The 57671-nt window shown below is 31.4% G+C and carries 61 protein-coding genes (1 of these 61 only partly in view); 33 read left to right on the top strand and 28 right to left on the bottom strand.

Features of this window, described 5'->3' with window-relative positions; translation table 11 throughout:
- On the bottom strand, positions 1-757 hold the start of the coding sequence (locus tag Q0935_RS07650; protein ID WP_299384654.1) for a CHAT domain-containing protein. Its footprint begins 1598 nt before the window's first position; 757 of the gene's 2355 nt are visible here — the first part of the coding sequence; the start codon lies at positions 755-757; its stop codon lies off the left edge, out of view.
- 147 nt (positions 758-904) lie between these two features.
- Entirely contained in the window at positions 905-1549 is a 645-nt protein-coding gene (locus Q0935_RS07645; RefSeq protein ID WP_299384122.1) for a hypothetical protein, read from the bottom strand.
- A gap of 100 nt (positions 1550-1649) precedes the next feature.
- On the opposite strand from Q0935_RS07645, the gene Q0935_RS07640 reads away from it, so the two are divergent.
- The 3 genes from Q0935_RS07640 to Q0935_RS07630 are packed head-to-tail and all read left to right on the top strand — an operon-like array spanning position 1650 to position 3843.
- Entirely contained in the window at positions 1650-2213 is a 564-nt protein-coding gene (locus tag Q0935_RS07640; protein WP_299384119.1) for a sigma-70 family RNA polymerase sigma factor, read from the top strand.
- Positions 2210-3034, top strand: a complete 825-nt coding sequence (locus Q0935_RS07635; protein ID WP_299384116.1) for a tetratricopeptide repeat protein — start codon at positions 2210-2212, stop codon at positions 3032-3034. Before Q0935_RS07640 ends, Q0935_RS07635 begins: the two co-directional genes overlap by 4 nt.
- Entirely contained in the window at positions 3034-3843 is an 810-nt protein-coding gene (locus tag Q0935_RS07630) for a DNA/RNA non-specific endonuclease (protein ID WP_299384114.1), read from the top strand. Before Q0935_RS07635 ends, Q0935_RS07630 begins: the two co-directional genes overlap by 1 nt.
- 14 nt (positions 3844-3857) lie before the next feature.
- Here the strand turns inward: Q0935_RS07630 and Q0935_RS07625 are convergent, their stop codons facing one another.
- From Q0935_RS07625 to gcvP, 4 genes are all read right to left on the bottom strand, one after another.
- Positions 3858-4709, bottom strand: coding sequence for a glycosyltransferase family 2 protein (locus Q0935_RS07625; protein ID WP_299384111.1), 852 nt, complete (start codon positions 4707-4709; stop codon positions 3858-3860).
- Positions 4710-4789: 80 nt separating this feature from the next.
- Positions 4790-5314, bottom strand: a complete 525-nt coding sequence (locus tag Q0935_RS07620; protein WP_299384110.1) for a methyltransferase — start codon at positions 5312-5314, stop codon at positions 4790-4792.
- 54 nt (positions 5315-5368) lie between these two features.
- A complete protein-coding gene (locus Q0935_RS07615) occupies positions 5369-6427 on the bottom strand; it encodes a 3-oxoacyl-ACP synthase III family protein (protein ID WP_299384108.1) in 1059 nt (352 codons plus the stop codon).
- A gap of 97 nt (positions 6428-6524) precedes the next feature.
- Positions 6525-9374, bottom strand: coding sequence for an aminomethyl-transferring glycine dehydrogenase (gene gcvP, locus Q0935_RS07610; protein WP_299384105.1), 2850 nt, complete (start codon positions 9372-9374; stop codon positions 6525-6527).
- Between the two features lie 130 nt (positions 9375-9504).
- On the opposite strand from gcvP, the gene Q0935_RS07605 reads away from it, so the two are divergent.
- A complete protein-coding gene (locus Q0935_RS07605) occupies positions 9505-10335 on the top strand; it encodes a hypothetical protein (protein ID WP_299384102.1) in 831 nt (276 codons plus the stop codon).
- On the opposite strand, the gene Q0935_RS07600 is transcribed toward Q0935_RS07605, so the two are convergent.
- The 11 genes from Q0935_RS07600 to purE form a co-directional block, all read right to left on the bottom strand.
- A complete protein-coding gene (locus Q0935_RS07600) occupies positions 10315-10569 on the bottom strand; it encodes a glycine dehydrogenase (RefSeq protein ID WP_299384099.1) in 255 nt (84 codons plus the stop codon). The genes Q0935_RS07605 and Q0935_RS07600 overlap by 21 nt on opposite strands.
- Before the next feature lies 1 nt (position 10570).
- Positions 10571-11125, bottom strand: a complete 555-nt coding sequence (locus Q0935_RS07595) for a sigma-70 family RNA polymerase sigma factor (RefSeq protein ID WP_055435073.1) — start codon at positions 11123-11125, stop codon at positions 10571-10573.
- Between the two features lie 46 nt (positions 11126-11171).
- Positions 11172-11567: a hypothetical protein gene (locus Q0935_RS07590; RefSeq protein WP_299384096.1), complete on the bottom strand. Its 396-nt coding sequence runs from the start codon at positions 11565-11567 to the stop codon at positions 11172-11174.
- A 15-nt stretch (positions 11568-11582) separates the two neighbouring features.
- Positions 11583-12332 (bottom strand): methyltransferase domain-containing protein, encoded by a 750-nt coding sequence (locus Q0935_RS07585; protein ID WP_299384093.1) that lies wholly within the window; start codon positions 12330-12332, stop codon positions 11583-11585.
- Complete coding sequence (locus tag Q0935_RS07580; RefSeq protein WP_299384091.1) at positions 12323-13060, bottom strand: DUF2071 domain-containing protein; 738 nt, start codon at positions 13058-13060, stop codon at positions 12323-12325. The genes Q0935_RS07585 and Q0935_RS07580 overlap by 10 nt, the downstream gene beginning before the upstream one ends.
- Positions 13044-13445: a DoxX-like family protein gene (locus Q0935_RS07575; RefSeq protein ID WP_299384088.1), complete on the bottom strand. Its 402-nt coding sequence runs from the start codon at positions 13443-13445 to the stop codon at positions 13044-13046. The genes Q0935_RS07580 and Q0935_RS07575 overlap by 17 nt, the downstream gene beginning before the upstream one ends.
- A 7-nt stretch (positions 13446-13452) precedes the next feature.
- Positions 13453-14328 (bottom strand): cyclopropane-fatty-acyl-phospholipid synthase family protein, encoded by an 876-nt coding sequence (locus Q0935_RS07570; protein WP_299384086.1) that lies wholly within the window; start codon positions 14326-14328, stop codon positions 13453-13455.
- A gap of 47 nt (positions 14329-14375) precedes the next feature.
- On the bottom strand, positions 14376-14657 hold the full coding sequence (locus Q0935_RS07565) for a hypothetical protein (RefSeq protein WP_299384083.1): 282 nt from the start codon (positions 14655-14657) through the stop codon (positions 14376-14378).
- A gap of 55 nt (positions 14658-14712) precedes the next feature.
- Positions 14713-15216, bottom strand: coding sequence for an ArsR family transcriptional regulator (locus Q0935_RS07560; RefSeq protein ID WP_299384080.1), 504 nt, complete (start codon positions 15214-15216; stop codon positions 14713-14715).
- Positions 15217-15313: 97 nt separating this feature from the next.
- Positions 15314-17347, bottom strand: coding sequence for a M3 family metallopeptidase (locus Q0935_RS07555; RefSeq protein WP_299384077.1), 2034 nt, complete (start codon positions 17345-17347; stop codon positions 15314-15316).
- 389 nt (positions 17348-17736) lie between these two features.
- A complete protein-coding gene (gene purE / locus Q0935_RS07550) occupies positions 17737-18219 on the bottom strand; it encodes a 5-(carboxyamino)imidazole ribonucleotide mutase (protein WP_299384074.1) in 483 nt (160 codons plus the stop codon).
- 276 nt (positions 18220-18495) lie between these two features.
- On the opposite strand from purE, the gene Q0935_RS07545 reads away from it, so the two are divergent.
- The 3 genes from Q0935_RS07545 (at position 18496) to Q0935_RS07535 (ending at position 22881) form a co-directional block, all read left to right on the top strand.
- A complete protein-coding gene (locus Q0935_RS07545) occupies positions 18496-19533 on the top strand; it encodes a T9SS type A sorting domain-containing protein (protein ID WP_299384072.1) in 1038 nt (345 codons plus the stop codon).
- Positions 19534-19599: 66 nt separating this feature from the next.
- A complete protein-coding gene (locus Q0935_RS07540) occupies positions 19600-21342 on the top strand; it encodes a hypothetical protein (RefSeq protein WP_299384069.1) in 1743 nt (580 codons plus the stop codon).
- Positions 21343-21480: 138 nt separating this feature from the next.
- A complete protein-coding gene (locus Q0935_RS07535) occupies positions 21481-22881 on the top strand; it encodes a LytTR family DNA-binding domain-containing protein (protein ID WP_299384065.1) in 1401 nt (466 codons plus the stop codon).
- 69 nt (positions 22882-22950) lie between these two features.
- Here Q0935_RS07535 and Q0935_RS07530 read toward each other — a convergent pair whose 3' ends face one another.
- The gene (locus Q0935_RS07530; protein WP_299384062.1) at positions 22951-24105 is read right to left on the bottom strand and encodes a 5-(carboxyamino)imidazole ribonucleotide synthase; all 1155 of its coding nucleotides are present in this window, start codon (positions 24103-24105) and stop codon (positions 22951-22953) included.
- Positions 24106-24230: 125 nt separating this feature from the next.
- On the opposite strand from Q0935_RS07530, the gene Q0935_RS07525 reads away from it, so the two are divergent.
- Positions 24231-25340 carry an adenylate kinase gene (locus Q0935_RS07525; protein ID WP_299251000.1) on the top strand — a complete coding sequence of 370 codons (1110 nt, stop codon included), beginning with the start codon at positions 24231-24233 and terminating at the stop codon, positions 25338-25340.
- Positions 25341-25608: 268 nt separating this feature from the next.
- Positions 25609-26607, top strand: a complete 999-nt coding sequence (gene obgE / locus Q0935_RS07520; protein ID WP_299251002.1) for a GTPase ObgE — start codon at positions 25609-25611, stop codon at positions 26605-26607.
- Positions 26608-26661: 54 nt separating this feature from the next.
- Here the strand turns inward: obgE and Q0935_RS07515 are convergent, their stop codons facing one another.
- A complete protein-coding gene (locus tag Q0935_RS07515; protein ID WP_299384058.1) occupies positions 26662-27111 on the bottom strand; it encodes a hypothetical protein in 450 nt (149 codons plus the stop codon).
- Positions 27112-27241: 130 nt separating this feature from the next.
- On the opposite strand from Q0935_RS07515, the gene Q0935_RS07510 reads away from it, so the two are divergent.
- Complete coding sequence (locus Q0935_RS07510; protein WP_299384056.1) at positions 27242-27757, top strand: DUF4136 domain-containing protein; 516 nt, start codon at positions 27242-27244, stop codon at positions 27755-27757.
- Positions 27758-27833: 76 nt separating this feature from the next.
- Entirely contained in the window at positions 27834-28964 is a 1131-nt protein-coding gene (locus Q0935_RS07505) for a DinB family protein (RefSeq protein WP_299384053.1), read from the top strand.
- 34 nt (positions 28965-28998) lie between these two features.
- Here the strand turns inward: Q0935_RS07505 and Q0935_RS07500 are convergent, their stop codons facing one another.
- Positions 28999-29601 (bottom strand): methyltransferase domain-containing protein, encoded by a 603-nt coding sequence (locus Q0935_RS07500; RefSeq protein ID WP_299384051.1) that lies wholly within the window; start codon positions 29599-29601, stop codon positions 28999-29001.
- Positions 29602-29673: 72 nt separating this feature from the next.
- Between Q0935_RS07500 and Q0935_RS07495 the strand changes: the two genes are divergently transcribed.
- From Q0935_RS07495 to Q0935_RS07485, 3 genes are all read left to right on the top strand, one after another.
- Complete coding sequence (locus tag Q0935_RS07495; protein ID WP_299251011.1) at positions 29674-30132, top strand: RNA methyltransferase; 459 nt, start codon at positions 29674-29676, stop codon at positions 30130-30132.
- Between the two features lie 27 nt (positions 30133-30159).
- Complete coding sequence (gene era / locus Q0935_RS07490) at positions 30160-31041, top strand: GTPase Era (RefSeq protein ID WP_055435002.1); 882 nt, start codon at positions 30160-30162, stop codon at positions 31039-31041.
- A gap of 130 nt (positions 31042-31171) precedes the next feature.
- On the top strand, positions 31172-32695 hold the full coding sequence (locus Q0935_RS07485) for a choice-of-anchor I family protein (RefSeq protein WP_299384049.1): 1524 nt from the start codon (positions 31172-31174) through the stop codon (positions 32693-32695).
- A 41-nt stretch (positions 32696-32736) separates the two neighbouring features.
- Here Q0935_RS07485 and Q0935_RS07480 read toward each other — a convergent pair whose 3' ends face one another.
- A complete protein-coding gene (locus tag Q0935_RS07480; protein ID WP_299251016.1) occupies positions 32737-33237 on the bottom strand; it encodes a GTP-binding protein in 501 nt (166 codons plus the stop codon).
- 99 nt (positions 33238-33336) lie between these two features.
- Between Q0935_RS07480 and der the strand changes: the two genes are divergently transcribed.
- From der to Q0935_RS07465, 3 genes are all read left to right on the top strand, one after another.
- A complete protein-coding gene (der, locus tag Q0935_RS07475) occupies positions 33337-34644 on the top strand; it encodes a ribosome biogenesis GTPase Der (RefSeq protein WP_299251018.1) in 1308 nt (435 codons plus the stop codon).
- A gap of 302 nt (positions 34645-34946) precedes the next feature.
- A complete protein-coding gene (locus Q0935_RS07470) occupies positions 34947-37727 on the top strand; it encodes an outer membrane beta-barrel protein (RefSeq protein ID WP_299384045.1) in 2781 nt (926 codons plus the stop codon).
- 9 nt (positions 37728-37736) lie between these two features.
- The gene (locus Q0935_RS07465) at positions 37737-38309 is read left to right on the top strand and encodes a hypothetical protein (protein ID WP_299384042.1); all 573 of its coding nucleotides are present in this window, start codon (positions 37737-37739) and stop codon (positions 38307-38309) included.
- Between the two features lies 1 nt (position 38310).
- Here the strand turns inward: Q0935_RS07465 and Q0935_RS07460 are convergent, their stop codons facing one another.
- From Q0935_RS07460 to Q0935_RS07435, 6 genes are read right to left on the bottom strand one after another with little or no spacing between them, the layout of a single operon-like run.
- The gene (locus Q0935_RS07460) at positions 38311-38784 is read right to left on the bottom strand and encodes a YgcG family protein (protein ID WP_299384039.1); all 474 of its coding nucleotides are present in this window, start codon (positions 38782-38784) and stop codon (positions 38311-38313) included.
- Positions 38785-38807: 23 nt separating this feature from the next.
- The gene (locus Q0935_RS07455; protein WP_299384037.1) at positions 38808-39689 is read right to left on the bottom strand and encodes a YgcG family protein; all 882 of its coding nucleotides are present in this window, start codon (positions 39687-39689) and stop codon (positions 38808-38810) included.
- A complete protein-coding gene (locus Q0935_RS07450; RefSeq protein WP_299384034.1) occupies positions 39686-40126 on the bottom strand; it encodes a TPM domain-containing protein in 441 nt (146 codons plus the stop codon). Before Q0935_RS07450 ends, Q0935_RS07455 begins: the two co-directional genes overlap by 4 nt.
- Before the next feature lie 3 nt (positions 40127-40129).
- A complete protein-coding gene (locus Q0935_RS07445) occupies positions 40130-40726 on the bottom strand; it encodes a LemA family protein (RefSeq protein ID WP_055435077.1) in 597 nt (198 codons plus the stop codon).
- 37 nt (positions 40727-40763) lie between these two features.
- Positions 40764-41093, bottom strand: a complete 330-nt coding sequence (locus Q0935_RS07440) for a MerR family transcriptional regulator (protein WP_055435009.1) — start codon at positions 41091-41093, stop codon at positions 40764-40766.
- Positions 41093-42064 carry a M23 family metallopeptidase gene (locus tag Q0935_RS07435; RefSeq protein WP_299384031.1) on the bottom strand — a complete coding sequence of 324 codons (972 nt, stop codon included), beginning with the start codon at positions 42062-42064 and terminating at the stop codon, positions 41093-41095. Before Q0935_RS07435 ends, Q0935_RS07440 begins: the two co-directional genes overlap by 1 nt.
- 220 nt (positions 42065-42284) lie before the next feature.
- On the opposite strand from Q0935_RS07435, the gene alaS reads away from it, so the two are divergent.
- The 5 genes from alaS to Q0935_RS07410 all read left to right on the top strand — a co-directional run bounded on the left by alaS (position 42285) and on the right by Q0935_RS07410 (position 47917).
- Entirely contained in the window at positions 42285-44900 is a 2616-nt protein-coding gene (gene alaS / locus Q0935_RS07430) for an alanine--tRNA ligase (RefSeq protein ID WP_299384028.1), read from the top strand.
- Positions 44901-44910: 10 nt separating this feature from the next.
- On the top strand, positions 44911-45285 hold the full coding sequence (locus tag Q0935_RS07425) for a hypothetical protein (protein ID WP_299384026.1): 375 nt from the start codon (positions 44911-44913) through the stop codon (positions 45283-45285).
- A gap of 17 nt (positions 45286-45302) precedes the next feature.
- Positions 45303-46112 (top strand): tetratricopeptide repeat protein, encoded by an 810-nt coding sequence (locus tag Q0935_RS07420; RefSeq protein WP_299384023.1) that lies wholly within the window; start codon positions 45303-45305, stop codon positions 46110-46112.
- Positions 46113-47057, top strand: a complete 945-nt coding sequence (locus tag Q0935_RS07415; protein WP_299384020.1) for a GSCFA domain-containing protein — start codon at positions 46113-46115, stop codon at positions 47055-47057.
- 245 nt (positions 47058-47302) lie between these two features.
- Complete coding sequence (locus tag Q0935_RS07410) at positions 47303-47917, top strand: DUF4230 domain-containing protein (RefSeq protein ID WP_299384017.1); 615 nt, start codon at positions 47303-47305, stop codon at positions 47915-47917.
- Here the strand turns inward: Q0935_RS07410 and Q0935_RS07405 are convergent.
- A complete protein-coding gene (locus Q0935_RS07405) occupies positions 47912-48217 on the bottom strand; it encodes a rhodanese-like domain-containing protein (protein ID WP_299384014.1) in 306 nt (101 codons plus the stop codon). The genes Q0935_RS07410 and Q0935_RS07405 overlap by 6 nt on opposite strands.
- A 46-nt stretch (positions 48218-48263) precedes the next feature.
- Between Q0935_RS07405 and Q0935_RS07400 the strand changes: the two genes are divergently transcribed.
- From Q0935_RS07400 to pcaF, 11 genes are all read left to right on the top strand, one after another.
- On the top strand, positions 48264-48839 hold the full coding sequence (locus Q0935_RS07400) for a TetR/AcrR family transcriptional regulator (protein WP_299384011.1): 576 nt from the start codon (positions 48264-48266) through the stop codon (positions 48837-48839).
- Positions 48840-48900: 61 nt separating this feature from the next.
- Positions 48901-49974: a 2Fe-2S iron-sulfur cluster-binding protein gene (locus tag Q0935_RS07395; RefSeq protein WP_299384008.1), complete on the top strand. Its 1074-nt coding sequence runs from the start codon at positions 48901-48903 to the stop codon at positions 49972-49974.
- Between the two features lie 177 nt (positions 49975-50151).
- Positions 50152-51108 (top strand): 1,2-phenylacetyl-CoA epoxidase subunit PaaA, encoded by a 957-nt coding sequence (gene paaA, locus Q0935_RS07390; RefSeq protein WP_299251046.1) that lies wholly within the window; start codon positions 50152-50154, stop codon positions 51106-51108.
- 77 nt (positions 51109-51185) lie between these two features.
- A complete protein-coding gene (gene paaB, locus Q0935_RS07385) occupies positions 51186-51476 on the top strand; it encodes a 1,2-phenylacetyl-CoA epoxidase subunit PaaB (protein WP_055435018.1) in 291 nt (96 codons plus the stop codon).
- Positions 51477-51599: 123 nt separating this feature from the next.
- Complete coding sequence (gene paaC / locus Q0935_RS07380) at positions 51600-52355, top strand: 1,2-phenylacetyl-CoA epoxidase subunit PaaC (protein ID WP_367275017.1); 756 nt, start codon at positions 51600-51602, stop codon at positions 52353-52355.
- Positions 52356-52494: 139 nt separating this feature from the next.
- Positions 52495-52995, top strand: coding sequence for a 1,2-phenylacetyl-CoA epoxidase subunit PaaD (gene paaD, locus Q0935_RS07375; RefSeq protein ID WP_299384005.1), 501 nt, complete (start codon positions 52495-52497; stop codon positions 52993-52995).
- A gap of 146 nt (positions 52996-53141) precedes the next feature.
- Entirely contained in the window at positions 53142-53927 is a 786-nt protein-coding gene (locus Q0935_RS07370; RefSeq protein ID WP_299251050.1) for an enoyl-CoA hydratase-related protein, read from the top strand.
- A 146-nt stretch (positions 53928-54073) separates the two neighbouring features.
- On the top strand, positions 54074-55255 hold the full coding sequence (locus tag Q0935_RS07365; RefSeq protein WP_299384002.1) for a 3-hydroxyacyl-CoA dehydrogenase NAD-binding domain-containing protein: 1182 nt from the start codon (positions 54074-54076) through the stop codon (positions 55253-55255).
- Between the two features lie 77 nt (positions 55256-55332).
- Positions 55333-55737: a PaaI family thioesterase gene (locus Q0935_RS07360; protein ID WP_299384651.1), complete on the top strand. Its 405-nt coding sequence runs from the start codon at positions 55333-55335 to the stop codon at positions 55735-55737.
- Between the two features lie 59 nt (positions 55738-55796).
- Entirely contained in the window at positions 55797-56303 is a 507-nt protein-coding gene (locus tag Q0935_RS07355; RefSeq protein ID WP_299251055.1) for a hypothetical protein, read from the top strand.
- 2 nt (positions 56304-56305) lie between these two features.
- Positions 56306-57520 (top strand): 3-oxoadipyl-CoA thiolase, encoded by a 1215-nt coding sequence (pcaF, locus tag Q0935_RS07350; RefSeq protein WP_299251057.1) that lies wholly within the window; start codon positions 56306-56308, stop codon positions 57518-57520.
- The last annotated feature ends 151 nt before the right edge of the window (positions 57521-57671 follow it).

The following is a 57671-nucleotide window of genomic DNA, read 5'->3' as shown; positions in this document are numbered from 1 at the left end:
AAAGCTGAATCCAAGAATATGTTTTTTCGTATAAAATTCTAATTACTTTACCATAGTCACTATTGTTGATTTGAGATGTTTTTGGTAAATCACTGTTCTGCTTTAATTCAGATAAAGTGATTTTTTTTAAAGCTTCATTGTAATGTTTTAGTGCTTCTTCAAAATCACCTTGAAGATAGCTACCTATCCCTAGGTTTTTAAATATAGCATAGTTATACTTGCTACCATGCTTTAGGGCTTCTAGATTAAAATCTTTATAAATTTTAAGATTTAATTTAGAGGTTTCAATGCCAGCGTAGTATAAGTTTCCTTTATTAATATATGAAATTTGTATTTTTTCATTGTCTTTAATTAGTAGAGCAGTTTCTAACGCTTTGTTGTAGTTTTTTTTTGAATTTTTAAAGTCATTTAACCTATTGTAAAAAATCCCTATGTTATTATAAATTCTCCATAAATATTGGATGTTTAATTTGTTATTAATAATTATAGACTTTGCTTCGGATAATTCATTAATTGCCATTTTAGAAGAGCCTTCTATGTTGTAATCAATATAAATTTTTGAAATAATTAAATAAGTATCAACTACTTTTTCAGGATTATCTTTAGTTAACTTAATGCTTTTTCTGTACCACAAGATAGCGCTGTTATAGTCTCCTAATTGTAGATAGGATTTAGCTAGAAGAGTAGTGTGTTTGATTTTGCTTTCTTGTGAGATTTGTTTCTCATAACTTAAAAGAGTGGTACATTCCTGAACCACTCTTTTGTAATTATTCTCTTTAAACAATGATTCTATATTTATCGGATTCTCTAAATCATTATTATCTTGACAGTAACAATAATAGCTAAAGCAATTAATAATTATAATAAATAAAATACCTTTTCTAGTCAAAGTAATTATTATTGGTTAATATAAGTAAAAGGTATAAGAATAACTTTCAGCACTACCACCTACTTCTTCTGTTTTGCAACAACCTCTAAAGTTCCACATTTCACAGTTGTCATCAATATTTACAATAAATTCTAAATTATTATTAAAAATAAAATAATTCCTAGCTTCTTCTTTTTCAGATTCAGTTACATTAGATTCAAAACATATTTCAAAAACCGAGGTTGTTTCAACTTCACTTATCTGATACGAAGTATAAGCATTACATAATGAACTACCTATGTTTGTTAATGTTTGGTTGTAAGCAGTTGTTAATATATCTTTGTCTAAACCAAACTGTAAAAATGTAATATTTTGATCAATGTCTAATAATTGATTCCTAACGTTTTGTCTCACAGTTTGATAATCAGATGGAGAATTGTAAAAAGTTTGTATTGGTATATATGTAATTCTCAACTCTATTGTTGCTGAAGTGAAGTTGCCAAATTGGTCTACATAAAAAGAACAGATATCTTGGTTTTGGGATGCTCTTCCTAAGCTGTTAACTTCTGTTTCATTTAAAACATTTTCATTTATTCCTTCAATGTCGGATTCCTCATTAGAACAGCTATTAAATAATATAATACTAAAAGCAAATACTAAAATTAATTTTGTTTTTTTCATTTTTTGTTTTTTATAGGTTTATAACCATCCGTTCTTAATTATATATATTTGTTACCCACTCAAATATAAAATATTATTTCGCTTACTATCTAACTATTCGATGAAAGACAATTCTATCTACTTAAATGCTTTAATAAATGGAGATACAAAACAGATTCTAAATATTTATAAAACTAGTTTCCCAAATGTAAAACGATTTGTACTCCAAAACAGTGGAGAGCAAGCAGATGCCGAAGATGTTTTTCAAAAAGCATTAATGCAATTAACTTTACGTTTAAAAAAAGAACAATTTGAAATTAAGTTTTCTTTCGAAGCGTATCTATTTACTGTTTGTAAAAATTTATGGCGTAGAGAACTAAATAAATCTAAAAAAGAGGTAACAATTAATGGTGTTGCGGAACTAAAGAATGAAGAGCGAGATATAGCTTTATCTACTTTGGAACAAGAACGATGGGAATTCTTTCAAGAGAAATTAGAATTAATCTCAGACAATTGTAAGCAAATATTAAAACGTTTCTTTAAAAAAATGGCATATAAAGATATTGCTATTGAGTTAAATTATAATGATGAAAATGTAGTGAGACAACGTGTTTTTAAATGTAAAACTAAATTGACCGAAATGATAAAAATGGATGTTCGATTTAAAGAATTAAAAGAATTATGAATTTTTCTGAAGACATACTCCAGAACATTGAAGATTATTTAAATGGTAAAATGAATGCTAACGAAATAAAAACATTCGAGAACCAAATAAATGATAATCAAGAGTTTTATGAGGCTGTAAAAATCAATAAAAAATTGAAATTGCAGTACGATGAAACAAATTGGGATTTTATTGAAGATAATAAAAGCAATACAAAACTAAATGAATTAGAAGCCTTATTGAAATCGAATGAGTTTCAAGATAAAAAAAAAGCTATACAAACTGCCAGCGCTTCATATTTTAAAAATGAAGAAGTGAAAAAACTAAATAATAACAAGCCTAAACTTTATTACTTATTAGCATTTGCAGCAGCAGTAATTGTGTTTTTAGGTGTGTTTTTTAATGACAGCACATCTACCAATCAAGAAATTTATAGCGATAATAGTAAATGGGAAGAATTACCATCTTTAGTATCGAGAAGTGAAATAAATGTAGATTTATTATCTGCTGGAGAAAATGCTTTTAATAATAAAAATTATGTATTAGCTAAAGAGAATTTTACATCATTTATCAATGATGATTATCAAGTAAATCCAACAGCATTATTATATTTAGGAATTTCTCAATTAGAACTTGAAAATTATAATGAAGCATTAAATAGCTTTCAGAAAATTGCAGAGAGCAACACTTTAGATCAATCTAAAGGCTATTGGTATAGAGCCTTAACTTACTTTAAAATGGATGATAGAGCTAACGCAATAAAAGAACTAGAGATTATTGTAAAGAGCTCTAAAAATCATAATTTTGAAAAAGCTAAAAAGCTTTTAAAGAAATTAAATTAATGACCAACAAAACAAAATACTCCATACTTACCGCAATAGTTATAATAGGAACATTATTAACTAAAGAATACTTAATTAAAGAAGAACAAGTAAAAGTTGTAAATGGTGGAACAATTGTAAAACAAGATACCAACGAATACTTTTTACCAACAAGTACAACAGGAGAAATTGTGCATCATGATGGTTATAGTTTAAGTTATAGTGAGCCACATGAACAAGCAGAATGGGTGGCATACGAACTCAAGAAATCTCATTTAAGTAGCACGAATTTTAAACGACCGTATTTTGAAATTGATAAAGCGGTAAAAACAACAGCAGCACATTGGCGTAATTATAAAAAATCGGGTTACGATCGCGGACATTTGTGTCCTGCAGGAGATAGGAAATATAGTCAAGCAGCACACGATGAAACTTTTTTAACCAGTAACATCTCACCACAAACACACGAGTTTAATGCAGGTATTTGGAATCGCTTAGAACAAAAAACGCGTTATTGGGCAAGTAAATACGATGGTGTTTTTGTGGTTTCTGGTGGTGTTTTAAAAGGAAGTATGAAAACCATTGGAAGTGAAAAAGTAGCAGTGCCTAATCAGTTTTATAAGGTTATTATCGATAATAATTCTGGAAATACTAAGATGCTAGCTTTCTTAATGGATCACGAAGCTTCTAATGAGCCTTTATATAAATTTGTGGTGTCTGTAGACGAAGTAGAAGAACTAACAGGAATCGACTTCTTTTCAGAATTAGAAGATGAAAAAGAAAATAGGTTAGAGGCTTCGAATAGTTACAAAAATTGGAGCTTTAATTAAAAAATGGAATTCTGCTATATTTTTATTTTTTTTCTTACACCTTCCCATCTAAGTTTCCTAATAAATTTACCTTGCTCTACAGTTACCAGTGGTTCTATGTTTTTATTTTTAGATTTAATATAACCCAAAACTGTGTTTTTAAAATAGAGAAAACTGCGCTTACTAATTGCGCTTTTTAAAGCAGATAATATTGTTAAAGGTAACCCAGAACGCATTTTGTATAATGCTTCTCCTTGTAAGTATTTGCTACTTTTATGATAAGTTTTTCCGGTTGGTTTTAAATGCTTAACCTTTAATAATTTGTCGGTTTTTACTACCCAACCATAATATTGTGCCAACATTACATCCATAGAATCCCAACCAATACTAGCTTTCAAGCCTCCAATATCTTGAAAACATTCTTTTCTGTATGCCTTAAATGGTCCACGAACATGGTTTTTAGATGCTATAGTTTCGTAAATCCATTGATTGCCTTTATTAATATATGCTAAACCTCCTGCTATTCCAACTTTGCTATCTGTATTAAAAAGAGCTACAAGAGACTCTAAATAATTTTTAGGAAGGATAATATCCGCGTCAAATTTGCAAATAATATCATAGTTTTTATCTAATGTTTCAAAGCCTTTGTAGAAGGCATTAATAACTTTACTGCCAGGAATATGTTCTTTGGAAGATTGAATAGAAATACTTTCTAACCAATTATTTTTAGATGAAAAACCATCGATTATTAGTTGTGTGTTATCTGTAGAATGGTCATTCACTACAACTACTTTTTTAGGTAAAAGTGTTTGGTTTACTAAAGATTCAAGCATTAAAGCAATGCAATCTTCTTCGTTGTGAGCAGGAATGATGATGTATATATTCACTTATAAAATTTCAATATAAAAATCACAAATTACAACTTTTTTGAAATTAAAATTTAATGAAACCAATCTGTTTTTAGAATTTACTTTATTCTTTCGGCATAAACAATATAGTAGCGATTGGTAAACCATCTCAAAATTGGACGAATACCAATTTTTTTAGTAGGGTTTGTCCATTGTTTACGATCAATTATTTTCCAACCCGCTTTTTCTAAAAGCCAATCAAATTGCCAATCTTCAAACTCATGATAATGTCTATCCCATTTATCGGTTTTACTTCTGTAAGCTGAAGAAAACCATAAACGCATTGGGATACTAGCAACTAATTTATCTGCTTTAATAGATTTTAAAACGGTATATGGAGAGAGTAAATGTTCGAAAATTTCGAAAGCTGTTACTACTGTAGCGTCAGACTTTTCAATAGCAGAAGTGTCTTCATCTAAATCTTCACCAGTAGTATTTTTAGTTTTAAAGCCACCATTTTTCATGACTTCTGTAAACGGATTTTCTACACCTAAATCTAGAATTTTCTCTTCTGTAGAGATGTGTTTTTCTAAAAATTGATAAGTAAGTCTATATCTTTTATGTGGAAATTTCCCTTCGTACATTATTTAATTCTTTTCATTTCTTATAAATCAGAAATTTTGAAAAACTTAAGAGTTTTAATGTTTATAAACGATTGCATTAATATTCATACCTGCACCAACGCTGGCAAAAATAATAACATCACCTTGATTAATTTCTTGATTCTCAAGTTCACCTTTTAAAATCATATCATATAATGTAGGTACTGTAGCTACACTAGAATTTCCAAGTTTAGTAATAGACATTGGCATAATACCTTCAGGCATTTTCATGTCATGAAGCTTGTAAAAACGCTTTACTATAGCTTCGTCCATTTTTTCATTTGCTTGATGAATTAATATTTTTTTTACATCATTTATACCATAGCCACTTTTTTCTAAACACGATTTTAGAGCTAATGGAACATTGGTTAATGCAAACTCATAGATTTTTCTACCATACATTTTAATGTATCGTCTTTGGCTTGTATTCTTTGGATTATTAGTTTCTCCAAAGAAAATATAATGTGCTTCGTCTAGTGCGAAAGTGGCAGATTCGTGAGCTATAATTCCAGATTCTTCATTGGTTTCTTCTACAATTACCGCTCCAGCGCCATCACTATAGATCATAGAATCTCTATCGTGTTTATCTATAACACGAGATAGTGTTTCAGATCCTATAACCAAGCAGCGTTTAGCTATTCCGGCTTTTATAAATGCGTTAGCTTGAATAACACCTTCAATCCAGCCTGGACAACCAAAAAGTAAATCGTAACCTACACATTTTGGGTTTTTAATTTGAAGTGAATGTTTTACGCGTGATGCTAAACTAGGTACAGTATCACTTTGTTCTGCATCAGGTTTTACATCTCCATAATTATGAGCTACAATAATATAATCTAATGTTTCTTTGTCAATTTTAGCATCTGCAATTGCTTTTTCGGCTGCATAAAATGCAATGTCTGAATTCAACAATTCGGGCTTTATGTAACGCCTTTCTTGAATTCCTGTTATCGCTTCAAACTTATCAACGATAATTTCATTAGTACTATTTATTTTAGAACCATCTGCATTTAAAAATTCATGATTATAGAAATCTTCATTTTTTTCAACAGTGCTCGGAATGTAACTTCCAGTTCCAGTAATTTTAATATTCATATAAAAAGTGAATTGCCTTTAGTTAGTTTGCTAAGATAAGCATCAAAAAATAAAGGCAATTTTTTAGTTATTTATTTTTACGACGTTCAAACGCGTATTATGCTTCCATATAAGCTTCAATTGGAGCACAAGTACAGATTAAATTTCTATCTCCATAGGCATCATCAACACGTCTTACACTTGGCCAGAACTTTGTGTCATGTACGTATTCTAAAGGAAAAGCAGCTTTTTCTCTAGAGTAAGGTAATAACCATTCGTCACTTGTAACCATAGCCATTGTATGCGGTGCATTTTTTAACGGATTATTATCGTCATCCTTCGTTGCTTCAGAAATTTCTTTTCTAATAGAAATCATGGCATCACAAAAACGATCCATTTCTGCTTTGCTTTCACTTTCTGTAGGTTCAATCATCATTGTTCCTGCAACCGGAAAAGATACCGTTGGTGCATGAAAACCATAATCCATTAAACGTTTAGCAATATCAACAACTTCAATACCATTAGCTTTAAACGGACGACAATCTATAATCATCTCATGTGCTGCGCGTCCACGTTCTCCAGAATACAATGTTTCGAATGCACCTTGTAAACGTTGTTTAATGTAGTTGGCGTTTAATATCGCAACTTCTGTCGATTTTTTTAAGCCTTTAACACCAAGCATTTTTATGTAACCATAAGAGATTAAACATGCTAATGCAGAGCCATAAGGTGCTGCAGAAATAGCTGTTATTGCGTTTTCTCCTCCAGTTTTTATAATTGGATTTCCAGGTAAAAAAGGAACCAATTGTTTTGCAACACAAATTGGACCTACACCAGGACCTCCACCTCCATGAGGTATAGCAAAGGTTTTGTGTAAGTTTAAGTGACAAACATCTGCGCCAATGTTACCAGGATTTGTTAATCCTACTTGTGCATTCATATTTGCACCATCCATGTAAACTTGTCCACCGTTATCGTGTACAATTTGCGTAATTTCTTTAATTGCAGATTCGTAAACACCATGAGTAGATGGGTAAGTTACCATTAAGGCTGCTAAATTATCTTTGTGTAATTCTGCTTTCTGGCGTAAATCGTCTACATCAATATTTCCTTCTGCAGTTGCTTTTGTAACAACAACTTTCATTCCAGCCATTACAGCACTTGCAGGATTTGTACCGTGTGCAGAAGATGGAATTAAACATATATTTCTATGATGATCTTCGCGAGATTCGTGATACGCCTTAATTACCATTAATCCAGCATACTCACCTTGGGCACCAGAATTTGGTTGTAAAGAAGTACCAGAAAAACCAGTGATTTCTGTTAATTGATCTTCTAATTCTTTTAATACTGTTAAGTAACCTTTAGCTTGTTCTATTGGAACAAAAGGATGTATACTTCCCCAATTAGGGTTACTTAATGGCAACATTTCTGCTGCTGCATTTAATTTCATTGTACAAGAACCTAAAGAAATCATTGAGTGGTTTAATGATAAATCTTTACGTTCTAAAGTTTTTATGTAACGCATTAATTCTGTTTCAGAATGGTGCGTATTGAAAACGTCTAACGTTAAAAAGTCTGTTTTACGTTGAAGAGTTTCTTGAATATTATTTACTTCTAAAATACTATCGATAGTAAACGTTTCTTTTCCTAAAGCTTCAGCAAAAATTGAAATGATCTCATTTAAATCTACAAGTCTTGTAGTTTCGTTTACAGCAATAGTAACGGTATCTTCATTTGGATAGTAGAAGTTTACGTTGCTTTTTTCTGCTAAAGGCTTCACAACTGCTGCGTTTGATTTTAACTGTATCGTATCAAAAAACGAAGTGTTTGTTTGTTCTACACCTAATTTAGTTAATGCATTTGCTAAAGCAGAAGCTGTGTTGTGTACTTGACTTGCAATAAAGTCTAAACCTTTTGGACCATGATAAACAGCGTACATACCTGCCATAACGGCTAATAATACTTGTGCTGTACAAATGTTAGATGTTGCTCTGTCTCTTTTTATGTGTTGTTCACGTGTTTGTAAAGCCATACGTAAAGCACGGTTTCCATTTTTATCTTTAGAAACACCAATAATACGACCCGGAATATCTCTTTTATAAGTTTCCTTAGTTGCAAAATAAGCAGCATGTGGTCCTCCGTAACCTAATGGGATACCAAAACGTTGCGTTGTACCAACAACAACATCGGCACCAAATTTACCGGGCGCTTCTAGTTTTACTAAACTTAAAATATCTGCGGCAACAGCAACTTTAATACCTGCTGCCTTTGCTTTTTCTATAAATGTTTTAATGTCGCTAACTTGTCCGTTTTTTCCTGGATATTGTAAAATAGCTCCAAAAAAGTCTGAAGAAAAGTCGAATTCATTTTCATTACCAACAACTAATTCTACACCAATTGGAGTAGATCTTGTTTGTAAAAGAGATAATGTTTGAGGTAAAATAGTTTCAGAAACAAAAAACTTAGCTACACCTGCTTTTTTCTGTGCACGTTCGCGAACAGCAAATAATAAACTCATTGCTTCTGCTGCAGCTGTACTTTCGTCTAAAAGAGAAGCGTTAGCTAATTCCATTCCAGTAAGGTCTGTAACCATGGTTTGGAAGTTTAATAAAGCTTCCAATCTACCTTGAGCAATTTCTGCTTGGTAAGGTGTATATGCAGTATACCAACCCGGATTTTCTAAAATGTTACGTTGTATAACAGCCGGTAAAATTGTTGGGTGGTAACCTAAACCTATATAAGTTTTATAAATACTATTTAATTTTGAAAGCTCGTTAATGTGCGAAGAATATTCGAATTCGCTCATAGCAGTATCCAAATTTAAATCAGCTTTTAATCGAATATCGTCTGGAATCGTTTCATAAATAAGTTGTTCCATACTGTCTACACCAATGGCATCGAGCATTAGTTTTTGATCGTTTTCTCTTGGGCCAATGTGGCGTAGTGCGAAAGTATTTGTATTCATTGTAGTTGTGTGATTTTGTGTAGCAAAAATAATGAAAATTAAAAGTGTTATTTCTTAAAAAAAACTAAAGTTTTTAACCATTTAACGGCTTTATTAACAGATACTATTTTTTATGAATTAACTTTGTGTAATGCGATTAATTAAACAACTTTTTGATTTTTATCTAAATAGTAGTATTCACGTGGCTTTAGCCGTGTATGCTTTGGGTTGGATTACGTTAATACAGTTTGGTGTTTCTTATGATGAAAACATTCTTTATTTCATTTTTTTTGCAACTATTACAGGTTATAATTTTGTGAAGTATTTTGGGATAGCAAAATTCCATCATAGAAGTTTAACAGATGCATTAAAAATTATTCAAGTGTTTTCGCTTGTTTGCTTTCTCTTGCTGTGCTATTTCGCAATGCAATTGCAATTAAAGACATTGATTTCTATTGGCGTTTTTGGGTTGATTACTTTCTTATACGCTATTCCTTTTCTTCCTAAAAACTTTTATTTAGATAACCAACAAAACCTTCGAGATGTTAGTGGGCTTAAGGTTTATGTTATAGCTTTAGTTTGGACAGGTGTAACCGTCTTTTTGCCCTTAATTAATGATGATGTACATTTAAATGCAGATGTATACATAACGGCATTTCAAAGATTTGTTTTTGTAGTTGTTTTAATGTTGCCTTTCGAAATTAGAGATTTAAAATTTGATAGCTTAAAGCTGGCAACTATTCCTCAAAAAATAGGAGTGAAGTACACAAAAATAATAGGATTTTTTTTATTACTCCTTTTGTTTGCTTCTGAGTTTTTTAAAGATGAATTAAGCTATGAGAGCTTGGTTAAAACCTTAATTATTGTTTTAATAACACTATGTTTTGTGTTTTTTACAAATAAAAAAAGGAACCGTTATTACAGTTCCTTTTGGGTTGAAAGTATTCCAATTATATGGTTACTAATTATTTTGTTTTGCTAATTCCTTTTCGAAAGCAGACTGTAATTTAGATTTTTCTGTAACGTCTAATTTTACAGGCTTCTTTTTTATAAGCTTAGTTAACTTTGCATTATTTCTAGAGTATTTTCTACAAGCAGCACAAAACGCTAAATGAAAGTTTAGTTTAATTTTTTCCCAAAGTGAAGCTTCTTTATATTGTGTTTTATCACATGTGTGATTTGCTTCTTCACAACTTAGATATATTTTATTACTCATCTTAAAACCAATTTTTTTCTAAGCAACCAGCCATAGCTGTTCTTGCTCTGTGAATGATTACCCAAAGGTTAGACGCAGTAATATTTAATTCATTACAAATAGCTTCTGTATCGTAATTTAAAATAGTTTTCATTTCGAAAACTTGCGCTTGTTTGTTTGGTAATTTTCCTAGACAGTTTTGTATTGCTGTGCCCAGTTCTGTATTCTCTATTGTGTCTTCTGCTGTTTTATCAAAAGGATCTGCAACACGTTCCTCTAGCCAGTCGCCTTCAGTTTCTGTATCGCTATTGTAACTCATTCTAACTTCGGCTTTACCTTTGTTAGAATTTGTTTTACGATAGTGATCTATAATTTTTCTTTTTAAAATAGAAATAAGCCATGTGCGTTCGCTTGCTTCTCCTTTAAAGTTTTTCATAGACTTTAAGCCTGCTAAAAATGTTTCGGAAACCAAATCTTGAGCCATATCTCTATCGTTAACACGAGAAATGGTATAGTTAAAAAGGTAGTCTGAATACAAATTAATCCATTGATTTGGATCTATTTTGTGATCTGGCATAGTTGGCAATTTTTTTCAAAAGTAAAGAAAAAGAATTGTTTTATAACTATTTTAAATATATCAAGAAAAACACAGTAGTTAAATAAATCCATAATATTGAAAATATAATATGCATTATGGTTTCAAATAATTTGCCTTTCCAGAGTTTTGAAGAATAAACAAAGAATTGAAAAAATAATCTAATACTCCAAAATACACCAAGACCAAGTGCTATTTTATTACCTAAAGCTGTAGTTAGTATTTCTTGCGAGCAGGTTAAACATAATAGGCCCATCAAGAAAACAGTAAGCGCAATAAAAAAGGTGTGAGTAGTCATCATTTGCTTGTTTATTAGACTTAGATGTTTTAACTCTATATGCCATTTAAAATACTTTGGAAATGGAATGTGTATTACAGATAATACAATTAAAAGAATGCCTATTATTTTTAAATGAATGTTCATGTTTGCTGTTTTGAATTAAGGCTTGTTAATAATTATAGACATAAAAGGCGTGAATTTTATGTTTTTAAAAGAAGAGAATCCAGCTTTTTTATAAACGGTTTTCCATGTTTTTTTTGAGAAGAAATGAGTAAATCCAATAGAGAAAGCGAAGAAATTTGGTAAATCCCTTAAATGTTCTACCATAATTATTTTTCCAGTTGGTTTACAAATACGATGACATTCTTTTAAAAATAGAACTTTCTCATCATTGTTTCTTATTTCATGTGCAGTCGATAGTAAAAACACAATGTCTGTAGTGTCGTCCTCTAAAGGAATATGTTTAGTAGAGATTTGCCTTGTGTTAGGGTAAGTTAAACTTACTTTTCGCGCTCTTACAATTGCTGGTTCTGTATGCTTTTCTTGATTGTAAAAATCAAACACTTGTAACTCTGCTTTTGGAAATTTATTTTTTATTAAAAAACTTGTCTCATCGAAACCAGCATTAATATTAATAATGTTTTTAGCTTGAGTATCTATATCACATGCTTTCAACCAATTTAAATTATAATACCCAGAATAATCATAAACGTAAGCAGATATAATTAACGGCATTAAAAGCCCGTAAACAAATGAACCGATAACACTATAAAGTATGATGTTTGAACATTCAATATAGAGTAGGCTAAAAATTATAATCGCTAATATGCTTAATCCAATAACATAGAAATGTCTGTTAAAACTTAAAATATTTAAAACGCCTTGAATTTTTTTTCTTTTTATTTCCATAATTCTATTTCTCCTTTTTTCCAGTAGTATGGAATATTTTCTATTACAAAAGCATTTGCTAAAACATGATTTTTAAGGCTTAAAGTGTTTAAGAAATCTATAGAACAGTCTTCAATTTTAATGGGCTTTGGTTTCCAATTTTGTCTTACACCCTGTATTATTAATACTTCTTTAGTGGCATCATTATAAGTAAAAGTAAAAGGAAGTGGGCCTGCAAAGCGTCTTGCTTCTTTCCAATTCTCGAATGGAGAATTTAATGGGAGTTCAGCCTCTTTTTCAAGGTTGTTTACCACTATTTTAAAGTTTGAATGCTGAGAGGATATTTCAGTTTTATCATTTGTAGTTTTTAAATTTACATCTGTAGTTGTATAATTATAATGCGTAAAAATATTACCTATAAATGCCATTTTCCTTTTATCTGTTTCAGATTTTATAATATATAAACCGCGTAAATTTTTGCCCTTTTTGTTGGTGTAACGTACAAAAATGCGGTAACCAATTAAAAAGAAATCGTTTCCCATAAATTTAGGGAAGCCTTTAGGTCTTAAACCTGTTGTTTGTACCATTGCAACTGCAACAAAAGCCCATTTATCTTTAAAAGTATCTAGAGTTAAACACTCTGGAATTAGGTCTTGTAATTGCTCTTTTGGTACTGCAAAAGTTAAAACTGTAGAGCTTTTAAAAAAAGCTTGTACAGCAAAAGGATGATTTTTAAGCTTTGGTAGCATAGTTGTTATTTTCTTTTTTATTAAAATGAAAAGCGCTCACATAAACTAAAACAGCAAATAGTAAAGCGAAAATTATATTTAGTTTTTTCCAGAGTAGTAAATCTTGAGCAGCTATAAATTCAATAATATTCATAGATATTACAATTGTTATTTGAAAAATAGCATTCAGTTTTTGCTTATATCCAGTCAGAATCCAAATCGCTAAACAAACTTCTAAAACACCTATTATTAAAATTAATAATCTTGAATGTCCTGTGTTTAAAACATGAGCAACAATAGTTTCATGTCTTGGTACTTGATTTAGTATTTTACAATACAAACCATTTATAAGCCAAACAGAAGCTAGGATTATGGTAATGATTTTATGTAGTGTTGAACGCTTCATAGTTTGTCTATTTTGTGCAACTTATAATATAATATCCAAAACTCTTCATGTGTAACCCAGATAATAATGCATAAAATGAACCTTTAAGATTATGTAAACTTTCTCTCTTTAACGTATTGAAAGTGAATAATTTTTTCAAAATAAAACCAACAATAGCAAAAGGAACGTGTAATACTGAAGGCGCAACTCTAAAAGAAACGTCATCAATAACTACGTTTTTAAAACCTAAATTTTCTAAATCGTTTTTTACATTATTTATAGAGCCTAAATTTGTTAAACTCCAATGGTCGCAAAGTCTACGATGCGAATAATTTGCACCATAACACAATTCGGTTTCATCTTTTTTTAAAAACGCATCTGCAATTACAAAACGTCCTCCAGGTTTTAAGATACGGTAAGCCTCTTGTAAAGATTCTTTTTTATGTCCAGAATGGCATAAACTTTCTATTGCTAAAGCAGAGTTAAAAGTATTAGATTTAAATGAAGTATGGTTGTAGTTTTCGTTTACAATAGTTCCTTTTTTGTCTTTAAGTAAGCTATTTCCTTTGTCTACTTGAAAGCTTGAAAGCGTTACACCAAAAGCAGTTAAGTTGTTGTGCTTTATTAAAGCGTAGCGCATTGTGCCTCCAACACCACAGCCTAAATCTATTAAATTAGATTTTTCTTTGGTTATGTTTAAACGTTTTAAAACCTGATTATTCATTTCGTTAAGCATGGTGTTTCTTGCAAACGGACTATTTTTAAACGGAATAAAATATCCAAAATGCATGTTTAAATCTTTACTCCAAAACTTATAATCTTCGGTTGCACCATCATAGAAATCTATCATTTCTATTTTTGTTTGCTCTCCTTTTTCTAGGTGATTTATTGTTATTGCTTTCATATTGAAGAATCTTAAAGATTATAGTGTTACTTAATAATTGGTTTGTTTTATAATTGTATTTTCTGAGTTTGAATTATATAGGTTAAAAATCCTATCAAGAAAATAGGAACACTAAAAAGCCAGTTAAATCCACCATTCCAAAGTAAAAAGAAGGTAATTACTAAACCGAAGTACATGTAAATAAATTTGTTTGTTGGAAACAGTATAACAAAGATTAAACTTGCTAAAACTTGTAATCCACCAGTAAATGCAATACCATATGGTCCAAGAAGTAATAATGTTAGTGCAAAGTAGTTTATTATTTTTGTGATTTTGAATGCGATTTTCATGATTTCTAACTATTCTAAACTTTCAGAAAAAATTGAAAGTTTAGTTTAAATTTTTTTATTTGAATAATTTTAGAACAGACTTAGTAATCCAGTTTTGTTTTTGGTCTACCAGTTTGTTAATCATTACATCCATTGTTTCAGTTAATTCGTGTAATGCTTTTGTTTGTTTAATTAGTTCTTTTGTTTTTTCAGTACCATCGTTTTCAATAGAAGATACTTCTTCCAAAACCTTAATAACAGGTTTTATTTCGCGTCTGCTTCTTTCTTTAGCCACAATTCTAGCTAATTCTTGTACGTCTTTTTCAGTTGTAAAAAACTCTTTACGTTCACCAGCAACTAAGGTTTTGGTTACAATTCCCCAATCCATTAATTGGCGTAAATTCATAGAGGTATTACCACGAGAAATTTTAAGATCTTCCATAATCTCTTCCATAGATAATGGTTTTGTAGAAATAAAAAGCAGTGCTTGTATTTGCGCCATTGCCTTGTTAATTCCCCAAAGAGAGCCTAAGCTTCCCCAAGTACTAATAAATTTATCTTTTGCTTCTTGGTAATCCATATTGCAAATATATAATAATTTTTAAACTTTCAGTAATTATTGAAAGTTTGTTTTTATAAAAGAGACTAATTGTTATAATTAGCCTCTTTTTTTTGTCTTATTTTATTAATCCAGCACGTTTCAACAACGCTTCAGGTTTTGGTTCTTGACCTCTAAAACGTTTGTATAATACCATTGGATTTTCTGTTCCACCTTGAGATAGAACATTGTCTTTAAATTTAGTAGCAATTTCCTTATTAAAAATGCCATTCTGTTTAAAGTAATCGAATGCATCTGCATCTAATACTTCTGCCCATTTGTAACTGTAGTAGCCAGAACTGTAACCACCTTGAAAAATATGAGCAAATGCTGTGCTCATGCAATTTTCTTTAACATCTGGAAATAAATTAGTGTCTTTGAATGCTTCGTCTTCAAATTCTTTTACACTTTTTATTGTATTTGGAGCCTCTCCAGCATGCCAAGACATATCTAATAAGCCGAAACTAAGTTGTCTTAAAGTTTGCATACCTTCATGGAAGGTTGCAGATTCTTTAATTTTGTTTACCAATTCCATAGGTATCACTTCTCCTGTTTCGTAATGTTTAGCAAACAGCTCTAAAGCTTCTTGTTCGAAACACCAGTTTTCCATTACCTGACTTGGTAGCTCTACAAAATCCCAAAATACACTTGTTCCAGATAAACTTGGGTAAACTGTGCTAGCAAGCATACCGTGTAAAGCGTGACCAAACTCATGAAATAGAGTGGTAACCTCGTTAAATGTTAAAAGAGAAGGCTTGCTTTTTGTTGGTTTTGTAAAGTTGCAAACTATAGAAACGTGTGGTCTTTCTTCTATACCATTCTTAACAAATTGTGGCTTATAGCTGGTCATCCAAGCACCATTTCTTTTCCCTTTTCTTGGGAAGAAATCTGCATAGAAAATAGAAACTAAATCACCGTTGTTATTAGTTACTTTGTATGTTAAAACTTCTTCGTGGTATTTATCGATATCGTTTATTTCTTCAAATTTTAGGTCGAAAAGTTTTCTAGCGATTTCAAAAGCACCATCAATTACATTTTCTAGTTTAAAATATGGTTTTAATTGCTCGTCATCTAGACTAAATAATTTCTGTTTTAATTTTTCAGAATAATAAGCCGAATCCCATTTTTCTAATCGATCTATACCGTCTAAATCTTTTGCAAAATCTTCTAAGGTTTTAAATTCTTCTTCAGCGGCTGGTTTTGCTTTAGCAAGCAAATCGTTCGAGAAGTTTAAAACTGTTTCTGGCGTTTGTGCCATGCGTTCTTCTAAAACAAAATGCGAATGTGTTTTGTAGCCTAATAAGTTGGCGCGCTCAAAACGTAAGTTTACAATATCTAAAACTATTTGTTGGTTGTCTAAAGCATCGCCTTTAAAGGCTTTACTTCCTGCTACTTTAGAGAGTTGCTCTCTAAGTTCCCTATTGTCTGCATAGGTCATGAAAGGAATATAACTAGGGTAGTCCAATGTTATTAACCAACCTTCTTTTTCTTTGCTTTCTGCTAATTGTTTAGCAGCTTCTTTTGCACCTTCGGGTAAACCAGATAAATCGTCTTCGTTTGTAAGGTGTAACTCGTATTTATTCGTTTCGGCTAAAATGTTTTCTCCAAATTGTAATTTTAATTTAGAAAGCTTTTTGTCTATTTCACGAAGTTTATTTTTGTCTTCTTCGTTTAGGTTCGCTCCATTTCTAGAGAAGCTTTTATATTTTTTATCTAATAGTGTTTGCTGCTCTGTAGTAAGGTTTAAACTTTCTTTTATCTCGTAAACTGCTTTTACACGTTTAAATAAATCTTCGTTTAAAGTGATGTCATTTCCAAAATCTGATAGTATTGGAGAGATTTCTTGAGCTATTTTTTGAATATCTTCACTAGTCTCTGCAGAGTTGAGGTTGAAAAAGATACTAGTAACACGATCTAATTGTTGACCAGAAAATTCTAAAGCTTCAATTGTATTTTTGAATGTTGGATTTTCTTTATTAGTGATAATTGCGTCAATTTCAGACTTTGTTTCTTCAATAAGTTTTAAAATAGCAGGCTTAAAGTGCTCGTTTTCAATTCGAATGAATGGTGCTGAGTTGTATTTTGTCGAAAAAATAGTTGTTAATATGTTCATTTTCAATAATATAGTTTTTATTTTCCGTATATTTTAATAGTAAGCATGTAAAAAATCGAAATAAGTTATAAATTTGCATCAGATTTTTTCTCGAGAGTTGGTTACTCTCTTAAAAATTATTGATTAATAGCGATGAAAAGCCTCAAATTTATTTGAGGCTTTTTTTTATGTCTTTTTTTTAATATAAATGTGAGTTTTAAGAAGGAATCATGTTTTTTGACGATTATTTCAGCTCTTAATCGATTATTTAGATAATTTTGACTGACATCAATAGAATAGCAAGTAAAAGATGGAGTTTTGTATTAAGTTTTTTTGATGTGAGATCTACTCATATATAGAAAGATTAATAGCGATTAAAAGCCCAGGGGACTGGGCTTTTATATTTTATACTATTTAATATTCTTAGAAGCAGTTTCCACTTTTAATTTTAATTCTTCTTTGTAAGCGATAATTTTATCTAAAACAACTTGGTCGCTAGATCCAATTATTTGTGCTGCCAAAATACCAGCATTTTTAGCTCCATTTAATGCAACTGTTGCAACCGGAACACCTCCTGGCATTTGTAAAATTGATAAAATAGAATCCCATCCATCTATAGAATTTCTACTTTTTACAGGAACACCAATAATAGGTAAAGGAGATAAAGATGCTACCATTCCTGGTAAATGTGCTGCACCACCAGCTCCTGCAACAATTACTTTTATGCCACGCGTGTGTGCGTTTTTACTGTAATCGAATAGTTTTTCTGGTGTTCTGTGTGCCGAAACAATATCGACTTCAACTTCTATATCAAAACTCTTTAATATATCTATTGCTTCTTGCATTACTGGAAGATCGCTATCGCTTCCCATTATTACGCCTACTTTGCTCATGGTGTTTTATAGTTCTAATTATTATAATCAATATTACAAAAGTACGTTTTTTAGAGCTTTAAATGAATTGGTTTTAGTGATAATTACTTTGTGTCTAATATTGAGAAAAAGTACTTCTGCATTTCGTGATATATAACCTGCATTTCGTGACATTTATTTTTGTAATCCTTGATTTTGTTGCAGTTTTGGATTGCTATTAATCAATAACTATAAAGCCCTTTGCATTGTTTTGTGCAGAGGGTTTTATTAAAAATGTAACGTAACAACTATAAAAATATGAGACTAAAAATTACTTTATTATGTATTGCTTTTACAGGCGTAATTTATGCGCAAACAACAAATGTTATTAGTACGGGTTTAAATCAACCACAAGACCTGTTTTTTGTTGGAGATGATTTGTATATCGCTAATTATGGAACTAATCAAATTTTAAAAGCAGATATTTCTGTAAATAATCCTACACCTGTATTAGTTGTGGCAAATCAAAGTCCACTTGCTGTTTATGTTGTGGATAATTATTTATTTGTAGGTGGAAATAGTAATGCTTATCAGCGACACAATTTAAATAATATTTCAGAGCCCAATAACTATGCTTTTAATTTAGGAAACATTAGTGCTTTAGCCTTTAATGGTGTCGATAATTATATAGCTTTAAAAGATAATTTTAAAATTAAATACAATAATAATTCTAATACGCAGCCACTAACAGATTATATAAATGTAACAAGACCAAACGATTTGAAAATTGTGGGTACTACCATGTACATTGCAGAAGGAGATACAGAAACCGTATCTAAAGTAGATTTAAGTAATGCAACGCCAACTTTAACAAATGTTATTACAAATATTGGTAGTTCTACTCAGGCTATTGAAGTTTTAAATGATAATTTATTTATAGCAGTTAATAACCCAAATAAAATTTACCGATTAGATTTAACAAGTGCTACTCCTGTTTTAGAAGATGTAGTAACAATGCCAAATAACATTGGTGCATTAAGGGTTAAAGGAAACGATTTATATATAGCTTCTGGCAATACTATTTCAAAATTGGATACTAATACACTTTCTGTAAACGAGGCTAATTTTAATGAGAGTGATTTTAAACTCTATCCAAATCCTGTAACTAATATTCTAAACATTCAATCTACAGAACCAATAACAAGTTTACAACTAATAAATATAAAAGGTCAAGTAGTTTGCAAAACCAACACAGCATTAAAAAATCTGAACATGGGTAGTTACAAAGCTGGTTTATATTTTTTAAAAATTGAAACTGAAAAAGGAACAACAACTAGAAAAGTTGTAAAACAATAGTAACAAGTTATTAAAGAGCTTTGCTTTGCTTTAGGCGAAGGGTTTTTTTGTATGAAAAATTTAATTATGAAAAATTTGAAATCAGTAATAGTATTAATTAGTCTTTTGTTTTGTGTGAAAGGGTTTGGGCAGACAAAAAACGAAGGAGCTTCATTATTAGACTATTTAAAACAAAATAGAACAAATACATTTAAAGATTACGTACAATTACCTTTAGGTGAAAACAAACTATTAATACTATTTAACGATGCAAATAAAGTTAGTTATGCAATATTAAACAGATTACTTCAAAAAGAACTTAATATAAAAATTAAAGATTTAAAATATGAAAATGTTATAGAAAGTAAAATTGAAGCAAACACATTTTACGAAGCGATAAATGATGATGTAAACAAAGTGTTCTCTTCTAAAAAAGAAATAAATTGTTATGAAATTAAAAATGAAAAAAAATCCATTTATTTTATTATTGAAAATGGAGGCCTTTTTGTTAAAAAATATTCTGATTTTACTACTAAAATATATTCTTTAATAGAAGCATCTAAAGATGAATACGACTGTAAAAATGGAAAAGCAGGAGCAAATAAAGTAATAAATAATAATTTAAAAGGAATTAAGAGTACCATATTTTTTGGTAGCGCAGATGCAATAAACAGTAATTCTGCAATTAGCTATTTAAATACAAGCGAAGGCGATAAAATAAATATTGGATTTAATTATAATTATAATGAACGACACTTTTTGAATACAAGTATTTATAAAAACTCTAAAGGTGCATATTTTTTTAGTAATGATGGCTGGCAAAATAATATAGGTGCTAGTTTTACTTATAATTTAGTAAAAAAAGCATCTCAATATTACATTACAGGAGATTGTAATACATTGGAAGAGAAAAGAAATGATTTTTATAAAGAAATTAAAAATGATTTAATAATTTTTAAGAAACAAAAAGAAGCAATAAAAATTGAAATAGATACACTTAAAGCTGAAAAATTAAAAATGTTGGAAACAATTAGCTTAACTATTAAAGATTCTAATAGATTAGAAGTTATAGATTCGCTAATTACAAAATACACAAAAATTCAAAAAAAATCTAAACAAGCTTTTTTAGATGAAAAAAAATATATTCAAGATCGTATTAATAAGTTTGATAGTATAAACGATGTGCTACAAGGACATTATTTATTTTGGACGACAATTACAGGGAATATAGAAAACCAAAACCTAAAATTAGATTCTTTAAATGGTGTTTTATTAGACAACCCAACAAAAAATATTCCTAAACTTAAAATTGGAGTTTCTGGTAATTTATCCAGCTTTAGTTCAAATAACAAAGGTTATAAGAAATATAAAAATGGTTATATTCAAGGATTCGCAAATATTTCTATGAGTAGTTTTTTAGAGTCTATTCAAAAAGACAGAAAGCCAGTTTTAAAAGAAGTAGACGATGAAATTTTTGTTTACGACAATCAAAATAATCAGTTAGGTAGATACCAGGATTTAAAAAGAGCGTATTGGACTGCGAATTTAGGTGCGAATTTTACAACTTTTATTATCTCTAAAAACATAGGTTTTGCTGCAATTTATAACCATAGTTTTGCATTACAAGATTTGGATTTTGTAGATTATAAAAATAGATATTCTGCACAAGTAGGATTAGTTTTTAGAGCACAAGTAGAAAAAGATGTAAACAAAGCAACCTTTAGAATTCTTGCTGGTGCAGAAGATTTACTCTACAATCAAAAAACATTTAAAGAAGCCTCTGTAAAAATAAGTGTAGCAATACCATTTAATGTTTTTACTAAAAAATAAATTATTATATTTAATAACTAATCTTTTTTTTAGTTATTAACAAATTTCACGCTTTATTGAGATGTAAAAATATTAGCATACTTTATTAAATATGTCTAATCACAATATTTGTAAGTGTATTTGTATAAAACAAAAAATATGAAATACTGCTTTACAAGAAAAATATTGATAGCTTTTTTAGCTATAAGTTTAATTACCACAAATTGTTTATATAGTCAAACTAAAGATTCTATTGAGGTTGTATTAAACAATTTAAACAGAAAAGCTCATGTTTTAAAGAATAACTCTGATAGCTTACATTATTATACTAATAAAATAATAAAATTAGCCGACGAATATAATTTGCCTATATATAAGATACGAGCATATTCGGTTTTGAGTTCAGCATATAGATTGAAAAGAGAATATGAGAAAAGTTTAGATTTTTGTCATAAAGCTAAAAATTTATCTGGAAAATTAAATTATACGCGCGATTATTATAATAATTTAAACACTATTGGTTTAATTCATTTAAGAACTTCTTATTATGATTCTGCTGTTCATTATTTTAGAAAAATAGAAAAATATTATTTAAATGAAAAACCAAGCCTATTATTACATAGAACTAGAATGAATTTAGGTAATGCTTATCTAAATATGGATAGTTTAGATTTTTCTTTAATTAATTATAAATTATCTAATAATGGGTTTAAATCAATAAAAAGACAGCCTAAAGTAAACATTAATCTTGTTAATTTGATTACTGCAAACAACTTGAGCATCGCAAGAATATATTTCTTGAAAAACGATTTTATTAATAGTTTAAAATATGCAGATTCATCTTTGTTATTAGCGGAAAAGAATAAAAATTTTAGAATATTGCCATCTATTTATATGGTTAAAACCAATATTTACAATGAATTAGGAAATGTTTCAGAATCTAAAAAATATGTAGAACTACAAATTTTAAGTGATACATTAAAAGTAAATCATAGTCAAATTTCACAAAGAGAGCCTAGAAATTTGAAACAAAGAGCACGAGATATTAATGATAATAAAGAGAGAAATATTAAATTCCTGGAAGAGAAAGCTGTTGAACTATCGTCTTTTAAAAAAGCATTTAATAAAAACAGAATAGTATATAGTTTGCTGTTATTTGGTGTATTCTTACTAGCTTTTTATTCATTTATAAGATGGAAAAAAACCGACAAGAAAAAACAACTATTAGCTATAGAGAACGAGAAAACAAAAACGGAATTAGAAACCGTGAAATCTTTAGTGACTAATGATTACATCGTGCTTAAAAATAAATCTAAAGTATATTTAAAAGAACTTATTTATGTAAAGTCCGATGGGCATTATCTAAATCTTTTTACAACCACAAAAAAGGAATTCGTGCGTGGTAAGATTTCAGAAATGGAATCTGAATTACCACCAAATTTTGTGAAATGTCACAGATCTTATATCGTCAACGAGAATTTTGTAAAACAATACAACAGTACAGAAGTGTCTATGGAAAATGGAGATAATATTCCATTATCTCGTGGTTTTAAATTTTAAATTTTTCTCAAAAAAAAACACCTTATTGTTATTAGAAGTAAAGTGTGTAATAGTAATTTAGAACTCTTATTATTTACTTATAACTTTTATAGTCTTCTTAACTTCTTCAGCAATCTTACGTGCTGTATTTAAATCTTCATTAACAATAGTAACATGACCCATTTTTCTAAATGGTCTTGTTTGTTTTTTGCCGTAAATATGTGGTGTTACACCATCCATTTTCATGATCTCTGCAATGTTTTCGTAGATAACATCACCTGTATAACCTTCGGCACCAACTAAATTAACCATAATACCACCAACTTTGCTATCGGTTTTGCCTAACGGTAAATTTAATATAGCACGAATATGTTGTTCAAATTGAGAAGTGTAACTCGCTTCTATAGTTTGGTGTCCAGAATTATGTGGTCTTGGAGCAACTTCGTTTATTAAAATAGCATCGTCTTTAGTTTGAAACATTTCTACTGCTAAAAGACCAACATGATTAAATGCTTTCGATACTTTTAAAGCAATATCTTGAGCTTTTTTAGCAACAGCTTCAGGGATTCTAGCAGGGCAAATAACATATTCTACCTGGTTAGCTTCGGGATGAAACTCCATTTCTACAACAGGATATGTTTTTACTTCTCCATCTAGGTTTCTAGAGACAATAACTGCAAGTTCATTTTTAAAATCGATAAGTGCTTCTGCAATACATTCGCCTTTTGGTAAATCTTTTAGATCATCCATTGCGCGAACTACTTTTACGCCAGTTCCATCGTAACCAAATTGAGCGCTTTTCCAAACAAAAGGGAATTCTAATCCGCCATTTAAAATAGCATCTTCAATTTCTGAAGCATAAGCAAATCGAGAAAATTCTGAAGTCGGTAAATTATTGTCTAAATAGAATAATTTCTGTTTTGCTTTATTCTGTATTACTCTTAAATTCTTAGAGCTTGGATATACTTTTATACCTTCTTTTTCTAATTTTTCAAGCGCATCTACATTAACGTTTTCAATCTCGAAAGTTAAAACGTCTACTTGCTTTCCAAAATTGTAAACAGTGTCAAAATCCATTAAATCACCTTGAGTGAATGCATTGCAAGCCATCTTAGAAGGTGCTTCGTCGCTTGGATCTAAAACATAAGTTTGGATGTCGAATTTTCTAGTGTTGTAAAGCATCATTTTGCCTAATTGTCCACCACCAAGGATGCCTAATTTAAAATTTGAAGAGAAATAGTTCATTTTATTGTTGAAATTAGAGTAGCAAAAATACATTTTATAAAGTGAAAATGCCCTAAAATCATGAGTCAAAAATCGTATTTCGATTAACAAATACGTATCTTTGCCACTTTCTTAAAACGAATATAATGATTAAGCTACACGACAAATATTTTAAGCCTTTTATTTCTGCTAAAGAAATAGATACAGCTGTGTCTAAAATGGCTACAGATTTAGCTAACGATTTAGGAGATGAAATACCTGTGTTTATTGGCGTTCTTAATGGTTCGTTTATGGTGGTTAGTGATTTTGTGAAAAAATATCCTAAACCATGTGAAGTTACTTTTATAAAACTTGCCTCTTATGAAGGTGTTAAATCTTCAGACGATATTCAACGTTTAATAGGTTTAACTCAAGACTTATCAGGTAGAACAGTCGTTATTCTTGAAGATATTATAGATACAGGAAAAACGCTTCACGAAATCCACAGAATTTTTAAAAATGAAGGTGTAAAACAACTCCTAATAGCAACATTGTTTTATAAACCAGAAGCATATAAAAAAGATTTTAAATTACATTACGTTGGTATAGAAATTCCTAATAAATTTATTGTTGGCTACGGTCTGGATTACGATGGGTTAGGAAGAGACTTACCAGAAGTATATCAATTAAAAACAACACAACACATGACTAATCTAGTATTATTTGGTCCTCCAGGAGCAGGTAAAGGAACACAAGCTAATTTTTTAAAGGAAAAGTATAACCTTGTACATATCTCGACAGGAGATGTGTTTAGGTTTAATATGAAAAACGAAACTGCTTTAGGTAATTTAGCAAAATCGTACATAGATAAAGGTGCTTTGGTTCCAGATCAAGTTACTATAGATATGCTTGAGGCAGAGGTAGAAAAAAATGCAGATGCTAAAGGATTTATTTTCGATGGTTTTCCACGAAATGAAACACAAGCTGAAGCGTTAGATAAAATGTTAGATGCTAAGGATTCTAAAGTAAACGCAATGATTGCTTTAGAGGTTGAAGATGAGGTTTTAGTAGAGAGATTACTAGAAAGAGGGAAAACTAGCGGTCGTAAAGACGACTCAGACGAGAGTATAATTCGTAATAGAATAAAAGTATATTATAACGAAACAGCAATATTAAAAGATTACTATTCTGCACAAAATAAGTATTACGGTGTCGATGGTTTTGGTAGTGTTGGCGATATTACAGAACGTTTATGTTCTAGTATCGATAAGTTGTAAAAATTGAATTTAGTAGTATTACATAGTCCCATCGGAACATTTCAGGTTATAATACTGTTTGTAGCGTTATTGTCTTTTGTTTTATTTTTCTTTGCGTTTATAAGCGCTATTTTAAATAAATTCAAGGATAACGATAAGTTAATGTGGGTGTTGATAATATTACTTGTACCTTTTTGGGACCAATAGTTTATTTTACTATTGGAAGAAAAAGGAGAATTAAAAAAAGCATAATTGCTTATTAACAAAAATAGAGTAAAGGATAATAATTATGACAGAAGGAAATTTTGTTGATTACGTAAAAATGCACGTAACCTCTGGTAAAGGAGGTTCAGGTTCTACGCATTTACACCGCGAGAAATATCTTGCAAAAGGTGGACCAGATGGTGGAGATGGTGGACGTGGAGGCCATATAATATTAAGAGGGAATCCTAATCTTTGGACTTTAATACATTTAAAGTTTAAAAGACACGTTCGTGCTGGACATGGAGGAAATGGTAGTAGTGGAAGAAGTTCTGGTGCAGATGGAGAAGATATGTATGTAGACGTGCCTTTAGGTACAGTTGTTAGAGATACAGAAACTGACGAAACACTTTTTGAAATTACCGAAGAAGGTGAGGAGAGAATTGTAGCTACCGGAGGAAAAGGTGGTCGTGGTAACTGGCATTTTAAAACATCTACAAACCAAACACCACGTTATGCACAGCCTGGAATTCCTATGGAAGAAAGGGATATTACTTTAGAGCTTAAATTATTAGCAGATGTTGGTTTAGTTGGTTTTCCAAACGCAGGAAAGTCGACACTATTATCTGTAATTACTTCAGCAAAACCAAAAATTGCAGATTACGAGTTTACAACACTAAAACCTAATTTAGGTATTGTAAAGCATCGTGAGTTTCAGAGTTTTGTAATGGCAGATATTCCTGGTATTATAGAAGGTGCAGCCGAAGGTAAAGGTTTAGGTTATTACTTTTTACGCCATATAGAACGTAACTCTATTCTATTGTTTTTAATTCCAGCAGATGCGCCAGATGTTAAAAAACAATACGATATTTTATTAGACGAATTACGTCGTTACAATCCAGAAATGTTAGATAAAGATAGATTTATCGCCATTTCTAAATGCGATATGTTAGACGATGAGCTTCAGGCAGAACTTAAGGAGGAACTTGATAACGAGTTACCAATACCTTATGTGTTTATTTCATCTGTAGCGCAACAAGGCTTACTTGAACTTAAAGATTTACTTTGGGGAGCATTAAATCCTTAAAATTTTTCAAACTATATATAAAAGCTCTTAATGTAATTAAGGGCTTTTTTTATGCTATTTTTTAAGTTTTAATAAAACGGTATGTAAAGTGTCAAAATCATCAGTGCCTACAAAAAATGTTTTCGAATTAGATTTTATTTTAATAGCACTTCCAGTGCTTACATTATATAGTAGGCCATGTGGTGTCAATCTAATACCAATACCATAAAGAGCAGGTGTTTTAATGTTTTCTATAGAATCGTAATTAATATCTTTAATTTTTAGCGAACGTTTAAATAATCCTATTCCAAATTTAGCTTCTATTTTTTTGCTATCAATTGTAATGGTTAATTTATAAAATGTTAAACCAATTAAAAGGAAGAGCAGCATAAGAATTACCAAAACAGATAAGGGTATTGGATTACTTCCGGTTTGTAGAATAAAAAGAGTGGCTATAGAAATAGCAACTATACTTATAATTCCTGTTATTAATTTTCCGTATTGTGTTTTTTTATAGAGTGTCATGCTGTGTGTAATTTAGTAATTATACATCAAATATAAAAAGCAAATGGTATTAAAAAGTTAAAGTTATAACGAACGGTCTACAGGCATAGTAAATGGTATTATTTTTGTTATTTTTATAAAAAAAGCAATTATGAAATTTTTAAAATATTTATTATTAGTTCTTTGTGTTACTTCTTGTGCTCCAATTTATGTGAACTACGATTATGAGAAAGCGACTAATTTTTCAGAATACAAAACCTATAATTTCTTTAGTAATATAGAATCTGGTTTAAATGGATTAGACGAAAAACGTTTAATCTCGGCATTAGAAGCAAAGCTAAATGCAATGGGTTTAGAGAAATCTGAAAACGCTAGTTTTTTTATAGACATTAAAAGTGAGGAGTTTGAGTCGAGTTCTAACAGTACTGTTGGTTTAGGTGTTGGTGGAGGTTATAGTGGTGTTTCTGTAGGAATCCCTTTTGGTAAAACTAATATTAACAAGCAAATTACTATAGAGTTTGTAGACGAATCTAAAACAGGATTATTTTGGCAAGCCACGAGTGAGTGTTCTTTTAAGCAAAATCAAAAGCCAGAAAAAAGAGAATTGCGCTTTCAAGCTATTGTAGAAAAAATGTTGGAAGGTTTTCCGCCAGAGACTAATAAGTAATGTTTTTTTAGAAACTGTAACAATATATTACAGAAGCATACCTATAGTTTTAATATCAACATAAATTAACCAACCAATGAAAAAAGTAACAATCCTTTTTGCAACATTACTGTTTAGTATTATGGTAAATGCGCAATCGTCAGTAACAGTATCAAGAGAATGGACTTCTTTTAGTCAGTTCTTAGATATTCAATCAAAAACAAAAAAGAAATTCAAAATTACAGCTTCTGTAAAAGTAGAAACAGAAGACGGTCAAGCTTGGGCAGGTGTTTGGGCAAGAGTAGATAATAGTGAAGGTGGAATGGGTTTTTTCGATAATATGGGAGATCGTCCAATTACATCTAATGAGTGGCAATCGTATACGGTTGAAGGTACAATAGATAAAAGCTCAAAACGCTTAAATTTTGGAGGTTTATGTTTAATGAATGGTAAATTTTATTTCGATGATTATAAATTATTTATCGAAAATGATAAAGGAGTTTTAGAAGAAGTACCAGTCGATAATGCAAGTTTCGAAACTGTTGTAGATAATAATGTTATTCCAAAATGGAGTCAAGGAGTTTCAAAAGGAAAAACGGTTAAAGTCGAAGAATATAATGTTACTTCAACTACAGATGTAGCTAAAGGTAATTCAGCTTTACTAATAGAAGGAAGTGGTATTGTACCAGAAATAGTCTCTATAGGAGACATTGAAGGTGCTTCTCCTCAAATTGGTAATATGATTTCTATGTTAGAAGATTTGAAAAATCGAGTTGAAAGTAGAGTAAAAAACATGTCTATATACGAGCTAGATCACTTACACGATGAAAACGCGAACAGAATTGGTGCATTAATTATGCATTTGGCTGCTGCCGAAGCATATTACCAAGTAGCTACTTTCGAAGGGAGAAATTTTAATGATGAAGAAAACGAAAAATGGGGAGCAGCTATGTCTTTAGATCAAGCAGGTAGAGAACAATTTAAAGGCCATGATGCAAAATATTATTTAGATATTTATAATGAAGTAAGAGCAAAAACGATTGAAGAATTAAAAAAGCGAGATGATAAATGGTTCGAAGAGCAGCAGCCAAGTTTTGGTTGGACAAACGAGTACTGCTGGTTTCATGTTATGGAACATCAATCTAGTCACTTAGGTCAGATATTATTTTTAGCAAAACGAATTCCACCAGAAGCTAAGCTTGAGCTTCCAGAAAACATAAAAGATTAATTAAAAAAGGTTTCCGATAAGGAAGCCTTTTTTATTATAAGTTATTTATAAAAATACCAAACAACTCATTTCTATTAGAAATAGAATTATAACACGTTTCAAAGGTCTTAACCTTAAAATAAGGTTCTAAATAAGATAAGTATAGTGCTTTATCGCCGCCAAAAGGACGTTTTTCTAAATCGCCAGTAAGCGGAATATCAAACCATAAACCAGCAAGTTTTCCATTTGTGTTTAATAACTTAGACATCTGTTTAGCGTAGGTTTTTCGGGATTCTTCTAAAGGAGGGAAAGAACAAAAAAAGGTTTGCTCGATAATTAAATCGTAAGTTTTATTATGAGTAAAAAAATCAGCTTGTATTAATTGAGCTTCAGGAAAATCTGGATTTCTCTTTTTAAAAGCCAAGAGTGGCACTTCAGAAATATCTAAAATAAATACATTTTTAAAGCCATTACTAAAAAGATATTCAGCTTCATAAGCATTACCAGCTCCCGGAATTAAAATTTTTAATTCTTTATTTTCTAATTGATCAAAATAAGTTTTTAAAGGTGTAGAAGGATAGCCAATATCCCAACCGGTTTTATCTTCTTTATAACGTTGCGTCCAATAGTTTTTTGTTTCCAGGTCTTCATTTTTCATCTTCAATTTTTATTAAAATTAAAAAATAAAGTCTTTTAAGACTAATTTATTTAACTTTTATATTTTTGTAAAATGATTGATAACTTCGAAAACGAATATTTTGGAATTGGTATACAAAATGGTAAAACGCCAGAAAATTTAGGTGTCCTGTGGCGAACTGCCCAGAATTTAGGTGCTAGTTATATTTTTACTATTGGTAACCGCTATGCTAAACAGGCTTGCGATACGCACAATGCAGTAAAGTCTATGCCTTACTTTCATTATAATACGTTCGAAGATTTCTATAACAACATCCCTAAAGGAGCAAGATTGGTTGGTGTTGAGTTAGATGATACTGCGGTAGATTTAGAAACCTTTCATCATCCAAGACGTTGTGTCTATTTACTAGGTGCCGAAGATCACGGATTGTCTAAGCAAGCAATAGAAAAAAGTCATTTTTTAGTAAAATTTAAAAGCGAATTAAGCTTAAATGTTTCCGTTGCCGGAAGTATTGTGCTTTACGATAGAGGAATAAACAAACCAAGGTCGTAACTTTGCAGTCTGTAAAATAAGAAGATAATGAGTCATAAAGCAGGTTTTGTAAATATTATAGGTAATCCTAATGTTGGTAAATCAACATTAATGAATGCTTTTGTAGGTGAAAAACTATCAATAATCACATCTAAAGCGCAAACAACGAGACATCGTATTTTGGGTATTGTAAATGGTGAAAATTTTCAAGTAGTATTAAGTGATACTCCTGGAATTATTAAGCCTGCATACGAGTTACAAGCTTCTATGATGGATTTTGTTAAGTCGGCTTTCGATGATGCAGATTTACTTATTTACATGGTAGAAATTGGAGAAAAGGAATTAAAAGATGAGGCCTTTTTTAATAAAATTACTAGCGCTAAAATTCCTGTTTTATTATTATTGAATAAAATCGATAAGTCTGATCAAGCGCAATTAGAAGAGCAAGTACAGTTATGGGCAGAAAAAGTGCCAAATGCTGAAATTATTGCTATTTCTGCTTTAGAAGGATTTAATGTAAAAGAAGTATTCGATAGAATTATTGAGTTACTTCCAGAATCTCCTCCTTATTATCCAAAAGATCAATTAACAGATAAGCCTGAACGTTTTTTTATAAACGAAACCATTCGTGAGAAGATTTTAATACACTACAAAAAAGAAATCCCTTACGCTGTAGAAATAGATACCGAAGAGTTTTTTGAAGAAGAAAAAATTATTAGAATACGTTCTGTAATTATGGTCGAGCGCGAAACACAAAAAGGTATTATTATTGGACATAAAGGCGCTGCTTTAAAAAGAGTAGGAGTAGAGGCTAGAAAGGATTTAGAAAAATTCTTTGGCAAGCAAATTCATTTAGAGCTTTATGTTAAAGTAAATAAAAACTGGAGAAGTAATCAGAGGCAGTTAAAACGTTTTGGGTATAACCAGTAATTAAAGTTTAATTAACCTTTGGTTAATTTTAAACCTAGATTTTTATTAAATACTAATCATTTCTTTATTTTGGCTTGACGTTTAGTTTACGTTGGAGTTTCATTTTTGTTGCTAATTAACAAACCAAATAATGAAATTTTTAAAACAAACTACTATTGCGTGTCTAGCGCTATTTACTTTTGCTTGTCAAGATGATGACGACAATGTTGTAAGTCTAAACAATAACTTAAATACAGAAGTTAATTTTCAGTACAAAACAACAATAAATGTTGGAGGTGAAGCTTCGGCAGAGATTTCTGCATTCGATGCTTTAACAAAAAAGTTATTTGTTACCAATAGTGAATCTAATGAGATTTCTATTTATAATATTTCAGATTTAGATACACCTGTACAGGAAGCTTCAATAAATTTAAATGCTTACGGTGCCCCTAATAGTGTAGCAGTTTCTAATGGAAAACTAGCTGTTGCAATAGAGGCTGATGTTAAGCAAAATCCAGGTAAAATTTTAGTTTATAATACTTCAGATGCATCTTTAATTAATCAATATACTGTTGGTGCGCTTCCAGATATGGTTACGTTTTCTAATAATGGTAATATTATTTTATCGGCGAATGAAGGAGAGCCTAATGATGATTATACGGTAGATCCTATGGGAACTGTTAGTATTATAGATATTAATGATGATTCTGTTACAACTTTAGATTTCTCAGCATTTAACGGACAAGAAGCTTCTTTAGAAGCTCAAGGCTTTAGAGTTTTTGGACCAAATGCAAACTTAGCAACAGATGTTGAGCCAGAGTATATTGCTATTTCAGACGATTCTCAAAACGCTTGGGTAACTTTACAGGAGAATAATGGAATTGCAAAAATAAATCTATTAACTAAAACGATAGAGGCTATTTACCCATTAGGTTTTAAAGATTATAGTTTAGCGCAAAACTCTTTAGATGCTAGTGATAAAGATTTGGTGACTGAGCTTAAAAACTGGCCTGTAAAAGGAATGTACCAACCAGATGCTATTGTTTATGTAAATATTGGAGGAACAGAATATGTGATTTCTGCAAACGAAGGCGATTCTAGAGATTACGATGGCTTTAGTGAAGAGGAAAGGCTTAAAGATTTAACTTTAGATGAAACTATTTTTCCAGCTTCGTTAGAATATTTAAATGATGAAAACTTAGGAAGATTAAAAGTTACAACAGCGTTAGGTGATACTGATAACGATGGTGATTTAGAAGAGATTTATAGCTATGGTGCGCGTTCGTTTAGTATTTGGAATGCTAACGGAACATTGGCTTACGATAGTGGTAATAGTATAGCAACAGAAACATTAGCATTAACTCCAAATCAATTTAATGATGAAGATGGTAGAAGTGATGATAAAGGTGCTGAGCCAGAAAGTGTAGATGTTTTAAATATAGGAGACCAACGTTATATTCTTTTTGTAGGTTTAGAGCGTACAGATCAAGTTATGGTTTATGATATAACAAATCCAACCGCTCCAACTTTTTTAGCAATTTTATCTCATAGTGGAGACGAAGCGCCAGAAGGCTTGCTGGTTGTTCCTGCAGAAGATAGTCCTAATGGAAAAGACTTATTAATTGTGTCTAATGAAGATAGTGGTACAGTTACATTCTACGAAAATCAGCAATAGTAATGCATAACATATAGATTGCACAAAGGCCTTAGTTTTTACTAAGGCTTTTTTAATACGCTATTCATAAAATTATTTAATAAATGCATTTCGGCATTGCCTTTAGCTTTTCCTAATCGTCCGCTAAAGTAAAGTGTAAACCAAATAATAACCATAAAAAAGGCTAGCGTTAGTTGAATAGAATAACTGTTTTGTAAAGACCAATTTGCATAAGCCCAAGTTGTAAAACCAATAAATAAGCAGATAACTATAAAGTGAAGAAACATAAAAAGGGTCCATATTGTTGGATTCGGACCAAATAAACCATGAATAGTGCTGGTCTTTTTATCTTCATTTTTATTAATCTCCAAATGTAGTTGAGGTGACCAAAAGTGCTGTTTTTCTTTAGGGATTCTAATAAACACATGATCATCCACCCTAGAAACTATAAAATCTTTTTGTGTTGTTTTAGAGTTTTCAAAAAGACTTAAAAGCGCCTCGTTATCCTCGTTAACCTCATGTTTAAAACGCGGTCTTAAAATTATTTCGTTAGATAATGACATTTTTAATGTTTTAAAAATTCAATTTACATTTTTTTCTATAACTAAACACTACCTTTGCAGGCGCTTACAGGATATGTAATGCAGACTAAAACGAAAAATATGAGTAATATAGTAGCAATTGTAGGAAGACCAAACGTTGGAAAATCAACATTTTTTAACCGTTTAATACAACGTCGTGAGGCGATTGTAGATGCCGTAAGTGGTGTTACAAGAGATCGTCATTATGGAAAGAGTGATTGGAATGGAAAGGAATTTTCATTAATAGACACAGGAGGTTATGTAAAAGGAAGTGATGATATTTTCGAAGCAGAAATCGATAAGCAAGTAGAATTAGCTATCGACGAAGCAGATGCCATTATATTTATGGTAGATGTTGAAGATGGAATTACTGGAATGGATGAGGATGTTGCTAAGCTATTACGTAAAGTTACAAAACCTGTTTTTTTAGTTGTTAATAAAGTAGATAATGGAAAACGTGCCGAAGATGCTGTAGAATTCTACAGTTTAGGTTTAGGAAATTATTTTACAGTTGCAAGTATTAATGGTAGTGGAACTGGAGATCTATTAGATGCTTTAGTTGAAGCGCTTCCAGAAAAAGAACAAGAAGAAGAAAAAGACGAATTACCAAGATTTGCAGTAGTTGGTCGTCCTAATGCAGGAAAATCTTCTTTTATTAATGCTTTAATTGGAGAAGATAGATACATTGTTACAGATATAGCAGGTACAACAAGAGATTCTATAGATACTAAATACAACCGTTTTGGTTTCGATTTTAATTTAGTTGATACTGCTGGAATTAGAAAAAAATCTAAAGTAAAAGAAGATTTAGAATTCTATTCTGTAATGCGAAGTGTGCGTGCTATAGAACATGCAGATGTTTGTTTAATAGTTGTAGATGCTAATAGAGGTTTTGATGGTCAAGTGCAAAACATCTTTTGGTTAGCTCAAAAAAATAGAAAAGGTATTGTAATATTAGTAAATAAGTGGGATTTAGTAGAGAAAGACCATAAAACCACTAATGCATTCGAAAAGCACATACGTAAGCAGTGCGAACCATTTACAGATGTGCCAATTGTATTTATTTCAGCTCTAACAAAACAACGTATTTATAAAGCAATTGAAACTGCTGTAGAGGTTTATAAAAACAGAACTAAGAAAATTAAAACAAGTGTTTTAAACGATACGTTCTTACCAATAATAGAAAATTATCCACCGCCAGCTTACAAAGGTAAATTTGTGAAAATTAAATACATTATGCAGTTGCCAACAGCGCAACCTCAGTTTGCATTCTTTTGTAATTTACCACAGTATGTTCGTGATCCTTATAAGCGTTTCTTAGAGAATAAATTACGTGATTTATTTGATTTTAAAGGTGTGCCGGTAAGTGTATACATGCGTAAAAAATAAGCACTTAAAAAGTGTGTTGAGTTTATATTCTAGATAAAAATTAAGAATATAAATAATAAATTATAATGAAGCTTCTATTTAATAGTTAAATAGAAGCTTCATTTTTTTTTTGTATAAAGAAAGTAAGAATTACAAGTAATAAAATTAGATGTTAGAGAGTTAGTGATTTTAACATTTACCTAATAAATAACATAATAGATTGAAACTTTATAATTTCTTTAAGATTTTCATACTATAACTATATTACTTTCGTTTTTTATTTTACGCTTAAAATAACCATCAATCACTAAACCAACCCAATCATGCGCAAACTATTATTTTTTGCAACACTTTTATGTGTGTCATTCTCATTCTCTCAATCTAAAGATTTTAAAGTTACAGGTAAATTAGTTGATGCAGAGGATCAATATCCAATGGAAGCCGCTACAGTTTTTTTACAACGTGTTAAAGATAGCTCTCTAGTAACTTATACTATTTCGGATAAAGACGGAATGTTTACATTGGAAGAATCAACTTCAGATGAATATTTAAACTTTTTTGTGTCTTACATAGGTTATAAATCCTATTCTAAGAAAATTAAAATGGACAAAGAAGCACAGGATATTGGTACAATAGCTTTAGAAATTTCTAATGCTTTAGATGAAATTGTATTAAAATCTACCGCTCCTGTTACTATTAAAAAAGATACTTTAGAATTTAATGTTAAGTCTTTTAAAACTAAAAAAGATGCAAATGTAGAAGATTTACTAAAAGAATTACCAGGTGTCGAGATAGATGAAGAAGGTAAGATAAAAGTAAACGGTAAAGAAGTCAATAAAATTTTAGTAAACGGGAAGCCTTTCTTTGGAAACGATCCATCAATTACAACTAAGAATTTAACTAAAGATATTATTGAAAAAATTCAAATTGTAGATACTAAAACTAAAGCAGAAGCTTTTTCAGGTGAAGCTGGAGACAAGGAAAATAAAACAATAAACCTTACTATAAAAGAGGAGAATAATAAAGGTGTGTTTGGTAGAGTTTCTGCTGGAGGAGGAACAGATGAACGCTATGAGTTTGCAGGTATGGTTAATATATTTGACAACGACCAACGTATTAGTGTATTGGCTGGTGGTAATAACACCAACTCACCAGGATTTAGTTTTGGAGAGATTTCTAAAATGTTTGGTCGTGGAGGAAGTACTTCATGGAATAGTAATGGTTCTTTTTCAATTGGAGGACGATCTTTTGGAGGAGGAGCTGGTATTACTACTTCTCAAAACACTGGTTTAAATTATGCCGATAAAATAGGTGAGAAAACAGAAGTGTCTGGAGATTATTTTTACTCTTCTAGTAACTCTGTAAACGAATCTTCTTCTCAACGTGAAACGATTTTGTCTGACTCTCGATTCTTTACAAATTCATCATCAAATTCAGATAATGATACAGATAGTCACACAGCAAACCTAGATTTTGAAATTGAAACAGATTCAACTTTTCAAATTAATATAGCACCGTCATTTAACTATTCTAAGAGTAGAACATTATATAATAGTAGTGATAAGACTTTAGACGAGGATAGAGTGCTTACCAATCAATCTGCTGTTAACTCAAATGTAGAAAGTGTTGGAAGAGATTTTTCTAACGAGTTAAGTGTAACTAAACGTTTTGGAAGTAAAGGAGCATTTTTACGTTTTGAATTAGAGAATAGTATTAACAAAAATGAGAGCGACGATTTTCTTAGTTCTAATACCGAAATATTTGGTACTAGTCCAGAAACTATTAATAGAAATCAATTTACAGATGGCGAAAAAAATAGTAATGGTTTAAACGCGGAGTTAACCTATAGACTACCATTGGTTGATAAGAAGTTATTCTTGAATTTTGAATATGAATATGCACGTGATAAAGACGAAAATAGAGAAAGTACATACGATTTTAATACTACGTCTCAAGAGTATTCAGATTTCAATACAGAATTAAGTACCGATTTCGAATATACCGATTCTAGAAGTATTCCTGGAGTTGCTTTAAGTTATAGAGGTGAGAAGTTTTCAAGTCGTTTTAAGTTAAGTTATAACATGCGTACTCTTAAAAATCAAGATTTATTAAGACCCGAGTTTAATGTAGAACGCGATTTTAATAACATGCAAATTAGCTCTTATGTAAACTATCGTTTCAGTCCGAAATCTTCAATTTATGCGAACTATAGATTAAGTAATGATCCGCCAGCATTAAGACAATTGCAAGCATTTACAGATGTTTCTAATCCATTAAATACAATTGTAGGTAATTCAAATTTAGAGCCTGCAAAGAGCCATAGCGTATATATTGGTTATAATGGTTTCGATTGGCAAAAGAAAACAGGTTTGTATGTAAATGCCAATGCAGAAATAACAAATAATCAAGTAATCTCTAAAACGACAGTAGATGCAGAAACATTAAAAAGAATTACTACTTACGAAAATGTAGATGGTAACTATAATGTAGGATTATATGGTCGTTATAGTAAAGATTTTAAGTTAGATTCTATTAGAAAAATAAAATTTAAAGCAGGTGCTTGGACTAATTTATCGAAAAATATAAACTTTAATAATGATGTGCAGTATGCGAGTAATGTAACTTCAGTTACACCAAATATTGGTGTTGATTTTATTTGGGATAAAGTTTTAGAATTTAAACCATACTACAGAATTACATTTACTAACAATAAATATGATATCGAGACTTTCGAAGATAGAAACTTTACAAGTCATGATGCAGGAATTAGAACGGCTACTTTTTTACCTAAAAAGCTAGAATGGAGAAACGATATTAGCTTTAATTATAACCCGAATATCGCAGAGGGTTTTCAAAAAACGGCATGGTTCTGGAATTCTACTTTAGCATATTCTGTATTAAAAGATCAAGGAGCGGTAACATTAAAAGTGTACGATTTATTAAATCAAAACACCAATGCTAGACGTGTAGCTACTCAAGATTATATTCAAGATTCGCAAAGTACAGTGTTAGAGCAGTACTTTATGCTAAGTTTTAGTTGGAAATTTAATAGCTTAGGATCTAAAGGAGAATCTAAAGATAATGGTATGTACTTTTTTGACTAAATTACATACATGAAATTTTATATACTTTTATTGTCGCTATGTTTTACATACATAGGTTTTTCTCAAAACATGCCTAGTAATCCTAAAGCAGGAGAATGTTATGTAAGGTGTCGTGACAATAATAGTAAATTGCTAGAATGGAAAAAGATTGATTGTGATGTGGTTAATGAAGGGAGTCCGTTAGAAATACAAAACCTTAGTAAAGGTGTTTTTAGTGAAAAGGACAGGAAGGTTATAAAAAAGAAACTCGTTAAAATCCTTAAAAAAGGATTTACTGTTGAGCTCCTCTCTCATTATTATTCTAATAGATCAGATTCTATAAATCAATTAAGATCCATTCAAAATGGAAAAGCTTTATTCAGCTATTTAGATACAGAAGGTGCAAATACTAGGCAGTTACTAATTTCAGCTTATGGAAACTCTAAACCATTAGAAGACTGTTATAGTCTTAAATGTGCTGATTATTATATTAAAAATACACGTATAGAATATAGAGTAGTAAATACTTCTACTAAGGAGAATGTAGTATGGAATTATGATAATGAAAAAAAGATTTGGTGCTATAAAGCCAAAGAAAATTAATTTATTTCCACTTACTAATAATAGAATCTAAACCAATGGTTACACCTTCAAAATAGAGGCTGTCTTTAAACCTTGGCACAATAGTTTGTTTAATAATTGTTTTAGCAATTGAATCTGTAATTACTTTTTCAACTCCATAACCAGTAGCAATTGCCATGTCTCTATCGTAATATGAAATCAAGATTAATAATCCATTATCCTTTTCTTTTATTCCAACACCAAGCTTCTGTGCTAAATTAGTAGCGTGATAGAGAATTTTCTCATTATTAGGAATAGAATCTATAGTGTAGATACAAATTTGGTTGGTAGTTAGTTTTTCGTAATTTATTATTTTTTCTGAAAGTTTTTGTTCTTCAGTAGCTGTGAATAAGTCGTTGTAATCTTGAACTACAGCATCAGAAATGGACGTTTTTGATGTATCATTATTGCACGAAACAACTAATAGCAAACAGGTAGTAATACAGAGTTTTTTCATTTTAAGAAAACTAAAGATAGTGTTTACCATCCTCCTGAAGCACCACCGCCTCCAAAGCCACCTCCACCGAAGCCACCTCCAAAACCGCCACCGCCAGAAGAGCTTCCGCCACCAAAACCGCCTCCAAAACCTCCAGAGCCGCTTCTGTAGCCTCCACGACCAGAATTACTAAGTATAATAGCTTCAAGGATGTCTCGAGTAGTATTACTTCCACCTCCAAAATTATCAGTACCATTTCCACCGCGTCGGTTTTTAGAAATTGATATTAGTATGATAATAAAGACTATAAATAAAAATAAGGCAACGCCAAATGGGAACTCACCACCATCGCTTTGTCTCGAACCTTTGTATTCGCCTTGCATGACTTCAAAAATAGCATCTGCACCACGGTTAAGTCCGCCAAAATAATCGTTCTGTTTAAAGTAAGGAATAATGTCGCGTTCAATAATACGTCGGGATATAGCATCCGTCATTAAATGCTCTGTGCCGTAACCAGTACTTATACCTATTTTTCTATCGTTTTTCGCTAATAGTATAAAAATACCATTGTCTTTGTCTTTATCTCCAATGCCCCAGTTTTGTGCCCATTGTGCACCTAAATAATTAATGTATTCTCCATTTGTAGATGCAATAATAGCAACTACTATTTGAGTTGAGGTAGTGTCAGAATATTTTATAAGCTTATGTTCTAAAGTTCTTTTTTGAGAAGAAGAAAGTAGTCCAGCATAATCGTAAACACTAGTTTGTCCGCCATTAGCTTTACTTGGTTTTTCTGGAATTTTATATTGAGAAAATGAAAATTGACTACTTAATAATAAGCCAATTATTAATAATACAAATGAAGTTTTTTTTAATTGGAGTAAGTAGTACTTACTATTTGTTGAATACTGCCTATTTAATCTCATCCTTTAGAAATGGTATTACTTAATTCATTTCTATCGTTTTTAGAAATAGGGAAATATTCTTTTAATTGCTGTCCAGCAAGTAAAATACCATCTACTAAAGCTTGTTTATTATTTCCGCTTTTAAGATGGTTTTGTATTGTGTTTTTTGTGTCGTCCCAAAAAGAATCTGGTACTACTGCATTAATACCTCTGTCTCCATAAATAGCAAAAGCTTTATCTTTTACAGCAATATATATTAGTACAGCATTATGTAGCTCTGTATTTTGCATTTTTAAAATAGAAAACACTTCTAAAGCTCGCGTTTCTATATCGGCTTTAGAAGTGTTCTCAATATGTACTCTAATCTCTCCCGAAGTTTGCTGCTCGGCCTCTCTAATGGCTGCGACAATTTCTTGTTCTTCGATAGTCGTTAAAAATGCTTCAACAGAATCTTGCATAGTTTAAAATTCTACTTTTGGTGCATTTTCACTTCCTGGTGCAGATTTAAATAAAGATAACGCACCTTTATTAATGTAATTAGCGACAAAGCTTGTTGGAAATTTAGCAATAAAGATATTGTATGCTCCTGCTAAATCGTTAAATCTATTACGTTCTACGTTTATTCTATTCTCTGTGCTTTCTAATTGACTTTGCAATTCTAAAAAGCTACGGTCTGCTTTTAGTTCTGGGTATCGTTCTACAGAAACTAATAATCTAGATAAAGCACCACTAAGCCCTTGTTGTGCTTGTTGAAACTTAGCCATGTTTTCTGGAGTAAGTGCACTTTGGTCAATGTTTATTGTTGGTTTGGTTGCTTCAGCTCTTGCTTTTATAACAGCTTCTAAAGTTTCTCTTTCGTGGTTTGCATAGCCTTTTACAGTTGAAACAAGATTTGGTATTAAATCCGATCTTCTTTGGTAAGAACTCTCAACGTTAGCCCATTGTGCTTTCGCTAAACCTTCTTTTTCAATAATCTCGTTATTAATTCCTATTCCCCATTTAAAGACTGCGAAAATTATTAGTCCAATAACAATTACAGGTATAAGCCATTTTTTCATAGTATTCGGTTTTTTAGTTGAGTCTTCTGGTAGTTGTTTATAATTCATTTTTAAGTTTTATAAGTTGTGCTTTAACGCCTTCTAATTTACTAATAATTTCAAAATTAGTAAGACTTTTCTGCTTTTCTTCTTTAATATGAACTTTTGCGCCTTCTAAAGTAAAGCCTCGTTCTTTTACTAAATGATAAATAAATTGAAGATTTTTTACATCTTCTGGAGTAAATTTACGATTGCCTTTTGCATTTTTCTTAGGCTTTAGAGCTTCAAATTCTTTTTCCCAAAACCTAATTAATGAGGTGTTGACACCAAAAGCTTTAGCGACTTCGCCAATAGCGTAATATCGTTTTTCTGGAAGGTCTATTAGCATTAATCTAAAGATTGGTTTTCTATAGAAGAACGGTCTAACAGTTTGCTATATTCTTCAGCAGTTAAACTACCGTAATAGAAATTTATGGGATTAATACGTTCTCCATCTTTAAAGATTTCGTAGTGTAAATGTGGTGCTTCAGAGCGGCCAGTACTTCCTACAAAGCCTATTAAATCTCCACGTTTTACCTTTTGGTTTTTACCAACATTGTATTTGTACATGTGGGCATATAAAGAAACGTAACCATAACCATGGTCTATTCTAATATGGTTTCCATATCCAGAGCTATTGCTATCTGCACGTTCCACTACGCCATCACCTGCGGCATAAATAGGCGTTCCTCTAGGTGCGGTAAAGTCCATTCCCCAATGCATTTTTCGGGTTTTGTTAAATGGGTCTGTACGCATACCGTAACCAGAGGCCATTCGTGTTAAATCTTCATTGTTAACAGGTTGAATTGCTGGAATAGTAGCTAGGAATTTTTCTTTTTCTTCAGCTAAAACAGCAATTTCATCTAAAGATTTAGATTGTACAACTATCCTTTTTTGAAGGATATCTATACGTTTATTACTCTCTTTTATTAGCTTAGAATTATCAAAACCTTCAAGTGCTTTATACCTATTTACACCTCCAAAACCGGCTTTACGCTGTTCTTCTGGAATAGGATTTGCTTCAAAATATAAGCGGTATATATTATTGTCTCTGTCTTCTACATTAGCAAGTACAGCTTCGGCTTCAGCCATTTTTTTGTTCAGTAAATCGAACTGTAATTGCATGTTACTTAATTCGCGTTTTAATGCCTTCTCGTTTGGAGATTCAAAAAACTGACTTCCTAAAAAGACAAAGAAAAATGCTAATAAAGCTGAAGAAAATAAAAAAGCTAGTAAGTACTTAAAAGTACGACGTTTTTTACGTGTAATTTTGCGATACGACAAGGTATCAGAATCATAATAATATTTTACCTTACTCATTATGTAAATTATACTATTTTTGCAATGAAATGAAGCTCAAAATCAAGCAACATTATTTACAAACGCAAAACAAATATATAAATTGTTTTCTAACGTTAGTAATTAGTTAAAGTAAGATTATTAACAATAGTATATAAAGCACATCATATCAAAAGTTTAGTGATAACTAAAAAATGAGGTTTGATAAGCTTTAATTGACAATAAAATAATAAATAAACAGATGAAATCTCAAGATATTCGCTCTACATTTTTAAATTTTTTCGAAAATAAGAAACATAGCATTGTGCAATCTGCACCAATGGTTTTAAAGGATGACCCAACGTTAATGTTTGTTAACGCTGGAATGGTACCATTTAAAGAATATTTTTTAGGAAATGGAGAGCCTAAAAACACACGATTAACAGATAGTCAAAAATGTTTACGTGTATCTGGAAAACATAACGATTTAGAAGAAGTTGGTTACGATACGTACCACCATACTTTATTCGAAATGTTAGGGAATTGGTCTTTTGGAGATTATTTTAAAAAAGAAGCAATAGCGTGGGCTTGGGAGTTGTTAACCGAAGTTTATAAAATAGATAAAGATATTTTATACGTTACTGTTTTTGAAGGTAGCGATGATAACGATAACCTCGATATGGATACCGAAGCTTACGATATTTGGAAACAATATATAGGTGAAGATCGCATATTAAAAGGAAACAAAAAAGATAACTTCTGGGAAATGGGAGAGCAAGGGCCTTGCGGACCTTGTAGCGAAATCCATGTAGATATTCGTACTCCAGAAGAAAAAGCTAAAGTTGATGGTAAAGATCTTGTAAATATGGATCATCCTCAAGTTGTAGAGATATGGAACTTAGTATTTATGGAGTATAACCGTAAAGCTAATGGATCTCTTGAAAACTTACCAAACAAGCATATTGATACAGGAATGGGATTCGAGCGTTTATGTATGGTAATGCAGGATGTAAAATCTAATTACGATACTGATGTTTTTACACCAATTATTCGTGAAATAGAAACTATTACAGATAAAGAATATAATAAAGACGAAAAAACAGATATTGCTATTCGTGTTATTAGTGATCATGTTCGTGCAGTTGCATTCTCGATTGCAGATGGGCAATTGCCTAGTAATACAGGAGCTGGTTATGTAATACGTAGAATTTTACGTCGTGCTGTACGTTATGGCTTTACTTTTTTAGATAAAAAAGAGCCATTTATTTATAGGTTAGTAGAGGTGTTAAGTAGTAGAATGGGAGAAGCTTTTCCAGAATTAAAACTACAGAAACAGCTTATTGAAAACGTTATTAAAGAGGAGGAAACTTCGTTTTTAAGAACATTAGATCAAGGTTTATTGTTATTAGATCGTATTGTAGAAACAACAAAAGGGAAAGAGGTTTTAGGAGCTAAAGTTTTTGAATTAAAAGATACTTATGGTTTTCCTGAAGATTTAACTGATTTAATCCTACGTGAAAAAGGATACACTTATAATGTAAACGAATTTAATGCACAATTAGAAAAGCAGAAAAGTAGAGGTAGAGAATCGTCTGCTTTAAAATCTGACGATTGGACTACTTTAATAGATGATGCAGAGCAAGAATTTATTGGTTACGATGCTTTAGAGGCTAATGTTAAAATTACAAGATATAGAAAAGTAACCTCTAAAAAGGATGGTGAAATGTATCAATTAGTATTTAGCTTAACACCATTTTATGCTGAAGGTGGAGGGCAAGTTGGTGATAAAGGTTATTTGGAAGATGAGCATGGAGATGTTGTTTATATTTTAGATACTAAGAGAGAAAATAATGTGATTATTCATTTTGCAAAAAACTTACCTAAGCATATAAATGAAACGTTTAAAGCCGTTGTAGATACTAAACAACGTTACAGAACAGAGTGTAATCATACAGCAACCCATTTATTACATCAAGGTTTACGCGAGGTTTTAGGAACTCACGTTGAGCAAAAAGGTAGTGCTGTACATTCAAAGTATTTGCGTTTCGATTTTTCTCATTTTTCTAAAGTAACTGCAGAGCAATTACAAGAAGTAGAGAATTTTGTAAACCGTAGAATCGAAGGTAAATTACCATTAGAAGAAAATAGAAATGTACCAATGGATAAGGCAATTGCAGATGGAGCAATGGCTTTATTTGGTGAGAAATATGGAGATGCAGTGCGTACTATTCGTTTTGGGCAATCTATAGAATTGTGTGGTGGAACACATGTTAAAAATACAAGTGATATTTGGCATTTTAAAATAACTAGCGAAGGTGCAGTAGCTTCTGGTATTAGAAGAATTGAAGCTATAACTAGCGATGCTGTTAAAGATTATTATACCGAAAATAGTAAAGTGTTTTCTGAAATGAAATCACTTCTTAATAATGCAAAGGATCCTAAAGATGCTTTGGTTAAGCTTCAAGGTGAGAATACCGACTTAAAAAAACAAATTGAAGGCTTATTAAAGGATAAAGCAAAAAACATTGTTGGTGACTTAAAGAATGAATTAACCGAAATTAACGGCATTCAGTTTTTAGCTAAAAAACTAGATTTAGATGCTGGCGGAATTAAAGATGTTTGTTTCGATTTAGGTCAGAATCAAAATAATGTATTCTTACTTTTTGCCACAGAACAAAACGGAAAAGCATTATTATCTTGCTACATTTCTAAAGAACTAGTGGCAAACAAAGGTTTAAATGCTGGAACTGTAGTTAGAGAACTAGGTAAATATATCCAAGGCGGTGGAGGTGGACAACCTTTCTTTGCAACTGCGGGAGGTAAGAATCCTGCTGGAATAGAAAAAGCTTTAAGTGAAGCTGAAAATTATTTAAATTAATAGATAAAATATGAAAGCGTTTTTGCTATTGCTAACCTTTATGGTGTCATTTTCTATTAATGCCCAAGAATTAAATTTGCCTAAGAATCCTAAAAAAGGCGAGCAATATATGTATTGTGTATCTTCATTAAATGGAGAAACTTTATGGCGTAAAACATTAATTAATCCAACTCAAAAAACGGTAAAGAAGATTCAGTTTCAGCTTATTTTTTTGGGATATAAAGTTGTTGAAACTGGGGTTTTAGATGTTCAAACTAAAAAACAATTAAAAGTTTTTAACGAAAACAATAATCTTGGCAGTTACGAGCAAATATTATATGATTCTCAAAAATTAATGAAGAAATTATATAAAAAGAAAAAGAAAATTTCCCGAAAAACTATTTAGGCTTAAATTTTAAATTAATGATAAAGAATAAACAGAAATTAACCTTGTTATTAATTAGTGTGTTTTTAATAGTTTCATCATGTGGTAATAAAAATAATAAAAAACCGGAGCATGTATTAACGATTAACGATGTTAATTTTGGAATAAGCGAAAGCGGATATCAAGACTACCTAGATTCTTTATTAGTGATAAAGCCAGATTCAGCATACTTATGGCAACAAAAATCGATGTTTCTTTATAAGGCGCGTAAATATAATTTGGGTAAACCATTTTTAAAGAAAGCAGCATTTCACGATCCAGAAAAATATTTAGATTATAGTGCGTTTATGAAATGCATTTTCTCGAAAGAATACAAAGAATCTATTACCGAATTTATGGAGTACAAAGAGCGATTTGGAGATTCGTATGTTATGGATCATACTTATAATTTTTATATTGCTTTAAATTATCTTCAATTAAATAAATTTAAAAAAGCTAAAGCGTTCTTAGTAAAAAGCAAAGAGCAACAGTTTAATGATTTTCCAAAAGATGCTCCAGAAGAGGCTTGTCATTTTTTAGATTGGTTTTATTTAGGAGTTGCCGATTACGAATTAGGTAATTTTAACGAAGCAATAGAGAGTTTTAATATGTCTTTAAAAGTGTATGCAAACTTTGCTGATGCCATGTTTTACAAAGCGAAATGCCTACAAAGGTTGAATAAAAAAGAAGAGGCAAATACGCTTTTTGAAGAAGCAAAAAACAATAAACAGTCAACTATAATCGAGGCTAATTCTTATTATGAAATATACCCATATCAAGTTTTTCATAAACAGAGAGTCGCTAATTAAATGAAACTACAAACACATATAAAACTCAAAAAGCAAGAGCATAGTCTTATCGATTATAATGCTAAGCTGTTGCTTTTTGGTTCGTGTTTTTCAGAAAATATTGGCAACAAATTCGAGTATTTCAAATTTCAAAGTATCTCTAATCCTTTCGGAATATTATTTCATCCTAAAGCGATAGAGAATTTAGTTTTAAGAGCTATTCAGCAAAAGGAATATGTAGAAAGCGATGTCTTTTTTCATAATGAACAATGGCATTGTTTCGATGCGCATTCACAACATAGTAATGTTTCAAAAGAAAAAATACTATCCGATTTAAATACTCAAATTCAATTAACAAATCAGCAAATATTAGAATCAACACATATTATAATTACACTTGGTACATCTTGGGTTTATAAATTAGTTGAAAGCGATAAAATAGTTGCTAATTGTCATAAAGTACCTCAAAAAGAGTTTAGTAAAATCTTACTTTCTATAGAAGAAATAAAGCAAAGTTTACAATCTATTATTGAGGCTATTCAATCTGTAAATAAAAACGCATCTATTGTATTTACAGTATCACCTGTAAGGCATATAAAAGATGGTTTTGTAGAGAATACACTTAGTAAGTCGCATTTAATTTCTGCTATTCATCAAGTAACAAATAGCCAAGTATCTTATTTTCCTTCTTTCGAGATAATGTTGGACGAACTTCGTGATTATCGTTTTTATAAAAGAGACATGTTACATCCTAATGAGACTGCCGTAGAATATATTTGGCAAAAGTTTCAACACGTTTGGATAGCTTCAGATGCACTTAAAGCAATGGGAGATGTAGATGTTGTTCAAAAAGGACTTAAGCATAAACCATTCAATGAGAATTCCGAAGCGCATCAAAAGTTTCTTCAGCAACTTGAAAAAAAGAAATTGAAAATACAATCAACAATTAAGTATTTGAAATTTTAAACGTAGGAAATTACGCTTGCTTTAAACACCTCAATTAGAGCTAAGTAGTAGTATAAGGACTACAATTTATGTTTTTAACGTTTTTACATTTCGTTTTAACGAAAAAATAATTGAACCTATTAATTTAAAATTAAATTCACGTGCTATTAATCATCAACTTGCTAAAACATCAATTACTTTATTAAGTCAATCTCTTAATGTAATTGGTGTTTTTTTTATGCTCTATTTTTAATTACCTTAGTTCTATGAGAAAAATTCTATTCGGAGTCTTAGTAACTTTAGTAATTCTTTTTACTTTTAAATACTGTGATGATCAGCAAAATGAAAAAGTAACTTTAAAAGAGAATTCTGCATTAATCCAAGAATCGCTAAAAAACGTTGGTAAGCTTGTTGTTACAGAAGGTCATTTTAGTCAAGTATTCAATTATAACAACTCTAAAGATTTGTTTTCGAATTTAATATCAGCAGAAAAAAAAGCATTAGTTGTTGTTAATGCAGATGTTACTATTGCTTACGATTTAAGTAAGATTGAATATAAAATAGACGAAAAAACGAAAACACTCACCATCTTAAGTATTCCAAAAGAAGAAATAAAAATTAGTCCAGATTTTGAATATTACGATATTCAGGCAGACTTTTTAAATCCGTTCGAAGCCAAAGATTATAATGGAATAAAGGAAACTGTAAATAAACAATTACTAAAGAAAATTGAAGCTTCAGAATTAAAATCTAATGCCAAAAACAGACTAATTAGTGAATTGTCTAAGTTTTATATTCTAACTAACTCATTGGGTTGGACGTTAAAACACAACGAAAACCCAATAACTAGTTTAGAGGAATTTTTAGGTTTTAAGCTATAACTTTTTTTTTAGTCCTGCCCATCCACCACCATTTGTAGCTTCAATATTATTTAAGTTTAAAAATTTAGCAGCTTTTGCCGAGCGAACACCACTTTGGCAGCAGGTAATCACAGGTTTTTTAAAAGCTTTTACTTCGTTTACTCTATTATGTAAATCTTGCAAAGGAATATGTTTAGAACCTTCAATATGTCCATTGTCCCATTCGCGCTGCGTTCTCACATCTAATATTACAGCTCCATTTTCTAAATAAGTTTCTACTTGACGTTTTTTTGCGCCAAAAATAAAATCTAAAAATCCCATAGTCTTTCTTTTTGTATAAATTTACAACAAATAAAAGCAAGTCGCATTGAAAACAGAAACACGAAAAGACGAAATTATAAAAACTGCTGCCAAACTTTTTAAAGAGAAAGGCTACAGTGCAGTAACAATGCGAGATTTGGCAACAGCAATGGGAATGAAGGCTGCAAGCTTATATAATCACATAAATTCTAAACAAGAAATATTAAAAATTATCATTATTTCTATAGCCGAAGAATTTACAAAAGGCATAGAGGTTATTTATAATTCAAATAATAATAGCCTCGATAAGTTAAGTCAAGTTATTGCACTTCACGTAAAAATAACAACCAATAGCACAAACGAAATGGCATCTTTAAATAACGATTGGATGCATCTAGAAGGGCAATTAGATCATTATTTAGCATTAAGAAACAACTACGAAGCAACTTTTATAAAAATTATAAACGAAGGCATTTCGTCTTCCGAAATAAAACCAGTTAATCCAGAAATTATAATGTTTACAATGCTTTCCACTTTAAGGTCGCTATTTCTTTGGATTCCCAAAAAAGAAGAACTTAACGCAAACGATTTAGCTAATAACCTAAGTGAAGTCCTCGTTAAAGGAATTAACAAAAAGTTATAAAATAATTTTGTAGCTTTGTTGAGTAGACTAACAAGTGTTAGTTTTTATATTAAGTATAACTATGGCTCAATTTTACAAGCTTAAAATCAAGGATATATACAAGGACACAGAAGATACTTCTGTTATAGATTTTCACGTTCCTACAGAACTTGAAAACGAATTCATTTTCCGTCAAGGTCAGCATTTAACACTAAAAGCAGACATTAATGGAGAAGATGTTCGTCGTTCCTATTCACTTTGTTCAAGTCCAACAGATAAAAAATGGAAAGTCGCTGTAAAGCTAATTCCAGGAGGTAAGTTCTCAACCTACGTAAACGAAAGTTTAAAAGCAGGAGACGAACTAGAAGTAATGGCTCCAAGTGGAAACTTCGGAGTTCCAGTGCAACCAGAACAAACTAAAAATTACTTGTTTTTTGCAGCAGGAAGTGGTGTAACACCAGTACTTTCAATGATAAAGGCACACTTAACTGCAGAGCCAAATGCAACTTGTAAACTGTTTTATGTAAATAAAACAGCAAAATCTATTATCTTTAAAGAAGAACTAGAACAACTGCGTAATACATTTTTCGGCAGACTAGAAATCTATTATTTCTTAACTAAAGAACGTAGAGATATCGAGTTGTTTAATGGCAGATTCGACGATGAGAAAATGCAAGTGCTAACAAAAACGTTTATCGATATTCCAGATACTAACGAAGTTTTTCTTTGTGGTCCAGAAAAAATGGTAAACTACGTAAGCGAGTATCTAATAAATGCAGGATTGCCAAAAGAATTAGTGCATTTCGAGCTGTTTGTAACCGGACTTTCAGACGAAGATATTAAAAGAGCAGAACGTCTAGCAAAACAAAATGTAGAAGGTGTCGAGGTAACTATTGTAGATGGCGGAAAAGAATTCTCTTTCACCATGACCAAAGACTACGACAACATTCTAGACGCAGCCTTGGGAGCAGGAGCAGATTTGCCATTCGCATGCAAAGGTGGAGTTTGTAGCACCTGCAAATGCGAAGTCAAAGAAGGCGCAGTCGAAATGAAAGTAAATTACGCATTAAGCGATAAGGAAGTCTCACAAAATCTGGTGTTAAGCTGTCAAGCAGTACCAACAACAGACAAAGTCGTAGTAGACTTTGATGTTTAAAATAATGGCGTTACCCTAAAGGGTCAGGCTTTTCGCTATATCTTTTTTAAGAAAAATAAAAAAGGATGTCGCTACAATCCTTAACGCGCCAACAGCTAAAGGCCAACAGCCATAAGCTAAAAAAAAAGAAGTTCAACACGCTAAAGGCTAAAAGCCAGAAGCTAAAAGCTTAATAATATGAGTGAAGAGCAAATAAAAAATCTAGAAACGCAATTCGAAGCACGTATTGCAAGAGACGAGAAAATAGAACCAAAAGATTGGATGCCAGAAAAATATCGCAAAACGCATATTAGGCAAATGTCGCAACACGCACATTCCGAAATTGTAGGAATGCTTCCAGAAGGAAACTGGATTACAAGAGCGCCTTCATTACGTCGTAAAGTTGCTTTATTAGCAAAAGTACAAGACGAAGCTGGACATGGATTGTATTTATATTCTGCTTGTGAAACCTTAGGTGTTTCTCGCGAAGAATTGTACGAGCAACTACACTCTGGAAAAGCAAAATATTCTTCAATATTTAACTACCCAACAGTAACTTGGGCAGATATGGGAGCCGTAGGTTGGTTAGTTGATGGTGCAGCAATTATAAACCAAGTACCATTATGTAATACATCTTATGGACCATATGCACGAGCAATGGTTCGTGTTTGTAAAGAAGAAAGTTTTCATCAGCGTCAAGGTTACGAAATCATGATAAAGCTAGCTAACGGAACTCCTGAGCAAAAAGAATTAGCTCAAGATGCTTTAAACCGTTGGTGGTGGCCAAGTTTAATGATGTTAGGTCCTACAGATGCAGAGTCTATACATACCGAACAATCTATGAAATGGAAATTAAAACGTAAGTCTAACGACGATTTACGTCAGCAATTTATAGATCAAACAGTGCCTCAAGCCGAATTAATTGGGTTGACAATTCCAGATGCAGATTTAAAATGGAACGAAGAGCGTCAAAGTTACGATTTCGGAGAAATCAATTGGGACGAGTTCTGGCAAGTAGTAAAAGGTCATGGACCAATGAATAAGGAACGCATGAAAGCACGAGTTGGTGCATGGGAAGAAGGAGAATGGGTTCGTGATGCAGCTATGGCTTACGCAGAGAAGAAACAAGAAAGAAAACAAAAACAAGCAATTTAAATTTCATTGTCAGTTCGAGTGAAATTGCTCTTTTGCAATTTTGTATCGGGAACAAGATGAAAAAACACATATAAATTATGTCTGATAAAAAAAACTGGCCACTTTGGGAAGTCTTTGTAAGAAGTAAAAACGGATTAGAACATCGCCACTGCGGAAGTTTACACGCTGCAGATGAAGATATGGCTTTAGAAAATGCACGCGATGTGTACACAAGAAGAAGCGAAGGTGTTAGTATTTGGGTTGTAGAATCTAAAAATATCACAGCATCAAATCCTGAGAATAATGGCGAAATGTTTGAGCCAGCTCACGATAAAGTATATCGTCATCCAACATTTTACGATTTACCAGACGAGGTAAAACACATGTAAAATTCCTGCGAACGCAGGAATCTCATAAATTGAAACTAAACGTCACTTCGAGTGATTCCGTTTTTTTATCGGAATTGTATCGAGAAGTAATTAAATAGATACCCACTTTCGTGGGCACTTAAGATGAAAAACGAAAACTTATACAAATACATTCTAGGTATCGCAGATAATTCACTAATTCTTGGACAAAGATTAGGGGAATTAACAGGTCATGGACCAAGTCTAGAAACAGATATTGCATGTACAAATATGTCTTTAGATTTATTCGGGCAAGTAAGAAGCTATTACCAATATGCTGCTAAAATTGCAGGAGATAATAGAACCGAAGATGATATTGCAATGCTTCGTAAAGAAAGAGAATATGTAAATGTATTATTGGTAGAACAACCAAATACAAATTTTGCATATACAATGGCACGTCAGTTTTTATTCGATGTATACCATTTACTTTTTTTACAAGAATTACAAAAAAGTAAAGATTTAACATTGTCTGCAATAGCAAACAAATCGATAAAAGAAGTAAGTTATCATTTGCGTTTTTCTTCAGATTGGATAAAACGTTTAGGTGATGGAACAGAAGTAAGTCATCAAAAAATGCAAGATGCTATAGATGGATTATGGACGTACACAGACGAGTTGTTTCATCAGACAGAAGCAGACATAGCAATGGTTTCAGAAGTAATAGGCGTAGATGTTACTAAATTAAAAGAGGCATACTACAATAAAGTAAATGCTGTTTTAGAAGAATCTACTTTACAAATCCCAGAATCTAAATGGTTCCAAAAAGGAGGTAAAAAAGGAATTCATACAGAGCATTTAGGATATTTATTAAGCGATTTACAATATATGCAAAGAGCTTACCCAAATATGGAGTGGTAATCAATTTCTACGAAATCAGGAATCTCATAAATTGAAAAAAATGTCACTTTGAGTAATTCCGATTTTTTATCGGAATTGTATGGAGAAGCAATAAAATAGAATGTCATTCAGAGCTAAGCGAAGAATCTCAAAATAAAATATGACAACAACAGAACAAAATATAGACCAAATCTTAATTCCAATTCTGGAACAAGTTTCAGATCCTGAAATTCCGGTATTGTCAATAATGGATATGGGAGTTGTTCGTACAGCTGTTATAGAAAATGATATTGTAAAAGTTCAAATAACACCAACTTATAGCGGTTGTCCAGCAATGGATGTTATTGGAGACGATATTAAAGCTGCATTAAAAGCAGAAGGATACAAGTCTGAAATAGAATTAATTCTAGCTCCAGCTTGGACAACCGATTGGATTACACCAAGAGGTAGAAAAGCTTTAGAAGATTATGGTATTGCAGCACCTTTAAGTGCAGAAGCAGATATTAGTGTTTTGTTAGAAGGCAAACGTTTGGTAAAGTGTACCAATTGTGGTTCTACAAACACAAGATTAGTAAGTCAGTTTGGCTCAACAGCATGTAAAGCACAATTTCAATGTGACGATTGCCAAGAACCGTTTGACTATTTTAAATGCCTCAAATGATCGTCATTGCGAGGAACGAAGCAATCTCATAATTAGATTGTCATTCATAGCGAAGCGAAGAATCTCACAAAATAGTAGTGAGGTTATAAATTGAAGAATTTGTCATTCCGCACCCGATGCGGAATCCAGAAATAATAAAATAAGGTATGAGTAATAATTCAATTCTTTTAAAAATAGAAAACAAAGTAGCATACATCACGCTAAACAGACCAGAGGTATTCAATAGTTTTAATCGTGAAATGGCATTTTTATTACATGACACATTAGATGCTTGTGAAAAAAATGAAGAAGTGAGAGCAATTGTTCTTACCGGAAACGGAAAAGCTTTTTGTGCAGGTCAAGATTTAAAAGAAGTTACAGATCCAGATTTAAATCCAGGATTTAAAAAAATACTAGAAGAGCATTACAATCCAATAATTACAAGAATTCGTTCTATTAAAAAACCAATTATTGGAGCTATTAATGGAGTAGCAGCAGGAGCAGGAGCAAACATTGCTTTGGCTTGTGATGTTGTTGTAGCGCATGAAAAAGTAAGTTTTATTCAGGCATTTAGTTTAATCGGTTTAGTTCCAGATAGTGCTGGGACTTTCTTTTTACCAAGATTAATCGGGTTTCAAAAAGCATTAGCATTAGCGATGTTAGGTGATAAAATTGGAGCTGAAGAAGCTGAAAAAATGGGAATGATTTATAAAATGATTCCTTTAGAAAGTTTTGAAGAAGACGTAAATAAACTAGCTTTAAAAATGGCAAATATGCCAACCAAAGCTCTTGGTATGATTAAAGAATTGTTCAACAAATCAATGACAAATGATTTAGAATCGCAATTGGCTTTAGAATCTAAATTACAAATAGAAGCAGCACAAAGTAATGACTATGCAGAAGGTGTTGCGGCATTTATAGAAAAACGTAAACCAAACTTTAAAGGAAACTAAAAGTTGTCAGTTCGAGTGAAATTGCTTTTTCAGCAATTTTGTATCGAGAACATTAGTTTGTCATTCAGAGCACAGCGAAGAATCTAACCAAATATAAGTTAATGTCATTCCGCACTTGATGCGGAATCTACAATAAAAGAAAATATATGAACGTAGGAATCATAGGAGGAGGAACAATGGGAAGTGGCATCGCACAAGTTGCTGCAACTTCTGGTTGTAAAGTAAAATTATACGATACTAATCAAGCTGCTTTGGATAAAGCAAAGGCAAGTCTCGAAAAAATATTATTGCGTTTAATAGAAAAAGGAAGAATTGATATTTCTGAAAAAGATAGAATTCAAGCAAACATATCTTATGTAAACAATCTAAAAGATTTAGCAGATTCAAACCTAACTATTGAGGCTATTATTGAAAACCTTGACATCAAGAAAAAAGTGTTTTCAGAATTAGAAAGCTATGTTGCAGACGATTGTATTATAGCATCAAACACATCAAGTTTATCTATAGCATCTATTGCAGCATCACTTAATAAACCAGAACGTTGTGTAGGGATTCACTTTTTTAATCCAGCACCTTTAATGAAACTGGTTGAGGTTATTCCAGCTATTCAAACATCAAAAGAAGTGCTTGAAAAAGCAATAGAAACTATTAAGGATTGGAAAAAAGTAGTAGCAGTCGCTAAAGATACTCCAGGATTTATAGTAAATAGAGTGGCAAGACCATTTTACGGAGAGTCACTAAGAATTTACGAAGAAGGATTAGCAGATTTTGCGACCATTGATAATAGTTTAAAGTCTTTAGGCCATTTTAGAATGGGAGCATTCGAACTTATGGATTTCATAGGAAACGATGTTAATTATACAGTAACCGAAACTGTTTTTACAGCATTCTATTTCGATCCAAGATACAAGCCATCATTTACTCAAAAACGTTTTTCAGAAGCAGGCTATTTAGGTCGTAAATCTGGAAAAGGATTTTATGATTACAATGCAAACGGCAAGAAAATAGAAGACTCAAATGTCATTCAGAGCGATAGCGAAGAATCTCAAAAATTAGCAAACCAAATATTCGATAGAGTTCTAGTAATGTTAATCAATGAAGCAGCAGATGCATTGTTTTTAAACATCGCTTCAGCAGAGGATATTGATGTAGCAATGACTAAAGGTGTAAATTATCCTAAAGGATTATTGGCTTGGGCAGACGAAAAAGGAATCGATTGGTGTGTGTCAAAATTAGATGCATTGTATAACGAATACCACGAAGATAGATACAGATGTAGTCCATTATTACGTAAAATGAACAGAGAAAATAAAACATTTTTTAATTAGAGTGTCATTCAGAGCGAAGCGAAGAATCTTATAATGAGATTACTACACACTTCGTTCTCTCAATGATAAAACAGAACATGAAAGGCGAACAAATTCCATATAAAATGCTATCTCAAGATGCTTACAGCACTTGGTTAGGAATAGAAATTCTAGAATGCGAAATCGGACGATGTAAAGTCGGAATGACCATTAGAAAAGAAATGCTAAACAGCATGAACAAAGCACATGGTGGAATTAGTTATTCATTAGCAGATACCGCTTTCGGATTTGCAGCAAACACACATGGTAAATACGCAGTTTCTATCGAAACAAGTATTAATCACATCGAAGCATTAAACGAAGGCGATTATATAGTTGCAGAATCGATAATAGAAACTGTAAAAAACAGATTAGGCTTTAATATTATTGAAGTAAAAAGAGGAGATGAAATGGTTGCGCTTTTTAAAGGTGTGGCTTATCGTACTCAAAAAAAATGGGAATAATTACTTCAAATAGAGAGTGAAGTAGTGGTTCGTGAATAAATAACTAAAAAAACAAGAAAATGATGAAAAAGAGTATACTATTAATTGCACTATGTTTTTTTGCATTTGGGTTTTCACAGCAGGATGATACTTCAAAAGCTGATGATGAAAAGTTAGAGCAGGCTTTATCTATGATGTATAAGTCTAATATTGATATGGAAATAGACGAAAAAGTCTATTCAATAGCTCAAGGAAATTCATATTTAACTGAAGATCAAAAATCTGCTATTATAGGTATGGTTGTGCCTTCTTCTTATGAGGATATGAAAAAAGATTTAGAAAATCAGAAGGCAAAAGCTGGTATGACAATACTAGATAAAGGAGAAGTGACTCATGAAGATGGTAAAAAGATGCTTTTTATTAAAAGTAGCTTAGAGAGAGAAGGAGAAGTATATATCATGTTCATTTATTGTAAAGAAAATGATGAAGAATCTTCAATTATGATTACTTCTTATTTTGAAAAAAATAAAGAGAATAAGTATTTAGATTTGATTCAAAAAGCAGCGTTTTCTGCTAAATTAAAATAATTATGAAAGAAGCATACATAATAGACGGTATTAGAACACCAATAGGAAACTACAAAGGCACATTATCTGCTGTAAGAACAGACGATTTAGGAGCATTAGTAATTTCAGAAATCGTAAAACGAAACCCAAGTATTCCAAAGGAAGCTTACGACGATGTTATTATGGGTTGCGCCAATCAAGCAGGAGAAGACAATCGTAACGTTGCGAGAATGTCATCACTATTAGCAGGATTGCCATTCACAGTACCAGGAGAAACAGTAAACCGTTTATGTAGCTCTGGATTATCAGCAATAATTCATGCAAATCGTGCCATAAAAGCAGGAGATGGAGACGTCTTTATTTCTGGAGGAGTCGAGAACATGACGCGTGGACCATACGTTATGGCAAAACCATCATCAGCATTTGGAGGCGATTCTAAAATGTATGATTCTACTTTTGGATGGCGTTTTATCAATCCTAAAATGCAGCAAATGTATGGAACAGATGGGATGGGGAACACTGCCGAAAATCTTGTAGAAAAATATAATATATCAAGAGAAGATCAAGATAAGTTCGCACTTTGGAGTCAGCAAAAAGCAACCAAGGCACAAGAGAACGGAAGATTAGCAAAAGAAATTGTTACTGTAGAAATTCCACAACGTAAAAAAGATCCAATACAATTTTCAAAAGACGAGTTTATAAAACCAACATCATCTTTAGAAGTTTTAGGAAAACTAAGAGCAGCCTTTAAAAAAGAAGGCGGAAGCGTAACAGCCGGAAACTCTTCAGGGTTAAACGATGGAGCAGCAGCAACAATTATAGCAAGTGAAGACGCAGTAAAAAAATACAATTTAAAACCATTAGCACGCATAGTAAGTTCTGCAGTGGTTGGTGTCGAGCCAAGAATTATGGGTATTGGACCAGTGCAAGCTTCAAATAAAGCATTGGCAAAAGCAGGTTTAACAATGGACGATATGGATATTATCGAGCTTAACGAAGCCTTTGCTGCACAAGCTTTGGCTTGTATTCGCGCTTGGGGATTAGCCGATAACGATCCAAGAATAAATCCAAATGGAGGAGCAATTGCTATTGGTCATCCGCTTGGTGTAACAGGTGCAAGAGTCGCTTTTTCAGCAGCTTTAGAGTTGCAAGAAACCAACAAGCGTTATGCGTTGATTACTATGTGTATTGGTGTTGGTCAAGGTTATGCAGCAATTATTGAAAATGTAAGTAAGTAAAATAATTTGGGCGTTACCTAAAGGTCAGGCTTTCGGCAGTCGCTTTTTTTGAGAAAAACAAAAAAGAGCTTCAACAAATGCCTCAATCCCTAACGCACTTAGCTGCTAAGGTTAATGATAATTCTTAGTTGTAGTAAAAAATAAAGTTTTG

Source organism: uncultured Lacinutrix sp., assembly GCF_947500605.1.
Taxonomy (GTDB): domain Bacteria; phylum Bacteroidota; class Bacteroidia; order Flavobacteriales; family Flavobacteriaceae; genus Lacinutrix.
The sequence above is the reverse complement of the archived record's forward strand: the minus strand, read 5'-3'. Positions and strand labels throughout refer to the sequence as shown.

Bases quoted from the DNA above. Each gene is read 5' to 3' on its own strand.
- Q0935_RS07480 (WP_299251016.1), bottom strand. From the start codon at position 33,237: ATGTCATTATCTAACGAAATAATTTTAAGACCGCGTTTTAAACATGAG.
- Q0935_RS07455 (WP_299384037.1), bottom strand. From the start codon at position 39,689: ATGAGATTAAATAGGCAGTATTCAACAAATAGTAAGTACTACTTACTC.
- Q0935_RS07565 (WP_299384083.1), bottom strand. From the start codon at position 14,657: ATGAAAATCGCATTCAAAATCACAAAAATAATAAACTACTTTGCACTA.
- purE (WP_299384074.1), bottom strand. From the start codon at position 18,219: ATGAGCAAAGTAGGCGTAATAATGGGAAGCGATAGCGATCTTCCAGTA.
- Q0935_RS07460 (WP_299384039.1), bottom strand. From the start codon at position 38,784: ATGAAAAAACTCTGTATTACTACCTGTTTGCTATTAGTTGTTTCGTGC.
- Q0935_RS07405 (WP_299384014.1), bottom strand. From the start codon at position 48,217: ATGGGATTTTTAGATTTTATTTTTGGCGCAAAAAAACGTCAAGTAGAA.
- Q0935_RS07500 (WP_299384051.1), bottom strand. From the start codon at position 29,601: ATGAAAAATGAAGACCTGGAAACAAAAAACTATTGGACGCAACGTTAT.
- Q0935_RS07620 (WP_299384110.1), bottom strand. From the start codon at position 5,314: ATGTACGAAGGGAAATTTCCACATAAAAGATATAGACTTACTTATCAA.
- Q0935_RS07595 (WP_055435073.1), bottom strand. From the start codon at position 11,125: ATGCCAGATCACAAAATAGATCCAAATCAATGGATTAATTTGTATTCA.
- der (WP_299251018.1), top strand. From the start codon at position 33,337: ATGAGTAATATAGTAGCAATTGTAGGAAGACCAAACGTTGGAAAATCA.
- paaD (WP_299384005.1), top strand. From the start codon at position 52,495: ATGACAACAACAGAACAAAATATAGACCAAATCTTAATTCCAATTCTG.
- Q0935_RS07420 (WP_299384023.1), top strand. From the start codon at position 45,303: ATGATAAAGAATAAACAGAAATTAACCTTGTTATTAATTAGTGTGTTT.
- alaS (WP_299384028.1), top strand. From the start codon at position 42,285: ATGAAATCTCAAGATATTCGCTCTACATTTTTAAATTTTTTCGAAAAT.
- paaA (WP_299251046.1), top strand. From the start codon at position 50,152: ATGAGTGAAGAGCAAATAAAAAATCTAGAAACGCAATTCGAAGCACGT.
- Q0935_RS07365 (WP_299384002.1), top strand. From the start codon at position 54,074: ATGAACGTAGGAATCATAGGAGGAGGAACAATGGGAAGTGGCATCGCA.
- Q0935_RS07360 (WP_299384651.1), top strand. From the start codon at position 55,333: ATGAAAGGCGAACAAATTCCATATAAAATGCTATCTCAAGATGCTTAC.
- Q0935_RS07395 (WP_299384008.1), top strand. From the start codon at position 48,901: ATGGCTCAATTTTACAAGCTTAAAATCAAGGATATATACAAGGACACA.
- obgE (WP_299251002.1), top strand. From the start codon at position 25,609: ATGACAGAAGGAAATTTTGTTGATTACGTAAAAATGCACGTAACCTCT.
- Q0935_RS07630 (WP_299384114.1), top strand. From the start codon at position 3,034: ATGACCAACAAAACAAAATACTCCATACTTACCGCAATAGTTATAATA.
- pcaF (WP_299251057.1), top strand. From the start codon at position 56,306: ATGAAAGAAGCATACATAATAGACGGTATTAGAACACCAATAGGAAAC.
- Q0935_RS07635 (WP_299384116.1), top strand. From the start codon at position 2,210: ATGAATTTTTCTGAAGACATACTCCAGAACATTGAAGATTATTTAAAT.
- Q0935_RS07410 (WP_299384017.1), top strand. From the start codon at position 47,303: ATGAGAAAAATTCTATTCGGAGTCTTAGTAACTTTAGTAATTCTTTTT.
- Q0935_RS07615 (WP_299384108.1), bottom strand. From the start codon at position 6,427: ATGAATATTAAAATTACTGGAACTGGAAGTTACATTCCGAGCACTGTT.
- Q0935_RS07440 (WP_055435009.1), bottom strand. From the start codon at position 41,093: ATGCTAATAGACCTTCCAGAAAAACGATATTACGCTATTGGCGAAGTC.
- Q0935_RS07465 (WP_299384042.1), top strand. From the start codon at position 37,737: ATGAAATTTTATATACTTTTATTGTCGCTATGTTTTACATACATAGGT.
- Q0935_RS07450 (WP_299384034.1), bottom strand. From the start codon at position 40,126: ATGCAAGATTCTGTTGAAGCATTTTTAACGACTATCGAAGAACAAGAA.
- Q0935_RS07590 (WP_299384096.1), bottom strand. From the start codon at position 11,567: ATGAACATTCATTTAAAAATAATAGGCATTCTTTTAATTGTATTATCT.
- Q0935_RS07580 (WP_299384091.1), bottom strand. From the start codon at position 13,060: ATGCTACCAAAGCTTAAAAATCATCCTTTTGCTGTACAAGCTTTTTTT.
- Q0935_RS07525 (WP_299251000.1), top strand. From the start codon at position 24,231: ATGATTAAGCTACACGACAAATATTTTAAGCCTTTTATTTCTGCTAAA.
- Q0935_RS07605 (WP_299384102.1), top strand. From the start codon at position 9,505: ATGCGATTAATTAAACAACTTTTTGATTTTTATCTAAATAGTAGTATT.
- Q0935_RS07575 (WP_299384088.1), bottom strand. From the start codon at position 13,445: ATGAAGCGTTCAACACTACATAAAATCATTACCATAATCCTAGCTTCT.
- Q0935_RS07600 (WP_299384099.1), bottom strand. From the start codon at position 10,569: ATGAGTAATAAAATATATCTAAGTTGTGAAGAAGCAAATCACACATGT.
- Q0935_RS07585 (WP_299384093.1), bottom strand. From the start codon at position 12,332: ATGGAAATAAAAAGAAAAAAAATTCAAGGCGTTTTAAATATTTTAAGT.
- Q0935_RS07435 (WP_299384031.1), bottom strand. From the start codon at position 42,064: ATGAGTAAGGTAAAATATTATTATGATTCTGATACCTTGTCGTATCGC.
- Q0935_RS07560 (WP_299384080.1), bottom strand. From the start codon at position 15,216: ATGGATTACCAAGAAGCAAAAGATAAATTTATTAGTACTTGGGGAAGC.
- Q0935_RS07640 (WP_299384119.1), top strand. From the start codon at position 1,650: ATGAAAGACAATTCTATCTACTTAAATGCTTTAATAAATGGAGATACA.
- Q0935_RS07495 (WP_299251011.1), top strand. From the start codon at position 29,674: ATGATTGATAACTTCGAAAACGAATATTTTGGAATTGGTATACAAAAT.
- Q0935_RS07540 (WP_299384069.1), top strand. From the start codon at position 19,600: ATGAAAAATTTGAAATCAGTAATAGTATTAATTAGTCTTTTGTTTTGT.
- Q0935_RS07415 (WP_299384020.1), top strand. From the start codon at position 46,113: ATGAAACTACAAACACATATAAAACTCAAAAAGCAAGAGCATAGTCTT.
- Q0935_RS07515 (WP_299384058.1), bottom strand. From the start codon at position 27,111: ATGACACTCTATAAAAAAACACAATACGGAAAATTAATAACAGGAATT.
- Q0935_RS07470 (WP_299384045.1), top strand. From the start codon at position 34,947: ATGCGCAAACTATTATTTTTTGCAACACTTTTATGTGTGTCATTCTCA.
- Q0935_RS07370 (WP_299251050.1), top strand. From the start codon at position 53,142: ATGAGTAATAATTCAATTCTTTTAAAAATAGAAAACAAAGTAGCATAC.
- Q0935_RS07530 (WP_299384062.1), bottom strand. From the start codon at position 24,105: ATGAACTATTTCTCTTCAAATTTTAAATTAGGCATCCTTGGTGGTGGA.
- Q0935_RS07425 (WP_299384026.1), top strand. From the start codon at position 44,911: ATGAAAGCGTTTTTGCTATTGCTAACCTTTATGGTGTCATTTTCTATT.
- era (WP_055435002.1), top strand. From the start codon at position 30,160: ATGAGTCATAAAGCAGGTTTTGTAAATATTATAGGTAATCCTAATGTT.
- paaB (WP_055435018.1), top strand. From the start codon at position 51,186: ATGTCTGATAAAAAAAACTGGCCACTTTGGGAAGTCTTTGTAAGAAGT.
- Q0935_RS07545 (WP_299384072.1), top strand. From the start codon at position 18,496: ATGAGACTAAAAATTACTTTATTATGTATTGCTTTTACAGGCGTAATT.
- Q0935_RS07645 (WP_299384122.1), bottom strand. From the start codon at position 1,549: ATGAAAAAAACAAAATTAATTTTAGTATTTGCTTTTAGTATTATATTA.
- gcvP (WP_299384105.1), bottom strand. From the start codon at position 9,374: ATGAATACAAATACTTTCGCACTACGCCACATTGGCCCAAGAGAAAAC.
- Q0935_RS07445 (WP_055435077.1), bottom strand. From the start codon at position 40,726: ATGAAAAAATGGCTTATACCTGTAATTGTTATTGGACTAATAATTTTC.
- Q0935_RS07570 (WP_299384086.1), bottom strand. From the start codon at position 14,328: ATGAAAGCAATAACAATAAATCACCTAGAAAAAGGAGAGCAAACAAAA.
- Q0935_RS07555 (WP_299384077.1), bottom strand. From the start codon at position 17,347: ATGAACATATTAACAACTATTTTTTCGACAAAATACAACTCAGCACCA.
- Q0935_RS07505 (WP_299384053.1), top strand. From the start codon at position 27,834: ATGAAAAAAGTAACAATCCTTTTTGCAACATTACTGTTTAGTATTATG.
- Q0935_RS07510 (WP_299384056.1), top strand. From the start codon at position 27,242: ATGAAATTTTTAAAATATTTATTATTAGTTCTTTGTGTTACTTCTTGT.
- paaC (WP_367275017.1), top strand. From the start codon at position 51,600: ATGAAAAACGAAAACTTATACAAATACATTCTAGGTATCGCAGATAAT.
- Q0935_RS07535 (WP_299384065.1), top strand. From the start codon at position 21,481: ATGAAATACTGCTTTACAAGAAAAATATTGATAGCTTTTTTAGCTATA.
- Q0935_RS07355 (WP_299251055.1), top strand. From the start codon at position 55,797: ATGATGAAAAAGAGTATACTATTAATTGCACTATGTTTTTTTGCATTT.
- Q0935_RS07485 (WP_299384049.1), top strand. From the start codon at position 31,172: ATGAAATTTTTAAAACAAACTACTATTGCGTGTCTAGCGCTATTTACT.